Origin of the sequence: Pseudoalteromonas obscura (assembly GCF_030135505.1) — a bacterium.
Classification (GTDB): Bacteria; Pseudomonadota; Gammaproteobacteria; order Enterobacterales; family Alteromonadaceae; genus Pseudoalteromonas; species Pseudoalteromonas obscura.
The window spans coordinates 1-57,671 of sequence record NZ_JASJUT010000001.1 but is presented as its reverse complement, the minus strand read 5'-3'; the positions used below and the strand labels follow the sequence as shown (position 1 = coordinate 57,671).

Here is a 57,671-nt window from a genome sequence, read left to right as displayed (position 1 = left end):
CGAAAAAGTTGAAAAAAGGCTGAGTAACAAAGTAAAGTTAAGCTGCTTCTTCACGTAAGTGCTCCTTTAATAATTATCTATCCATTTGGACCGAACTTCGAATAAAACAATTTCAAAATTTTGCATAACAAGCTAGCAAACTCAGTTCAATATCCGTCAAAACTTCGCCTTCACTGCGACATTCTCTAGGCACAAGTAAAACTTGCTTTACCAATAAAGTTAAACGCAATAACACCTTGTGCACCAACTTGCTACACTGATACCACACCCGTTGCAATTGCAACTCACCCTAGAATCTGAGCAGTTCAACGACATTAGATTAATATGCCATTGAAAATAGGGTAAAACGTTGGCACGCAATATCCAGAGGATTTTAAAAATGTCTTTTATCTCTCGCCTTTCAGCGATCGCAGTTGCACTTGGTGCTTCAATTTCAGCTCAAGCTGCGGACATCCAATTCACATCTAAGCTTGAAAACGCTGAGTCACTCGTCATTTTCAAAGCTGAAGACAAAAAAGCTGCTTTCAAGTTTTTAGACAAGCCAACTAGAGCTCAATTAGACAGAGCGATAGAAAGTGAAGACTTTCAAGGCAAGTTTGGAAAAACCGTTGAAGTGCTAGCGCCAGTATCCTCTGATTATAAGCGCATCATTGTTGTAGGTTTAGGTAAGGAAGACGAACTAAACGCAAGTAAAATGACTAAACTTGGCGGCAATCTGCACGCTAAGTTAGAAGATAAAAAGTCATCAAGTGTTGCTGTTGCTTTTGAAGACTTTGATGGTGAAATTAATAATTCTCAGCTAGCTGCTCAGCTTGCTCACGGTATTAATTTACGTGACCATACTTTTGAAGTTTATAAAAAAGAGCCAAATAATTTTAAAGTTAGCTACAGCATAGATGTAGACAGCAAACGTAAAGCTGCTAAAGAATACATCCCGCTTGAGCATATTCAATCAGGCGTGTTTCTTGCTCGTGACTTAACTTCAGAAATAGCTTCTGAAATGACACCAGTGGATTTTGCAAAGGCTGCAAAACAGCTTGAGCAATATGGTGTTGAAGTGAAAGTATTAGAACCAGCTGAAATTAAAGAGCTTGGAATGGGCGCCCTTGAAGCTGTCGGTCGCGGCAGTGCACAAGGCTCTAGACTAGTCATTGCACACTACAAAGGTAACAACGACACACCAATCGCGCTTGTAGGCAAAGGCATTACCTTTGATTCAGGCGGCTATAACGTGAAAACGGGTAAGTCTATCGCGCTAATGAAAGTGGACATGGCTGGTGCAGCTGCCGTACTTGGCACAGTGAAAGCGATGGCGAAAGCAAAAGCAGATGTAAACGTGGTTGCAGTTATGCCAATGGCTGCCAACATGGTATCTGAAAACTCTTTCGCGCCAGGTGACGTTCTGCGTACAGCTGAAGGTTTGAGTGTTGAAGTACTTAACACAGATGCTGAAGGTCGACTTATTTTGAGTGACGCATTGTGGTATGCACGTCAATACTACAAACCAGAAATTATGATTGACCTTGCAACATTAACTGGCTCTAAAATCCGTGCGGTTGGCAATAACTACTCTGCAATCTTCTCAGAAGACGATGAGCTTGTTAAAGAGTTTACAATCGCTGGTCAAACAGTTAATGAGCAAGTTTGGCGCCTACCTCTGGGTTATAAAGACGCGCTAAAATCTGACATCGCAGATCTAACTAATATTGGCTCTTACGGTCCTGGTGCAACTACAGCTGCAACCTTCTTACAACAGTTTGTTGGTGATACTCGCTGGGTTCATATTGATATCGCTGGTAATGCGATCTCTAAAAAAACCAAAGATGAAGTTCCTGCCGGCGGCACTGGATACGGTGTTCGCATTCTTAGTGAATGGTTATTGAGCGGTAACTAATCCCTCCAATAAAAAGGCCATGCATTGCATGGCCTTTTTCTTATTTCTATTTATGTGGCCTCTCACACCATTACTATGTATATTAAACACGCAAAAGCACCCGTAATGACAACGCTATAAATAATAAAAAAGTCGTGTTTCAAATTATTATAAAGACAACATAATGACAAACAACAAGACCTACATTCTGGGCGAACGTGCACTCGTTTTAGAAATATTTCAAACTCACCTATCGCAACACCAACAAAATAAATTGTTTGCGTTACACGCTTGGATGCGTGAACAAAAAGTCTTCATAGATATCGTACCGGCCAAAACGACTATCACTGGCTACTTAATGCACTCTCAAGATCCAGAGTACTGGCTAGACAGGTTAAGAGAGGCATGGGAGAACATTGAACCTGAGGCATTTCAACCAACTGTTCATCAAATCATAACACGCTATGGAAAAAGTAACGGACCGGACCTAGAATCCGTTGCTTCTCTAACAGGTTTGAGCCCAGCTCAAGTGGTGGAGCTGCACAGTGAGCAAAGTTATCAGGTTAAATTTTTAGGTTTTTTACCTGGTTTTGCCTATTTGGGGGATCTCAACCCTAAATTACATTTACCTCGCCTTGATACACCTAGAACACACGTGCCGTCTGGATCAGTGGCGATAGCACAAGACCTTACGGCAGTTTATCCGAGTGAATCACCAGGTGGATGGCGACTTATCGGCCACACAGACACTGTTTTGTTTAATCATCAATTAGAATCACCAAGTATTTTGCAACCAGGAGATGTTGTAAAGTTCATACCAAGCACGGAGGGAATATGCTAACAATCTTAAAATCTGGTATTCAAACGTGCATACAAGATTTAGGAAGGTATGGTTTCAGGCATTTAGGCGTGTCGCAAGCTGGCGTGATGGACCCCCTCGCGGCTAAAAGCGCCAACATACTCCTTAATAACTCCACGGATTCCGCTGTTATTGAGATAACCGTAGGCTTATGTAAATTTAAGTTTGACCATCCAACCAACTTTTCGCTTACTGGTGCAGATCTTGGTGCAAAGCTTAATGGAAAAAGCATTGCCACTGGGTGGCGGTATCACGCTGAGGCTAACGACATATTAACTTTTGCGTCGAGTAAGAGTGGCACGCGTGCTTACTTTGCTGTTCAAGGTGGATTTAATGATGTTACACCTGTCATGCATTCGTCGGCAACCGACATACAAGCAGGGTTTGGAGGCCTCAGCGGCAGGGCTTTGCAAGACGGTGATGTATTACCTTACACCCCATTTAACGCGCTTGACTCCATTGGTGCTGCACTACCTGATTATGTCGACACAATTCGCGTTATCCCTGGACCACACGTAGACTTGTTGCCCAAAGACAATCAACAAAGCTTGTACAATCAGCAGTGGCAAGTACAACCAAATAGCAATCGTATGGGGTTAAGAGTCGCAAGTGATATTGATATAAGCCACAACGTAAGTATTACTAGCCAAGCGGTAAGCCCTGGTGTGATACAATTACCACCCAATGGCCAACCTATCGTATTACTTAATGACTGCCAAACCACAGGGGGATATCCAATTATTGCACATGTGATTGAAGCTGACTTACGCCATTTAGGCCAATTACATGCAGGAGCTCGCTGTCAGTTTAGAGCCGTAAATAGACTGCAAGCTCAACAAGCATTAGATCAACAACAACAACACCTAGCACAATTGAAAATTGCTGTGCTACATCATGATAAGAAAAATATATGACTGAACTAAACTTACTCCCGTTAACCGGGATATTGGTTGTCGTAGTCGGCTTTGCCCTGCGGTTTAACCCTTTATTGGTAGTCACTGCGGCAGGGCTAATTACCGGCTGGGCAGTTGATTTAAATTTTTCTGAACTATTAGCCACATTTGGTGAAAAGTTTATGAACTCCCGACAACTGGCAAGTTTCTTATTGATTCTGCCTGTTATTGCGATTTTGGAACGCTACGGGCTGCAAAATCGTGCAAAAAATTGGATAGCCAATATTAAAGGGGCCACTACCGCGAGAATTCTCAGCGTGTACTTCGTGGTGCGAGAATCTTCGGCAGCTTTGGGCCTGCTTAGCTTAGCTGGCCAAGCTCAAACGGTTAGGCCTTTGTTAGCTCCGATGGCGCTAGGTGCTGCTACAAATATACATGGCGAACTTCCCAAAGAAGTCAAAGACATGATCAGCGCACATTCAGCCGCGTGCGACAACATTGCAGTATTTTTTGGCGAAGACATATTTATTGCTTTTGGAGCCGTTTTATTAATGGATGCGTTTTTAAAGGAAAATGGTATCCAAGGTATTGAGCCTCTGCATATCGGTCTTTGGGCCATACCCACTGCGATTTTTGCATTAATCGTACACCTATTCCGCCTCGCTCGTCTCGAAGCAAAAATTTGCAACAAAATAGCCGAGATAAAACAACAAAACAAATCTGTCAGTACTGAGGAGTTAGCATGAGCGCAGTAAGCCAAACTACACACTCGGCACAACCAGCAATACTCTCAATAGACAATATCTATTTACTCATCGGCTTTTTAGTACTGTTTTTAGTAGTTAAAACTCTACAAGATAAGCAACACCCAAAACGTCTCACGACAGCCCTATTTTGGATGCTCTTTGGTAATGTATTTTTATTTGGCGACCTATCAATTTCGCTAATAGGTGAAACACTAACTTACCAATGGGTGGGAGTCAGTGTGATAGCCATCGCCCTGTTGGCAGGGATGGGCAAAGTGTCAATGGGCACATACTGCACACCAAGCGAAGAAGAGCTAGACAAAAGCGCTCAAACAATTGGCAATAAGCTATTTATTCCTGCGGTACTTATTCCTGTTATAACAGTGATTTGTACGCTCTTCTTAGGTGGTATTAACCTTGGCGGAACCTATTTATTTGACCAAAATCATTTAACCTTAGCGTCTCTAACACTTGCTTGTGGCGGTGCTTTATTAGTTGCATGGAAATTCACTTCAGGCAGCCCCATTCAAGCGATAGGCGAATCTAGACGCCTTGTTGACTCCATAGGATGGGCAGCAATTTTACCACAAATGCTGGCTATGCTGGGCGGCGTTTTCATCGTGGCAAATACAGGTACAGCAATACAAGATATTGTAACTCTGTTCATATCTCCAGATAATCGTTTTATGCTCGTTGTACTTTATTGCGTCGGTATGGCTTTGTTTACTATGGTCATGGGTAACGCATTTGCTGCTTTCCCTGTCATGACAGCGGGTATCGCGGTACCATTCTTGATTCAAGGGCATGGCGCTAGCCCTGCGCCACTGGTAGCGATTGGTATGTACTCCGGTTACTGCGGCACGTTAATGACGCCAATGGCTGCAAATTTTAATATTATCCCAGCCGCACTACTCGATTTAAAAGACAAATATCAGGTGATCAAGGTGCAAATACCAACTGCGATCGCTCTACTAATCATCAATATCTTTTTAATGTATGGGGTTATTTTTAATGACTAAACCTAATCACCCTACCGTGTTAATTACTGGATTTGAACCTTTTGGTGGCGAAGCAATTAACCCTTCATGGCAAGCGGTTCAGAAGTTAGAAGGCCTTATTATCGAAGGCCATTTAATCGTAACACGAGAGCTTCCTTGCGAGTTTGACACCTCTTTGGAATCGCTTTACAACAATATCGCGCTGCATGAACCAAACCTTGTATTATGTGTTGGCCAAGCAGGTGGCCGCAGCGATATTACGATTGAACGTATTGCTATAAACATCAATGATGCAAGAATTAAAGATAACGCAGGCCACCAGCCTATCGACACACCCGTTGTTAAAGGCGGTCCAGCCGCTGTTTTTGCTAAGTTACCGATAAAACAAATGCTTTGGGACCTACATGAAGCGCAGATCCCAGCCAGTATTTCCAATACTGCTGGCACCTATGTATGTAATCATGTCATGTATGGACTATGTCATTACATAGAAACACACAAAGCCAATTTAAAAGGTGGCTTTATACATATTCCATATTTGCCAGAGCAAGCTGTGCACCATAGCGGTGCACCCAGCATGGCTGAGTCAACGGTCATTGCAGCGTTAAAATCAATGATTGCCTCTGCTTTAAGCCATGATCAGGATTTGGCCATAGCAGCAGGAACAACTCACTAATAACTTGCAATATTTTGGTGCAGAGATGCACCAAAATTTACTCCCTTTCCCCTTACGATATTTAGTATTTTCCGTGTGACTTCATCATAATTTTCTGTTAGTTATAGACTTAGTTTTATACAAAAATAACTATATTTATCACAGTGATTAGCTCGTGACTAACGGTAAACTGGTAACGGGCGTAACAGGAATGAGGGTACTATGTGTTCAATATTTGGTGTTTTAGAAATCCAAGGCTCGGCTGACAAGTTACGAGCACAAGCTATTGAAATGTCGAAAAAATTAAGACACCGTGGACCTGACTGGTCCGGTGTGTACTCTAGCGAAAAAGCGATTTTAGTGCATGAGCGACTCGCTATTGTTGGAGTTGCCAGTGGCGCTCAACCTTTGTATAACCCAGAGAAAACCCATGTACTCGCAGTAAATGGCGAAATATACAACCACAAGGCACTTGCAGAGCAATTGGAAACCCCATTTGAGTTTCAAACAAAGTCTGATTGCGAAGTTATTTTAGCCTTATATAAACAAAAAGGGCCTGAGTTTTTAGATGATTTAAATGGCATATTTGCATTTTGTCTTTATGACGAAGAACAAGATGCTTATTTAATTGGTCGTGACCATATCGGCATTATACCTTTGTACACGGGCCGAGATCAGCACGGTAACTTTTACGTTGCCAGTGAAATGAAGGCGCTTACACCTATATGTAATCACATAGAGGAGTTTCCCCCTGGGCACTATTTGTATTCAAAAGAAGGGACGTATCACAAATACTATCAAAGAGATTGGCAAAGTTTTGATGCAGTGAAAAACAACCCCGCGAGCGCCCTTAAAGTCAAAAATGGTCTAGAGGCTGCGGTTAAAAGGCAGCTGATGTGCGATGTGCCTTATGGCGTGTTGCTTTCCGGTGGATTAGACTCCTCGGTAATCTCGGCAATAACCCAACAATTTGCTGCCAAGCGTATCGAAGACAATGACGCCAGTGATGCTTGGTGGCCTAAACTTCACTCATTTTCAATTGGTCTAGAAGGCTCACCAGATCTCGAGGCTGCGCAAAAAGTAGCGGATCAAATAGGTACCATCCATCACCCTATTCATTTTACAGTGCAACAGGGGTTAGATGCCTTAAAAGAAGTGGTTTACCACTTAGAGACCTATGATGTGACAACCATTCGTGCCTCCACTCCAATGTATTTGATGGCGAGATATATCAAAGCTATGGGCATCAAGATGGTGCTATCCGGTGAAGGCGCAGATGAATTGTTTGGTGGATACCTTTACTTTCATAAAGCCCCAAATAGTAAAGAGTTTCATGATGAACTTAACCGAAAAGTCTCTAAATTACATATGTTTGATTGCCTACGTGCGAACAAATCGATGGCAGCTTGGGGCGTTGAGGCAAGAGTGCCATTTTTAGATAAAGAGTTTGTTGATATCGCCATGCGCACCAACCCTGAGTACAAAATGTGTAAAGATGGCCGAATAGAAAAGCATGTTATTCGCGAAGGGTTTAGCGGATACATTCCCGATGATGTTTTATGGCGTCAAAAAGAGCAATTTTCTGATGGTGTGGGTTACTCATGGATAGATTCTCTTCGCGACTATGCCGAGGCCCAAGTCTCTGATCAAGATATGGCAAATGCACACTATCGCTTTGCAATTAATACCCCAGATAGCAAAGAGGCGTATTTCTATCGCACCATTTTTGAAGAGCACTTTCCTGGAGAGGCTGCCGCAAAATGCGTACCTCATGGAAAGTCTGTCGCCTGCTCTACTCCCGAAGCACTTGCGTGGGACGAGAGTTTTGAAAACAACGCAGATCCGTCGGGACGCGCCGCCAATGTGCACAACGATGCGTATAAACAACAGTGATGTTATAAAACTATAGGGTAATGATTAAAGTGCTCTACAAGTTCTCATCTTGAGGTCACTTTAATAACCCTAATAATTATCGGTTTTTATATGCCATTTTACGTACTACACTTGCAAGCATTCTAAATCTAAAAGAGAAAAACCAATGATTGAACAAGGACAAAGCATTCCAGAGTCGGTATTAACTGAGCTAACAGCCGATGGCATGCAAAACCATACGTCTGAAGCGCTTTTTGCCAACAAGAAAGTCGTTGTTTTTGCAGTACCAGGTGCTTTCACACCAACTTGCTCGCAAGCACATTTACCAGGGTTTGTTGCACTGGCGGACAAAATCAAAGCTAAAGGTGTCGATAGCATCATTTGTGTTTCAGTCAATGACGCTTTTGTGATGAAAGCTTGGGGAGATGCGCAAAACGCAGATGAAATTTTAATGCTCGGAGACGGCGATGCAAGCTTCACTCAAGCATTAGGGCTAGATATGGACACAGCTAGCTTTGGCGGTGTGCGCTCTCAACGCTACGCTATGATTGTTGAAAACGGTGTAGTCACTCAGTTGAACGTAGAAGCACCAAAAACTTTTGAGATCAGTAAAGCTGAAGTGATTTTAGAAGCGCTGTAATCACAAAGGTATTTTCGCTCATAACTATTCTAACGAACAGTTATGAGCTAGTTTAGTTATGCACTTCTTCCAGCTTACCTCGTTAACTACTTTCAGGAAAAAAGCGGACCTTTAATACAATTGTTTCGTTAGGAACTGCATGTAACAACTTCTCTGTATCTTCACTCCAAGGGCACAGGCTTAATGACTGACCTCTAAATCGTTGGTTAGGGCTATTTTCGCTAAGATTAAGTTCAAATAAAGATGTGCTTTTAGCAATTTGATTGCTAGATAAAATCAATGCATAGTCCGAATTTGAATCCAATGTAATTTGTTCTTTAATGGATTCAAATAGGTTTCCATCGGCTAGAAACTCCATACCTTCATCTCTGATCGGCTTAGCTTTTTGAAATCTAGCGTCCTGATGAAATTGCACAAAATTTTCTACGCTTGGCACATAAGTTAAATTCCCCTGTTCAGGTATCGGCCTCCTTATATTTGTGTCTAAAACAGCAAAAGGGCGTAAAGGTTTAAGACCAAACTCCTGTAATGCTGGCGCTACTGCTGGAAAGTATGTTTGAAATACTTGCGCTTCTTTCCCACTGATAACTTTACCAAATGCCAAATCTAAACAACTGTCTGATTGTAGGTTTAATTTAAGATCCATGATTTTTCCGTTTTAGTCTTTAAGTGTTTTTTATTGTGGAATCTTTATTTCCGGAAATCAACACTTCCGTTAAAATATTTCGGAAATCATCGTTTTCGAAATTGTACATTTACTGTAAAATTGCTTTCTGATACCATCGCCAGCATGAAACAAGAAAATACCAAACAACCCGGTAATACACGGGGTAGAAAACGTGATTCGAGCAGAACTGATGCGATTGTAAAGGTGGCTCTGAGCTTGTTATTGGAAGTGGGGTTTGATCGATTTCGTATTCAAGATGTTGCGACTAAAGCAGGCTGTGGAACAGGTGCTATTTACAGGCGGTGGCCTACGAAAGAGTCTTTAATTATTGAAGCAATCAAAAGCATGCCTGCGCAAGAAGCGCCTGTTACGGATGAACCAACGACTGATCTAAAGACGGTCATAGAAAAGCAATGTAGCCAAGCCAGCGAGAAACCTGATTTAGTGCCAGGATTAGTTGCAGCAATGCGTTCTGATAAAGAAATAGAGGCTGTTGTTAAAGCCGGATTTTCGTTAGAACATTATCGCAAAACGATTGCTAGAACCATTGGTGAAGACCATGAACACTTAGACTTGCTTGCTGAGATAACACCTGCAGTTACGTTATTTCGCTCAGTCTTTACGCCTGAATCACTAAACAGTGATGACATGGTTGAAGAAATCCTGTCGGTAATTACCTCTTTCAAGCCCAAAACATAATGGATGAAATCACAGAGATGGGATGTATCTAATCTATGCGTTTTGTCTACAGGCAATCTTCAGATTTGATTTGACCCTTCAGTCAAATCTGAAAAACATGAAGCGGCTATAACGATTAGCACCTTAAAACCCAGTTTGATTAATTCAGCCTCTCGGCCATATCCTTGCTGGCGACAACACTGTTAGCGCCCTCTCTTACAATTACAGTTTCGAATTGCCCTTGTGTATTTTGTATAAATTCTACATAAGTTTGCTCTTCTACATCATCACCTTGAAGCACAAATTGGTTTGGAGCTATTGGCACTAACGCGCGCTGACCGACATATAGCGTGTTATTTTTTAGCGAGAAATACCTTGTTTTTGGCCTTGGTTCATCTGCACTGATAAACCCTCTTTCCAACGCCGTATATTTATCTCCAGAAACAGTGAATGCGCCTGTAAATTGATTTAGCCACTTAGCATTGATAGCGGGTTCATAGCGATAGAATGGCCTGTAAAACGGCCAGTCGAAAGCATCAGCTACGGCTCTTCTTATTTCCTCGTACAAGTCATCGCCGTTACTCCCATTGGTAAATACCACCAACCCCGTTCCTAAATTTAAATGACCTTCCATCCATGCTTTGTACGATTGATTTGAACCTCCGTGACGAAAGCGTCTTAACTCCCCTGCACCTGACATTTTTGGGCCTAACCCAAACTTACCAAATCCAACTTCAGTCATCATTTGTTGCGCTAAACCGTGTTCTAGATAATTATGATTTCCTTGATAGCTTTTCATCAAAGCAATCATCAAATGTGCATAGTCGCTTGGTGTACTCCAAAGGCCAGACGCCGCCATTTCTGGAAATGTATGCCACCCACGCGGCTTTGCTTCTAATTTCCCAGATGCATCATGTGCTTTTGCAATATTGCCGAACTCTTTGGGTAAAGGGTTCTCAAAAGTTGAACGAGTCATTTTAAGCGGCTTGAACAGTAAATCTTCGGTAGCGATTTCGAAAGGTTGCTTTAAAACATCTTCAAATAACAACTGAATAATGGTGGTGCCCCCTCCTGAATAACGCCAACTTGTTCCAGGTTGATAAAACGTGCGTACAGGCTTAGTTCGGGAAAGCCCAGTTCCTTTCAAGGTCTCCAATACAGTCGGCGTCTTTTCGTGAGGCTCAAAGTCAGGAAACCCCCATAGAGAAAGCCCCGCCGTATGAGACAATATCCCCCTCAAGGTAACCTTATCTATATTTGTGTATTGACTTGCAGGAACCCGCCACTGTTTTAGGTAGGTGTTGACGTCCGTATCCAATGCTATCTGCTTTTGGGAAGTTAAACTTAGTACTGCCGCCGCTGTTGCAACTTTACTTAATGAGCCAACAGAAAAGACCGTATTTTCATCAACAGGTTGTGCTGTGCCCGCTTCTTTTAAGCCATAACCTTTAGCAAAGACAACTTTGTAATTTTCTATCACAGCTATCGACACTCCTGGTACATTGAAATGCGCCATACGCTGCGATAAAGACCACTTTGTCGGATTAGACTTATCGAGAACCGAATCTCTTAGTCCATTTTCCATCATCTGTGCTTTAGCATTTATTGATTTATCTTCATTTGCATTACTACTTGTGCTGATTGCCAATAAAAGAACCACTGGGGCAATGGGCAAAGCTCGTGAGTAAGTTGCCATAAAATTCCTTTTTGTTTTAACCAAGATTACGTTTATTAGACGACTAAACTCTCCAATTTGTTAAGGACTCGTTTTACGCCCTTTCATCTTTTGTCGACTCCATGACAACGTGTGTCGTAATAGTGCAAACTTGTGGAATAGATCCAAGTACATCGGCATGAAAAGCTTTGTACGCATTTAAATCTGATGTTTCTACACGCAGCAAATATTCAAACTCACCAGTGACGTTATGACACTCTTTTACTGCACTGGCCAGTTCAATCGCTTGTTCGAATGCTTTTTGAGACTCAGTCGAATGCTCTCTCAGTCCTACACCAACATAAGCGATGAATCCCGTGCCAAGTTTTTCCGAATCCAATACGGCACGATACCCTTTAATAAGCCCTTTTGATTCAAGATCTTGAACACGTCTTAAACATGCCGAGGGAGAAAGCCCTATTTTTTCCGCTAGCTCCACGTTTGATAGACGTCCATCTTTTGACAATTCATGTAATATGATTCGATTAAACTTATCTATTTTCATTTTTCCCCTCCGTCACTAGAATAAACTGACTCATTATTTCATAGCAACGAAACTTCTCACCAAGGTGCAAAAATAGTTAATGTGTTCATGAACTGAAAAGAAGTGTGAAGCCAACACCAGCTTATTTTGGGAGATATATCAATGGATACACTTTACGCTTGCTGAGATGATGTTGACCGCTGACTAAGTCAGCGGTCGGCTTGATCAAAAAGAGCAGTGAACAAAATACTCACCTTGATACATTTTTTGATTCAATTGTTCTTTAATCTGTTGTTCTACCAGTTCTGCACCACCTGCTATAGAGTGAAGCTGACACTGGTGCTTTTGTAAATAAGTCTGCATTTGGTTGCTGTCTATATCCCAAACCACCGGTTCACCGAGTTTTTCAAGGTGACGATAGAGAAGTTTGGGGACCGTATTTTTTGCACTTTCTCTGGGCTCCAGTGTCGAAAAAATAAACTGTGTGCCACTACCTGTTAAAGCGCGAATTGATTCAAATACCGTGTCTACGTCCTGCTGGTTTAAATACATCAAAACACCTTCGCAGATAAACAATGTTCGTTTTTCAGGACAAAAACCTCGAAATTCAGAAAGCGCTGTTTTTAGCTGTTGACGACCAAAGTCCACAGCCAAAAAGTGCATGTTCGAGCTATCAAACGTATCTTCTTCTAACGCTTTAACTTTTTGTGACTGCGTGGCCGGATGGTCAATTTCAATAAAGTTAACGTCAACAAATGTCTGCTGCAAACGCCAACACAAAGAATCAAACCCTGCCCCGAGTACGACTACTTGTGTAACCCCCTCAGACAAGGCTTTCAATGTTAGCTGCTCGATATGACGTTTACGCAATACATAGTGCAAAGATATTCCTGGCAACAACAGGCGCTCCCTAACTTTGGCAAGCTTGCAAAACCACCAGCTGTCTAGTTGCTTCAGTCTATACCGGCCTTGCTCACTCCCCTGTAAAATTTGGCGAGATACCGAAATAACTTGCTCGTCTACCAAAGCACTGTATGTTGAAGTTTTTGCCGCAAACAATAAGCCTTGGGCGACAGTAAACGCGGTTGAACTGGCTTCGTTATCTTTCATCAACGTGCCTCACTATAAAAAATAATGCTTTTGTCTGTTAAACCAATCGAGCCTGTTAGTGCTTGTTGTTCAAGGAATGCTTGACTTTCATCCCTTTCGACACCCGATATCACCGAGAATGCATGCCCGCCCATTCTCACTACTCGCTGATGCGGCTTTTTCAACATCGGTTTGGCTGTCTTTGACAACTGTTCTAAAAAAAATTCAAGCCTCTCTTGTTGCGATGCATGAGCATATATAAGTGCTCTGCGCCCTACATCCCGTAGTTTCTGCTCCATGACTTTAAGAATAGTTTTCATATAGCTGGGGTCTTTATTTACCTTTTGCCAAAAATCTTGTTTCTTTAGTACCAATAGATCAGTATTTACAATAGCAGCGGCATTGACAGTGCGCCCCTGCTCATCAAAAAGGCAAGACTCACCGAACAATTCGCCTGCGGTCAATGTGGCCAAGTCAAAGTGCTGTTGTTGATCTGCTCTGTCCATTGCAATACTTATCGCGCCACTACTGATAAGATACGCTTCTTCAGCATTCTCTTCTGACGCATTGAAGATTGGTGTCCCAGCACTCACCAGCAGATATTCAAAGCTTTCAGAAAATAACTCCGTCAGTTTAGTATGGGCTCTTGGCCCACCGAAAGCCCATTGCGTGATCTGTTGCATAGTACAGTGCATGGGTACCATAGAAACCGAAATATGTTCATGTCGTACCTGTGCACCCAGTGCTTTTAGACCCATCCGTTTATATATCGCAAGCGTTTCAATATTAGCAGTAGTAATGATATCTGTTACACCCCGGGCTTCACCGATATCACAACTTAATTTAAATAAAGCTCTGAATAAGTCTCGACGGTTTCGCCAATTGGCATCTATCGCAAACATGCCAGAATTGGCTAATAGCGGAGGTGGTAAATTCTGTTCGTGATTTTGCAAAATTAGCTGGCTGCGGTATTGATTAAAGTCGTACATTTGGTCAGCTGGCAATTGCAGAGCGCCATCTATCACAACTCGTATGGTACCCACTGGCGTTTCGCCATCATATGCGATGATATTATAGCTGTCAGGCATACCGTCAAACATATCCATAATAATACGTTGCGGGTTGGCCTGCATATACGCGTACTCTTCTACATATACCTGATATCTAAGTTGATAAACATGGTTGAGCTCAACTGGGGTGGAAGCAACTTTTACTCTAATAGACATTGAACGGAACTTTTTAATAATTATTGTAAAATTTGATTGTAACCCTTTTTTATTACAATCAGCAAAACCTAAATAATTAAAAAGTAATACTTTATTTTTAGTCTGCAAAAACGAGTCTATACAAACAGAGATGGCTATACATCATCAAACAATGCTGATTTAAGAAAATTCATTGAGTAGCAGAACTTACGAGTAAAGTGAACACCGCATGTATAGTATGCTCGCCATCACCGAACATATCTTCGCCACAAGTAACTTGCTCTTGCAACTAAGAAGAAAGCACTGGTTGGTGCTTTCTACCTATTTTGTTTTGGTACTTGAAGGCCTTAAGCGTAATTCGCCGACCACTGCTGCAAAATATTTTGATATGGTTTGATGAAATTCTCTTCAGTAAACTTCCCTTGTTCAATTGCTAAACGACTACGTTCTTCGCGGTCATATACAATTTGTGTCAGAGAGTGATCTTTATTCTTCAAGTTTGGCTTGTAACGTGCACCCGCCACTGCATTCGCATTATAAATTTCAGGACGATAAATTCTTTGAAAAGTCCCCATAGTACTAATTGTGCTGATCAACTCTAGGTTTGAGTAATCATTTAGTAGATCACCAAAGAAGTAAAATGCAAATGGTGCAACACTATTTGGTGGCATAAAATAACGTACCTGCAAGCCCATTCTCTTGAAGTATTGCTCAGTTAATGAAGACTCATTCGGTTGATACTCATAACCTAATACTGGGTGTTGATTTTCAGTTCTGTGGTACGTTTTGTTATCCGAGACACTTAGGCAAATAACCGGAAGTTTACTAAAATTACGCCTATATGTGTCTGAATTTACAAAGTACTTAAACAAATTTCCGTGCAACTCGCCAAAATTATCCGGAATACTAAATTGCGGTTGGTCCTTGTTATGGTCTAACAGTAGTACACTGAAATCGTAGTCTCTGACATAAGAAGAGAAGTTATTTCCCACAATACCTTCGGTGCGCTCGCCTGTTTTATGATCAACAATGTACGTTTTTAGCACTTCAATTGACGGAAATGTTTCGCCACTACCGTCAATATCCATATCTACTGAGATAATTTCCAGCTCAACTGAATACCGATCACCTTGCGGGTTATCCCAATGTGCAAGTGCATTAAAACTGTTATCAATCATTTGCAATGCATTACGCAAGTTAGATTGACGACTTTCGCCTCTAGCTAGGTTTGCAAAGTTCGTCGTAATGCGCGTATTGTTTGACGGATGATAATTCTCATCGAGACGAAGGTTCTTGATAGTAAATGTAAAATCTTTATTCATGATCTGGTATCCAAATGTTTTAGGTAACCCTAAATGTAATTCCTGCTCTGCTTAAGTTTATTTTCCTAGTTCAAGACCTGATTAACCTATTTGAGCAATTAGCACCAACTGACCGCCAAGAGACTTGGACCTCTAGACGTCTATATATTTCGATGAGTTAGTTATACTTGGATGGCTAAGTGATTAAAAATGTTATTATTTCAATTTGAACATGAAGAAAATTCATAATATTGAAAAATTGGGACTCGCAGCTAACCTGCTATCTTAGCGGTCAATTCACATAAGGAGTAAGGTAAGCCCATGAGCCAGTTTCTTTATCGCTTGCCCCACGATTCACCTATAACAAGAACCACATAAACCACTTTTTTTATTTGCCGGCTTTGTTTGGCATCTTATGTACATCTTGGCTTACCGCGCCCTTAAGTGCCACGGCTACGAATTATTTATCTGTGTCTACCGTGAAAAAAATCTTCCCCGGATTATGAGTTGTGATAGCTACGAATATGATATTTGGCCGATAAATTCGCCATTACTGACACAGCAGAAAAGCCTTAACTTCTCATTGGGTTTTTTGGCTATGGTGTAAATCTTTGTACCAAGGGTTGGCCGTTACTAATAATACAGTCAAGCAGTACAGAGCTTAAAAAACACCTATAACCCACAAAAAAAATTTAAATAATTTTTATCTCATGAATTGCATTAGTATCTTGTTAGTACATCGCACATTATTCGTATATAAGTCATATAACGATAAAAATATAGCTGCGCCTAAATCGTAACTTAGCCAAATTTGGTTGCTCGTTCGAGCTCAATCTCGCTATTTTGGGGTGTTTTTTTACCTTACAGAACTAAATTACTACCCTTTAGTAACAAATTGCACTAAGTGCAATGTAATAAAAATCAATATAAATCCCCGTCATTTAGCTGAAATATTCAATATCTATAAATAGGACTCCGAAATATATGGCTGTATCGGAACTCAGTATATAAAATCAAAACCGGCCACTTCACATTTAGGAAAGGCCACAAAGGTCTAGGCCGATCTTGTTATTTAAATTTAAAAGGAATATTTAAATGAATACAAAGTTACTATTCAGCGCGGCTATGATATCAGCGTTACTTACCTCTTCTTTTTCATTTGCTGAAGAATTGCAAAGTGCTGGAGATATGGAATATAAAATAGGCAACAAGGTATATAAAATCCCCTCAAACCAATCAGTTAATGTTGATAAAATAATCGAATTAATTGACTCAAATAACGATGTATCTGAATTCGGTGTAAACACATTCGAATTAGAAAGCGCACAAGTATCAAGCTCGTCATTTAACATTCAGTCAGGTAATTTGGTTGTTTTTAGTGGTTACAGCGCAACTGACGTCAACGCGTTTGACGCAACATTCAGATTTACTTGTCCGAGCAATATGTTTTTACAGCGTGTTTCTAGCTACCATGCAAATTGGGCTGAAGACCGCCGCTTTAGCTTTGAATGCGCAAAGTTTAAAACGGCATCTGGTAGCAAAGTATACCGTGGCCGCGTAAGTTGGTCTGGCTATGCAAATGAATTCGATCATGCAGTTAATTATACTTGTCGTCATGGTGAGTTTTTAGTGGGTGTTTATGCTGAACATGAAAACTGGGCTGAAGATCGTAGATTCAAGTTTGCTTGTGCGGCGATGAACGAAGGTTCTACATACGGTACTCAATTAGAGCCAGAACAATGTTTTGAAGATGGCCCTTCGTCACTAGACCGACCTTGGGATTTAGGTTCTTCTCGTGGCGCATTAGTTGGTATGAAGAGCGAGCATGTAAACTGGGCTGAAGACAGAAAAACGACTGTTACTTACTGTTTGAGTGCAAACAGCGGCTGGTAATAATCAGTTAATAAATACTTTCTTAACTGTTCAAGCCACGTTTTTATAATATATAAGATTATTAAAGGCGTGGCTTTTTAATTTATTAAACATTCAAAATTAACAACCCTCAACTTACTTAAATCAATTGACCTTATAATAAAAACTAATAACAAGCAGTGTATTTACATATTTATTATGTATTTTTCAATATTATAAAGTCACAATGATTGTTAGGTTATAACTTGAATCCTGAAAACAGCTCTAGGGGCTATTTCAAAGCAACTTAACGACAGAATTCTTGCAATAGGAACTCAAAAAAATTACAAAATCGACAAGAATTTTAACAATACAATTTACAACTCATTCTTTTTGTATGAAAATGCCTCAGAGTAAATTTTTAACGACTTAGCACAACAACAATAACAAAGGTTCAAAATGAAAAAGGCAACGCTCATCGCATTAGCAACGCTTGTGGCATCTTCGGTATCGTCTTCAGTTGAAGCGCGCACGACTACATACGTTTTGTGTTATAAGTCCGGTAAAGTCGCCTGGAGCGAAGAGCACTATAACCCACACTCTATTCAAACAGCCTATTATCGCTGTGTTGATGAAGGTGGTTTACCTAAAATTGTCTACTTTTAAGCGAAAAGTACCTTTTTACTTTTCATGTGTTTACTAGCTAACTTGTTATCTACCTACACAAAGCCATTGCGGTACAAAAAGCGATAAAGCCCTGCCGATTAAAATGGCCGATAACAGTTCACTGTTCGGTTAATATTGCTTTCTCGGCCATTACAAAGCCGGTAAATAATTCATGTCTTGCACGTTTGATTTCTGAACTAGCTAGTGCCTGTTGGATAGCCGACACGTATTTCTCCTGCGTGTTGAGTGTCAGTGTTAAATATAAACCTTTACTTTCAAACCCCGCTTCATCAAACACATTTAAACGCTCTAGAATCGATATATCGTAACCTAGGTCTGCAAGCTTGCCTGAAACCGCGAAAGTCGTTCCCACAAAACGGTTCACACGACCCTTAATCAATGCCTGCAACGCTTGAGTTGAATTAATCACTTGCAACACGTTATCTTCTCGAAAATAAGAAATGACACTTTTCATCTTGTGAGAATTTCTTTCAATTGCAACGTTAACGACTCCGTTGGTTGGCTCTGCTCTCGACCTAATTTTCCACAAGTATTGTTGCCCTGTATAGACTGATGTTAGCCAGATAAAACGGTTGGCTCTTTGTGGAGTTTTGGACATCGATAAGATCATCACATTTGGCCTGTGTGCATCTATATTCATGATCCGAGCCCAGGGTTTGGCTGTAAACTTACCTTTTAGGTTTGCCGCTTTTAAGAGTTTCTTAGCGAAAAAGTAAACGGGACCATATCCTGTACCACTCTCGTCAACCATTTGAAATGGAGGGTTGTGCTCAAATACAACTTCTAAAGCTGCAATATAATTTGAGTTAAATAGTAGTAAAGTACACACTAAAGCGTGCTTCATACTCAGCCTTAGTTGTTCATGTTTTTGATACGCAGGACGACTCGAGCCAATGGGCTATATCAAGGTTATACTTTTCCAGCCACTTTTTTGCAGCTTCTTGCTCTGAGTGCCCATCTACGATAACCAGTGCTGAAGCATCAGCTATCATGTTTTTTGAGAAGTTAAGCTTTCTTAGTAAATTGTATACACATGGGTAGGTACTTTGCAGACCTGTCCAGCCAGCTTTTCTCAACCAACCTTTTTGTGGATTTCCGCAATCATTGACTAAATTGCTATTTTGCCCCCAGCTTGCATCTACCTCGCAAGCTGGCGAGTATTTGGGAAATTGTACAAAGTTCCCTGGCATGTAAAGATCCGTCCAGTTCGGTGTCCAGTTTATTATCAACACCGGCGTTTTATTCTCCCAAGCTTGCTCAAGTAGCTGCCATAATTCATTTTCATTATTGAGTCGCTCTATTGTGAAATGTAGTCCTAATGCGCGGATAAGGTCCGCATCCTGATAATCCCAGTCAATTGTATAAAAAACGCCTTTGGAAGAACCGGGTTTTCGCGCAAAAAGCGTTGCACATCGATTTAACGCCTGCCAGTCAGGTAAGCCCGGACACAATTCCTCGACATATTTTGGATACCACCACTCTTCTCGAACCACCACATCGTGGACACCCAAGTCTACTATATAGTTGTTTTCTATCATTCTATTGAATTGCCCAGACATCGACTGTTGCCAAATTTCTATTTGAAAGTGTACGAGCCCTTTTTTCATTGCGCCCCACTGATCGCTGGCTGGCATATCATGGTAAATAACGTTGTAGCCATACGTTTGAATCATGCTTCCAACCGCATAAGACAGCACACGCTGGCTTGTCCAGTTGTTCATTGGAATTGAAATTTCATTCTGTTTGTTATTTGCATGAGCACAACACAAAACAGCACACACTAAGAATAACCAGTTTGTAAATTTGACAACAAAGCGCATAAAAATAGATCTTCTCTATCAAACAACAAAAACTTATTAGTTTGACCTGTCCTTCTCCTTAATGACAAACAAACGAATTCACTATCTCAAGTATAGATGTGATCACAACAATTAAAGCGTGCAATACAATTATTTTGGATAAACCCATCTAGACGTGGAGACTACCTTAGCCTTGCTAACTTTAATTGCTTTGCAATCTACCGGTAACAAAAAGGTGAAGTAAAAGTAAAATAAAATTGTCACAGATTGATAATAAGATTTAGGGTGAAATTCACCAAAATGAGAACAAGGAGGCGATATGAAACTTCACTTTAATAAAAAATCACTTAAACGCTTAGACAATGCCGACAACACACTAAAACGAGAACACACTCCACAAGTTGCGGGAGCTGGATACGTCTCATATTATGCATGCTGGACAGAGCAAAAGCAGTATTGCATGACTTGGGATGCTGGTTGCTATACACAAAACCGCTGCATTTAATAAACACCATTAAATAGAAGGTAAGATGCAATCAAAAAGGTTGCCAGATACAAGGCAACCTTATATTGAAATAGCTTACAGTTGCGTGTCGCCCTTGTTATCAATCCAAAGAGGCAAAGTTCCGACTCCTTGCTTTACATATATCAACGACTATCTCCGGTGCAAAAGGCCAAGCAGTCTCGGGAACATAACCGTTGCTAAGTGCATAAGGCACGACTTCTGGCGTAATTGCACCATCAGCCACCAAAAGTGCCAAATATTCGGAAAAACTCAAAGTTGACTGAAACATACAAGGTTCAAACCATTTACTCCTACTAAGTTCAAAAAACTCATCAAATCCCATCGCAGCATTCGCATTTATAGATGACAAGGCAAGCAAACTAGATAATAAAATAATTGCAACTTTCATAATAACTCCTTTTGTTTTATTACGTATTAACAGGTATAAGCTATTTCCTGATAGCTCATTCAATAGTCAGCTTTATCTACTAAGGCAAGTTTAAAGACAATATCACTCGTAACAGGATCTTTATAAATGTGCATTATCAACAATAATAAGAAATTATAATAACTTGTCACAACAGCCGACAAAGCAAACATTTTTTAACACTGACCTCACAAGCGATCAACAAAAACCAAATGAGAAATTATAATAGTTGCGATTTTAACCATAATATACTCTATAAAAATCGCCTTATAACGACGAGATATTTGATAAAAAAGCAACTGATTATATCGAATGAAAACAGACCATAAATAATGCTTTATTCTACCAATAAACCTATATCTAAAATAAAGTCCACAACTTGACAAAGAGCTTCAACCCTCTTACTTTGTTACCATATTAGCTACGCTAAATGTACTACGCCAGATAAAGGACATGGCTTCTTCTTTAGTACTCGCAGTCAATCGCGTGTTCAACCTGCCACAAAGAGAGCGGATAATATGGATATTTCAGGTTCTAAATTGAATGCAAATGTAAAACTACCTGCAAAAGCCTCTGTGCAAAAGCACACATACACACATCAAGCCGTTTCTCAAAACAACAACATTTCAATATCATCACTAGCGTTAAAGCTAAGAGACGCACAGCAAGCCATTGGTAAAACGCAGCTAAGTCAATTAGCTCAAAGTTGGAGACAGCTAAATAACCCGTCACGTCCACATATCCACCCGGAAGTTGTTGGATCTTCAAAAAGGGAGTTTGAAAAGTTGCCTCAGCAACAACTGGAAATCATTGCGCTTGACCCAAGTGATACTTTTTCCGATTCGGAGAAACTAGCGGCTTATCAAATGTGGCATATGCATGATCAGAATGTTCATACAAAATTTAGGAGAGATGCCGTTAAAATGGACAGTGATATAGATGCAAAAGCACAGTTTAAACAGTCGCTAGATACCCATTACGAGGGGTTTTCTCCACTTGGAAAATTAATGGTTTCAAACCAATACAAAGAACAAGCACTATCACAATTTGCATCTAACATAACTCACCTTGAGCGAGACACTACGGTAAGTCCAGCCCAGTCAAACAAGTATTATGCACTCATGGTGGAAGATTTATTTGGTGAACATGAACCAGATGTTCGCAGCAAAGTCGATGGTATGTCTTTATCTAACTTAAATACACACCCGTACGAATTTTTAACACAAGGCGATAGAAATTTATTGTCTGAAATGTATCAATATGGCGAGGAAAATAATGTAGATTTAAAATATATTCGCCAGTTTGCCAGCGATCTGGGGAATTATAGAAAACATGATGATGGAAAGCGCCTGAGCAATTTTAATCAGGGCCATTTCGATGAACATGGCCACCAGCTGACCGTGCAGTTCATACAGAAAGATCAAGCAACAATCACTGACTTACTTGCAGGTGACGCACTCTCTGCTTCACCAATTGATAAAGGGTTTATTTCATTCATCACAGAGCCCGGTACAAGTGCGTTGTCCCACCAAGGCAGTTTTCAGTTTTTACAACATATGGTAGAAGTAACCGCAAAAACTGATACAAGTATACCAGCAAGTGAATTCAGCAAATTTCAGAGTCCTACTCATGTAGATGAACGCTATATCATGACGAAGTCTGACTCTGTAGTTATCAAACCTGAGCCAGATGTAGTTTGTAAAAATGGTCACTGTGAAGTGACAGATAAAGGCCGTGAGAATGGTGTTACTTTAGAGCAAAGCAGTCAAGATTTTGAATTTGGCACTGCCCTAGACGCCACTTCAATAGATGCCCTGTTACAGCAAAGAATAAACGCCGAGACCCAACAAAACGCTTGGTATAAATGGTTGGCAAATCAATAGGAAGTAGGCTTCATTTTAAAAGTATTGCTCTATTGCAACTAAATTGGCTAAACAAACGGGTAAACAGACACACAATTTCTTCCCTTATCCTTTGAGTCATATAAAGCTGAGTCCGCTTGGTCAAATAAATCCGTTAGATTTTGACCTGGGTTAGTCAGCTGAGTGACTCCAAAGCTTGCCGTACAATTGATACAAACACTGCCGTAACAAATGGGTTCTGCTTCTATTTTTTCCCGTATAGAATTCAACTTATCAATAGCTGATGACAGCTCCGTACCTTGTAAAATCAGTGCAAATTCCTCGCCTCCATATCGGCCTATGATATCGCTTTGTCGTGTGTTATTGGCTAATAGCTTCGCGACTATTTGAAGTGCAGCATCTCCATGACTGTGTCCATAGTTGTCATTCACCTTTTTGAAATGGTCGATATCCATTAATGCGACACAAAATGGTAATTTATGCCGTTTAACGCCACAAAGTGCTCTATCTCCCTCGATGAAAAGCTTGGTTCGATTAGAGAGCCCTGTCAGTCCATCTATCGTCGCCATTCTTTTGAGCTTTTTCTCAAATTTATAGCGGTCATTATCAAATGTAATGGCGATCAAGATTAACACCAGCATTGCAAGTAATTCGTACAGGATCTGCAATACACCTTTATGGGTATCTTTTAGCGTTATTAGCTGTTGGATCGGCTGGTGGTATTCGATAAAGAAATAACAGCTACAACAAAGCACTGACAGCAATATTTTTGTGCTTCTTCTACTTCCTTCAAGTAGTAGCCAAGGCAGGGGTAATAGGGTTAAAAAGGTATTTTGAACACCGACTTCATTTCCAACAACCCCATAAGCTTGGACAAAAATAAAGCTGATAACGCTAAGAAATAACATTAATCCAGCGGCGTAATGGTACTTATAATATTGCAATATTAGCGCTAAGCAGCAGGCAGTCACTAACAGCATGTTCATTAATACTGCAGTTAAGGATTGATAGAAAAAAACAAAAATACAGGCATCGAGTAAAACGATAGAGCAAGACAAAAGTGCGAACGTATTGCACACACGTATTTTGTGTGCATTGTAGTCATCGCCATCGCAACCAATGTTGATAACCCTCTTAAACACAGACTTAAGACGTTTATACATAAAGAAATTTACCAAAGCCGGACATGCTTAGTATAGGTGAATATAACCAAGTTGAGCATATTTGATACAGGAAATTTACCTAACTACTCCTAAAATAAGTAAATTCATAGCCTTGCTTAATACACAACAAACTCTGAAATAAAGTGTAATAGTTTGTTGAACAATGCGATCTAAGATCTGGCTTATGCCTAGGTATCGAGAGGACTTCGAAACGTAGGGGCTTTCTACTCGAAATAAGGCATTTAGTAATCTTTTTATATGTTACAAGACAAAATTATAGAGGATAGTCAGATGAACAAAACATTTTCAGTAATTTCGATATTAGCGATTTTGCTCGCCAGTTGCCCATTCAACTCGTTTGCTCAAAACTCATATTCTTTTAAAGTAAATATTCATTGGCAAGATAGTATAACGGTTGAAGATGCCAATTTGGTACCAACCGGTATAACGGAAGGCACATTTAGTTTTAGCTATCTTCTGGCCAATGCTTACAATTACAATGTCCACTCAATGCAAGAGTCCGCTAATTTTGATGAAGTAAGCTTTACCCTTCAATTACCAACAGGGTTTGAGTCTTTGGGATGCAACGTGTTGTTTGTCGACAACTCGCCCTCCCCTCTAGCTATATTCAAAAGAGGAAATAGATTGTCAATGTCCTTTATCCAAGGTTACAGCGCATTTCACGGTAGCTACAAACTAATATGCTTCTGATAGTAAAAGGGGCTTAGCTTATAAAGTCCCCTTTAAAAACTTGTCAAAAATCTATTCTTTACAAAACCGACTATGTTCGCCGTTAGTTATACTCAATCATAATCCCGATAACGCTTACCATGTAAGTAAATCGAACAAATAAGTAGCAATAGTAAAAAGATTGACATGCTACCACCGCCCGAGTCACTGCCAGTAGTGGTGTTGCTATTGGTATTACTAATATTATTGACCGTCACACTAACTTCTCGACTTTGAGCTAAATGGCCATCTGAAACTTCAACCATAAACTCTAACAATACTTGTTGTTCGACATTGGGGGCTGTAAATGTAGCCGTTACAGTATTGCCATTGTTCAATGATACAGTAGTACCTGATGTTTGAGTCCAAACAAACAACAATGTATCGCCATCAGGATCGCTTGAACCTGATGCACTTAGAGTAACCAACTCGCCTTCATTGACTGTTATATTGGACTCAGCGACCTCAGCCAGTGGTGCATTGTTTGGTATCGCTTCGATTCTGAGCACTTTACCAGTAGACCCTTGTGGGGTACCTGTTTCATTCGTCAAAACCAGCACATCGCCACTGTTAAGTTTAACAAATCCAAGTAGCTTTTCGCCTTCAAAGCCTGTTTCGATAGGTATTTCTGCAATCAGATCTGAAGTTGATGTATAAAATAGCCTACCTTTATCTGCATCTGGAGAACGATAGTCACCGAATAAGAATTTTCCTTTTAATACTTCAATATTACCGTCGTATACAGCTCCGCAAATCACCGCGATCCCTTCATCGCTGTCATATTGCCAATTTGGATCAACAAGCTCTGATGGCAAGCTTGCAAGGTTAGGGTCAAACACAAATCCGCTGTCACTTCCATTATTATTGAAGGCAAACGACCCTTCCTTTAAAGGCCAGCCCAAATTTTCTCCGCCAGTCACCAAAGTGATTTCTTCAATCTTATTTTGACCGACATCACATACATATATTTGATTATCATGCGCGACAATACGGTAGGGATTTCTCACCCCAACCACCCATATTTCGTCCAAAACACCATTACTTTCAATGAATGGATTGTTCGCTGGAATACCATATTTGCCATTTACGGCGTTATTACCTAGTGGATCTATCCGCAATAACTTACCAAGCGGTGTTTGAGTATCTTGACCATTTCCATCGTCACTGTGCCCATTCCCTTGGTCATCAGCTCCACCGCCATCTCCTAATGAAATCAATAACATGCTGTCACTATCAAATATTAGAGTACCACCATTATGATTACTTTGAGGTTGTGCAATGCGCATTATCTCAGTCGCGGAATCACTATTTATATTAACACCCTCATCAGGGTCCAATGTGGCCTGCCAACTATTGATCACCGTATGATGATCTACGCTACCAGAGAAAGAAAAATCAACACTGCCCGAAGCGGGCTCTGACGTATAGGTATACAGCAGTCCATTGTTGTTAAAGTTTGGATGAAATGCGACTCCTAAAAAGCCGCGCTCATCAAAATTAGGGTTAATGTCTACTAGCCTATCTGTCACGGTTAATACTTGACTCAACTGATTAGTACTGAGGTTTAAACTATATAAAATTCCAATTTGATCAACTATATATACGAAATTATCTTGTCCATTTATCGTTGCACCGGTCACCGGTGAAGTCAGGGTGCCCGATACCAATGGAATTAGATTGGCCTTCAACGCCCCTTCTTCAATCATAGCGGGAATGGGATCTGTGATGGGGGTTGGCTCGGTGCTTTGCTCTGCCATTGCCGTGTATTCAAAATCTTCCATAGCCGCTAAATCGCTCGCATTGTTGGTAAACTCAACTTTGGCAATGCCACTATCGCGACGCAACGATACTTGGCTCCAATCGCTGCTGTTTACCTCGACTCTTAATAGCTCATTGTCATCCGCATCTAACAGTCTAACAAACGCGTTTCCCGTCGATTGCCCACGAATGTAAAATAGTAATTCGACTGCTGGCGTGCCAAACGATATCGTTGCCGTCGTATTACGGACCATAAATGCCCGACTACCACTTCGGTACAATGAGGAAATTCCTGCGATCCTCACTTCGCCACCGCTAAAGGTAACTGTTTTGGGCTGAGTGCCTAAAGTAAAGGTTCCTGAGGTTTGGTCAGTTGGGAAAGTGGTTGAGACATCCGCTGCATATAGCTTGGGCACAAGCAACACCCAGCAACAGAACATAAATCTGATCAGACTATACATGACATGGTACCTTTACTATGAGATGTGATAAATAGACCAAAATATAGTCAATTTAATTTCGATTTATAGAACAATTTTTGTCTTTTATTTTCTGACTGAAATGATCTTCTTTCACTTGGAGAATAAAGCAAAGCGCCAGCGGTTTAGAGCTTTAGTCATTGCCCTTTGAAGGTACCCAACTTGTATAAAATTGCTACCCTGCTAACTGCATTTACTTTGTGTCAGGTTATCGTCTAAACATGATGTTAAATATTGAAAAAGACATGCCTCTCTTTGATTTCCATGGTGCAGAAGATAGGTTAATGGTTATAGGGTGCCTTTAGCTCTGCTTCAAGTTGCTTGCGGTTTTTGTGAAGTTGTAAACGTACCACATCTTCAATAGCGCCAGAAAATAAACCAAAGTGTCCCTGTTCATCTGCTTTAAATGTGCCTTCAATTAGTACGTATTGCTCATTAAATCGCTCACCGCGCTTACTTGCAATATCAACCCAAATTGAATTTTTCGTAATCATTTGATCAAAATCCAACTTGTTGGCGTAGACTGCATTTCCCTCATGTTCAATATTTAAGAACCCGACGAACTGAACTTTTTTATTGTGGTACTTTAGGGGATTAGATAATAACGCGTAGATAGAAACAGAATCGACGCTAAGGTTTAAACTGGATGCTGGAAGTTCATCAGATTTTAACGGCTGGCTAATAAAAAAAAACAAAGAAATAAGTAAACCCTTTATATAATTTATCGTCATAATACATCCCTATCAAATCAAATTACTTTGAAGCTAACACGCCAAAAAGTCACAGCTTAAATACAACCCTCGATAAGATCAACCTTCCGCTTTTTGCGTTAAGTCATCAAAAGCATGTTTTTGGCCACCTCTTTGATTGTTAAATAGAAAATAAACTTGAAAAAAAAATGTTATTTTAGGAGTATGAGCTTTACATTGAATTCACCATTGGTAATGAGATGAAAGGATTTCTTAGTGATACCCCAGTTTCAAGTTTAGAAAATTGGCCTGAATTGCAAAGCTTCGCCAGTTACCTTGCTGAAAATCTAAATAAACTCGACAACTTTGAGCAAGGCCATCAGAATACAGAGCTCATCAATACAGCGCCTATTTTACTTAGTGGTGACTGGGGCTCAGGCAAAACCAGTTTATTAATGTGCTTGAAAGAAGAGCTAAACGATAAAAACGTTGTGTGGCTTGACGCATGGCGTTACGAAGCTGAAAGCAGCTTAATGACTGCACTGCTGCACTGTATTTGGCAAAGCCAACCAGAGCCAAATAATGCGAAGCAGCAAGCCTTAAATGCATTTAAAGCTGTACTTAAAACCGCAGCATCTTTGGGTGTCAGGGGGATGCTTGGTGCTATTGGTATTAAAGGTAATTTGACTGATATTCAAAAAGATTTCGACACAATTAGTCAGGTTGAAACACAGCCCCCTGCTAAAACTCAAACTGATCTGCTTACCGAACAGTTTGAAGAGTTAATTAATACCCTTTGGGAAGATAATAAGCCGATTATCATCATAGATGATTTAGACAGGTGTTCCCCTGAAAGCGCTGTTGAACTGCTAGATCAAATACGGCTATTGGTAAGTAGTCATACACATACAGGGTGTCGTTTTGTGGTGGCGATGGACAAGGTCACCTTGCAACAAGCTATCAGAAGCAAATTTTCATCGCTTTCAAGCTATGATAGCCAAAGGTACTTAGAGAAACTCTTTCCAATCATGTTGCAAATTCCGCGATTCTCTTTGGCTAATCATAATACATTGTATCAAGAGCTACTGAGCCAAGGCGGATATCACGATGATCAAGACAACACTGATAGCGGACTGCGATTTGATGAAAAGTGGAAAGACGTTTTTTCAACGCCTTGTTTTGCAAACTTAAGGCTTATAAAACGCTGTTTAAACACCTATCAGTGGCTTATGTCTAATGAGCCGGAAAGCCAAACCCCACCCTTTGACACAGCACTGCTTATGGAATGGCTTGCCGCCATCAACCGCTGGCCAACTCTCAGAGACTATTTGCATGCCAAGTCTAACGTTTTTTGGGAGCAAGTGGAAAACGCACTACAACACGACAGTGTCCGCTCGGAAAATCAAGACGCAACAGTAGATGAACTATTAGAGCAGCCCTATATTCGCGAGTTTTTTAACGAAAGCCCAACCAAAGGCGGTGCCAGATACGAATACAGGCTTCAAACTCGAATTCAAGATTATAAAGTTCTCGATGAATTCATCAGCAGTAAAGGGGTTTAAATGCTAGAAAGTAATAGACATGACGTATGGGCTTTGCTCAGCCCTGATAAACTAGAAGATACATTAAGCCAGCTCACTGACAGTCTATGCTACAAACTAGGCGCTGACCATTGGCGTATTTTTGGCATTGATTTTTCTAACAAAAATGGGCCCTACGTCAAACTAAAATGCGCAGCGAAAGAGAAGCTAGATACACAGAAACTCGAGCGCTATCTGTGCGATGAAGAAGAACCTCACTTAACCAACCATTTAGTCGAACACCAAAAGTGGGTCATTGCCGAGCGCGCAAAGAACAGTGACTACTGGCGCTGCACTATAGGTGGCCTAGCAAATGACCCAGTAGAAGTATCGGGATATGGCGACCCGGAATCGTTCCCTAGCACACGCATTGAGTGTGGTGAGCTAAACAATAAAGACAAATGCAGACTATTTTGGCCTCTTCATAACTTAGAGCAAAAGTTAATCGGCTTTATTTGTTTTTATATTGGCGAAGACAATGTGAAAGACAGGTTTTTGCTCTGTGACATAGCCAAATATCAAAGTGATTTTGCGCACATCAATATTGCCTACGAACACTCTCGGGCACTTAAACGTAAAGATGTTGCAGAAAATGCATATAAGGATCTCATTGGCTTACCCAGTGTAAAAAAAACATTCTTTGAAACGCTCTCACTACTACTCGGGCATGTTGGTGAGTTCATCCAAGCATATTCACTAAACTTAATGGAGTACGACGCTGATAAGAAGCGTTTATATACCATAAGCCATTGGAGTTGTGACGGTTCAACACAGCAGCATACCTCCGATATTTATATTGATTCAATCGAGCAAGAAGAGATACAAAACCTCATGCTAGAAGACTTGGGTATCTCTCAAAATGAGCAATCTGAACTGCTACTACGCGCCTGTTTTAAAATGTGGGAGCCTGAACACAATGATGTCAGCAAATACATCAAAAACAGTTCACTTTGGTTGGCTGTGTTTGATAAAGCCTATCAACCTCACTTTAATGCATTACACAGATGGCGCGGTTCCGCTGCAAGAGAAAAATCTGAGACCTTTATACAGGCATCGGGTAAACGATTTTATGAGTACTTCAAAGATTACCAAAGTTATTGCGTACAAAAGTTCAGCAGCGAGTTACATGATTTTGCACAGAACCAAGAGCAAGACCTCGAATCTTTGCACTCAAGGACCCTAGATCAACTCTGCAAGTATACCGGTGCAGAAGCGGCATTGCTCTACGAGCCAGTCAAATCAGGTAAAGTAACACAAGCGCGCTGTCAAAGTGGAAATGACATACATAATTTGATCGATTTTGGTGTTGCGCAAGGTTCTACATCGGCTTATTTAATCAATAAATGTGAAGCCTGTCTTATCCCAAAAACAGACGAAGATGCTGGTCGCTGTCTCGATAAAAGCAAATTAGATAGTCTTAGTCATGAGCTCGGTTGGAAGCAAATTCGTTCTTGGTTATATCACCCCTTATTTTTTGAACCAAAGATCAAATCTACTCAAAGTGATGTTGCTTTGATTGGTATGATAAAACTCCTTACTCAAAACAGAGTTATTGGGTTATTTCAACAGCAGCTGGCCGACAAGCTGCTTGCAGCCACGGCTATACAATGGTGTGAATTTCAGCAGCACCATTTGTTTGCAAAGTTGCCAGAGGTTATGGATGAGTTAATGCAGCTCTCTGGGCAGGACCTCAACAACTGTCTTATCGCGCGAACAAAACACTTAGTCGATACCTATATCCGACGTGACTGTCACGTTGAGCTTATGGTAAATAATGAAATGGGCCAACTTATATTGTCTGGAGCGTCCAAACAGACCCAGCAAATGACATCTGTCGATTACATAAAAACCGTTAAATACCTGGAAAGAATATTCCCCAGCAACAAAAACTATTTTCTCATTAAGCCTAAAAAGAATGCTTTTCAAAGAGCAAATGGCAAATTAATCGCACTGGGTATGCACAGTATGGTCACTCGTATCGCTATCCATGGTAGCCAGCTTGTTCGCGGCTTTTTAGTAGTCACATCACACAATCGTGCTTTTACACAATGGGAAGCGGAGCAAGTATACCGAATAGTCAGAGAGCTATCGCAGGTGATTTACCACGAAGCAATGCGAATTCAATGGCGATCTGATATGGGTGTTTTTCGTCATGCTATTTTGGCCCCATCACAGGGGCTGGTGTCCAGAGCGAAAGGGTTTGCTCATTTGATCCTCAAGCATGCCCCCGATGACAAAGCCATTAAAAAACAGCTTAGGTTATTAAAAAGGGATGAGTTTCTAGTTAAAAGTTGGCAAAAATTTCAAAGAGTATTGATGGATCAACAGATAGAACTCGATAGAAAAGAGACAGATCTCAGGGAATGTTTTGAGCGCTGGATAGACAGATACCGAGACTGGGCAGCAGAAAAAGGCGCTGCGATTGAATTTGAATATACCGCACCGGATCAATTTACTTTTGATGAATTAAGTTTGGACATTGCTATCGGCAACTTACTGGATAACGCAGTTAAGTACACCCTTGAAAATCATAATATTTTTGTTCGGGTCTCGACGATTAAATATAAGTTAGTCATAGAGATCAGTAACGTAAGTCATGCCTTAAGTGACTACCAATTAAAGCAGGTTATGCGTTTTGGCGAGCGAGATAATATGCACAGAAACATCAGCGGACAAGGAATTGGTTTGCCATTGGCAACATCGCTTATTAACGCACACCCTGACGGTCAACTCACCCTAAAAAGCACACCATTGAGAAGCGATAACAATAAGGCGGTAATAACTGCCCAAGCCACTTTTTTACATTATTGGCGCGGATAAAAATTTAAGGAGAAAACAATGCGACTACTGTGGATTGATGATGAAAAGGAAAACTTTTTCTTTGAAACCATGTTGCTAGAAGAAGAAGGTTTTACTCTTGATTGGGCAACGACCATACCGGAAGCTGCTAACTTGCTTAATCAACATTATTACGATGGTATTTTACTTGATCAGCAAATCAAAGATAAAAGCCAGCCTATAGATTCTGATTTAGTGGTTTGGATGGGGACTTTATTTATTTGCTGGCTAAAGAATCAGCGAGTACATTTGGATCAGCAATTGCTGGAACTACTCGAAAAGCTCAAAGCTTGCCCTAAGCCAAAAGAATCCAATACAACCGCCCCCATACTTATTATCTCTGGTTTTTACGACGGTGACGTTCAAAAAACAATTAACCAGCTTTGTGACGGGAGAATAAAGCGCACAACTAAGCCCCTTGAAGAAGCGGAACTATTAAATTTCACTCGTAGCCTAGAAATCGGTAAGCACCATGACTGAGCAGATAATTAAAACAGACGATATAAAAGCAAAGTTGACTAAGGCGTTAAACAATAATTTTTTGCAAAATTACACAAGCTCTGATATTGAGTCGCAGCTTGCTAGAGTGCTATGTTTTGTGATACCTGAGCAGGTCATAAGTGCAACCGTCGCTTTCTCTATGCCTGGACTCAGCAATAAGAGTATTCCATATATAACCAAAAAAGTAGAACAGCTTTACCCCAATAAACACCAGCTGGAAACAAGCATAGATAAAATTTTTGAATATTTCGCAAAGTCAAACCAACTAGCCAACAATGCGTCTAAGAGTGACGCTTCCACGCATATGTTAGGGAGCGCTCAGTCGATCTATTTTAAATGGTATGTCACTGAATCTATCGTTGACAGCAAATTATCTGTACTTAATTGCATACTCACTTCTGATCCTAGTAATCAGTCACCGCGATTGACAGCCTGTTGGCAACTTCAAATTTATGACGAAAACAACGCCGTAGAGATAGCCAACCAGTTAAAAGATAAGTTAAATACAGATATTGAGATAACCTATCTTATTTGGCGAGCTTATAAAGCTCGAAAGTGGCCCGAAATGGCACCCGCAATACGGACTTATACACTTTCGAAATACAACTCGTCTGTGCCTTGGCCTATAACAAAATTTAAAAGTCTCAACAAAAAGCTTAAAGTTTGGGCGGATATGGACTTCCCAGTAGAATATTGGGCGGACATTAGCATTCCTATTTTATTAACCGTTTGGCGGCAACTTTTACTGGAACGCTTTTTTACCAAAGGTGCTGATATTTGTTTAAAAGAGCACCGCGATACTCTCAAACAAACAGTCGACCTTATCAGCTCTGTCAGCACTGAGGAACACGACGGAAAAAAGCTCAAACGATATAAAAACCTGGTAGGTTTATTTGCTGCCTTTTTTACTAACCATGAAGACGAGAATGAAAACAAGCACCTTGACTCCAAACTGCAAAATGTAGACAAACATATAAAGCCTCTAGCCATGTGGCTGCAAGTACGACTCGGAAAAAGGGATGTATCTAGCACTCAAGCGCTTTTAGCAACGACTTACGACGGTTTAAACATCTACTTGAAACATCTGGGATTGCTTCAAGCTCGCGAAAAAACGCCGTTAAAACGGGGTTATCTAATGCTCTGGCTAGTATTTCAGGTGTTAGAGAAAATAAAGGATAAAAAAGATTATCAGTTTATAGAGCCCGAGAAATGTGCCTTGGCATTTGTTATTACTGAGTCAGCTAGAACCATTTTTTCTGACGGTTATCGATTTAGAAGCTTCCCAGTTGACCTTGCAATGAGTATGTTACGGCTTATAAAAATGCACTGTCGTGAAAACTTAGAATTGTATTTACCCATTTCTCTATTTAGAACGCTCGAAAATAGCTTACACGCCAGTCAATCGTCAGAAACACTCAACTTTGCGCTGCAACACTGCCAACACATTATTGACGTATACATCTTTGGTCAATATATGCTGTCTAACAAAGGGAAAATTGCAGATAACCTTCAAAAAACATTCGCAATCTCGGCCCTGTTTCATGATTTAGGGATGCTTGAAAACGGTGACAGTAGCACTGAAATGAACTGGCAAAAAGTCCATGATGAATTTGCTCAAATTGGGTTAATTGAATCAAGGGAACTTGAGTCTCTCTCTCACTTTGAAACGCTACCATTACAAAAACAAGGTATTTCAAGCGCCTATATATTGATTGAACATGTGCATGACCACAATCAAATCCAGTCCGATGAACGCAAAAAGCTCGTGATTAGAGATCTGATCAAACCGGCTGCCAGAGCGATTCTATTTCACAACATGAGTTACCTGCCAGACCGTTATACCAGAGATTCTGAAAAAACAGCCATGATGCTGCTACTTTGTGATTTGGTATTACCATGGCACCCATCTTCAACATTAATTGAGAACCCCAAAGCGATTCAAGCCGAAGGTCTTCTTTGCCATTTTCATAGTACCGCCAACACTTTAAATGGCGATTTGGCAACTGAGTATCAATATGAAAATACGCATTGGATAAAGTTGACTGCAACGGAAAATTTACCAACACTACTGCAAGTTCTTCGCCTGATCCAATCAGGGGGAAAACTACATTTAGAAAACATAACTGATAAATATAAAAATAGTCCCCAGCTTTTATTTAAAGTGCCAAATAGAAAGCAATTACTGCATTCTATGCAAATGCTCAGTGACAGCTTTTACCATCAAATGAACGTCAATATCAGAGATTGGATAGGTCAACAAAAGTCCTTTTGGTCGGACTTACATACCAACCACTGCAGTGAAACAACAACCCCCTATAGCAACGATAAAATCGTTGAAGGAGAGCTTAGCCCTTCGGAATCTCTATATAGAATGATCCAAGACGGGCAAGTTCATGAAAGTGAGTTGTCGCAACTAATTTGGATTGAAACCGGCACCGCGCCGCTTGGTTATTTTGATGTGATGGCATATGCAGCGCTACCTGAAGTAAAAGCGTTTTTAAAACGTTATCGGCCTTTTTAAAATCTTCAAACCATAAATTAAAAAGCCCCGATGTGTAATTTCGGGGCTTTTTAATTCAAAACTGCATTGTGCTAATCGATTTCAATGTTAATCAATCAATTGAATTCTCACTGAATCACTGCGTGGGTGGCAATCCCACTTCGCATTACGCTCACCACCAGACAGCTTTGCATCCCACTCAAGACCGCACTCGCGACCGTAGGCGATAGCTGAAATCTTGGTCTCATTTTCATTGGGCTGGAGTGTCACTGTGAGATAGTCTCCACTTGTTCCTTCGTCAAACTTTGCATTTCGTTCATTCGATACACTATCTGCATCCCACTCTAGTGCACCTTTACCACCTTGAGCAACCAAATAGCCTGACACTTTTTTTACAGACCCTGATGTTGTGACTTTATTCACTTGAAATGTCAACGGATCAGCTCGCCCAGCGCAATCCCACTTCGCGTTGCGCTCGCGGCTTCTTAATGTTGCATCCCACTCTAGGCCACAAGTTTGTCCGTTTGCAACCGCCGTGATTATGACTTGATAATCCTGACCTTCTGTCACTGAAGAGTTCGAATTTAAATAACGCGTCGGCGCATTGTTCAAAATTTTGTTGATTTCTGTACCGCTGCCGCCATTGTACAGCGCACGCACTTCATCCAGTGTCAGGGCACGTCCCCAAACTGCAAAATCATCCAAATCCGCCTTCAAATTATATTTGTAAGTACCAGTTCCATCTTGTCCTATATTCCAATCGAGGGAAGAGCTAATGTCGCCTACATCTTCAATGCTGCCTGATATAATATTTAGTTGCCCAGTCGGGCTCCCTGCGTACAAGGTTGCGCTGCCATCACGGTCAAACGTGGCTACCAATAACCACCAACCATTGAAGGTATAGTCAATGGGATCAATATCTTTTCGATCAGCCGACGTTGAAGCGATATTTATCCCTACATCATCACCATTCCCTTCGTTGGCAAGTAACAATGTGCCTCGATTACTGCCACTATCCCAATTCTTATTACCGACGATCACTGGATCACCTTGCTGATCTCCACTAACTCGATACCAAGTCATCAAGGTAAAATCGCGTGCAGATGCAAAGTCCATTTCAGCTGGGCTGCCTAAAGACAAGTACTCTTGCGAGCCATTAATGGCCACGAATTGGCCAAACTTGCCGCCCGAATTAATTTCAGGGCTGCCACCGCCCACTTTTGCATGAACATGATTCCCTGATTTATCCTCATAGTTGCCATCAAACGGTAAATATGTAATTAAGTCGGTCTCAATGTTCTCAGGTGCTTGTGCTTGCACGCTGTGACCCCTAACCTCGCCATCCATATTGCTTGGCACTGACAGACCATGATGCGCAAGCACAGTTGGAGCGGCATCATAGTTTTTCGGTATTCCGCTCAGGTAGCCTTGCTTTGCGGTTTTTGATGCCACTAAAAATGGGATTGTGTAATTGTCTGCTGCATGAATACCGTGGGAAGATCCTCGGCCACCGTGATCTGAAGTCATGACAATCTGCCAATCCTCTTCTGCAAAATTCGGGCGAGCTTTTATAGCATCCAACAAAATCCCTATTTGACGATCAACATCTGCAATCTCGTCCACGTAGCCTGTATCCGATGCAGTAAAACAACATGCGTGCCCAGCCCCGTCTACATCGTCTAAAAATAGGAAAATGGAATCTGGTCTAGTGCCTTTAGGCCAGTTGTTAGACTCATAGGTACCATTGATTATTTTCAAAGCATTATTGACGTTTCCAGCGTCATTGGAGTCAATTTTTAGATCTGCTTCGTTTGCTATTTGCATATCTGTAGACCAGGTAACTAAATAAGCAGTATTGAGGCTGGCACTGTGGCGTTCTAACAGGCTTTGATAATGTGGATATTGTGCATATCTGCCCGTATGGACGTCAGAATTACCGGTAACACCACTTTTTTTAGCTGTCACGCCGGTCATGATACCAACGTGGTTGGGGCCACTATTTGGCGCAGCGTCTTTCATGGTTTGCGCATAAAATGCGAAAGCACCTTGATAGCCCTCAGCCCACGTACCGGCAATTAACTTGTCTAGGTTTGGTGTACTTGCGTTTTCTATACCATCACCCCGGAGTCCATCAATGGCTATTAATAATGAGTGAGAACTCGCCAACACCTGTCCACTGAGCATTGCCCCAAATAGCCCTACACATAAATTTGCTACGGTTTTCTTGGCGCCTATCACGCCCCTACCGCATTTGTCTTTTATCGTCATTGTAAATTTCCTTTCTAATAAAGACCCAATCTGGTCTAGTCCAGAATTTACGTGAAATGTATTGCAAAATCGTTATTTGGAAATGACAGTGGGATGAATTAGTAAAACTCGCAGGGTAGTTAGTACTATATACTTTCGATGCTTTCAGAAGAAATTTGAAGAGCACACATGCTTGGATGACGGTGCTATAAAAATGCGGCCTGATGTTTTCCATTTAAAGCCTTCGACTCTTGTATTTAAGTTGCCATAAAATGGTTAAATAAAGGTCTTGATTAAAATATCCCGATAATTTTAATTATTTTACGTGACTATAACGGTAATGCACCTATAATCAGGACAAATTTATAAGTAAGGACTAAAATGAAAAAGCTACTTTTACCTCTATTATTAGCATCAGGCTTTAGCTATGCAGGTATGAGCACTCCGGGTACAACGACTGCTGCTGTGCCGGTAAACCTACATATTGTCAACAGTAACGGAGATACGTATGTTCAGTTACCAGCAACAGGTTGTTCTACCTCTGTTTACTACTTGAGTCCATCACATAAGAAATATGATGCAATTTTCTCAGTGCTACTTACTGCACAAACCACAGGAAAAAAGGTCAGAGTAAAATTCTGACAAATGTGTAAATAGTGCAAGCAATCCATTTGGTAATATAGTTGGTGTTTACCTTAATGATTAATCACTAGGGTAAAATCTAAACGCATCAAATTATGATTTCTAAATTCCAATAAAAATTAGAGTTTAGAAATCTCCCTTAGTCACAAAAACAAAGCCTATGTGGCGGTTAGAAAGTGAAAAACGAGTGATAGTTGAACCTTTTTGATGGGGTTAGCGACTTAAATACAAAGATTTAATGTCAATTCACTACTTAAAAACACAGTGTATGGTCCACCTACTTGAGTGACAATAAGACAATTCATCGAGAAATCAAGTAATACCCCCTTCCTTTCCAAATTAAAAATAATCCCTACGTGAGCTCGCATATAAAAAAAGTACTTTTAAGTATAGCCGCGCTCAACTTGAGGAAAATTGAGCGCATCACAAAGAAAACGGTTTAGTTTTTATCTAACGATAATATTTATTTCCTAAACCGACCTTAACATGGAGGTTAAATTACACCTTACCACCTTAGATTTAAAATAAAAGCAACTGAAAACCCTTTTTAATACACATGGGGTTCTCATATAATTGAACCTGTAAACAAGGATAATTTTAAGGAGTTAATATGTTTACCAATAATAAGCCAAACCTTTTTTTGAGCACTCTGGTGCTCGTTACTTGCTCTGTATCTGCGCAAAGTAGTGAGTTGTTCTTAAAACAAGACAGTATCAGGGATAATGTGCTGACGCAGGACAAGTTAACAACATTTACACCCGATTTCCGAGGCACGTATTTTATTGCCACCGACAGTCAAGGCAGTATTATTTCTGGAAACCAGATTCACCATACTCAGCCTCAAATTAATACCGCTGACAGTACCAAATACATTACTTTTGATGTGGTTAATGAAAGCGGCGTTAAAGCCACTTATTATGGTACTCCTTCACTAGACTTCAATGGTTGGTATGGGCATTGGGTAGATACTACTGAACAAAGCGGCGACTTTGAATTAACCATAGGTGATGGTACGGTTCCTAACCGCGCTTGCCAATTGGCAGATGAAAAGGTCAATATCAGTTCTTTTGAAGTCGCAACAACCAGCCATGGGAATATTAGTAACCTCAGTGACGGCGTTGTGGTTTATAGCTACAGTCATGTTTGGTTCTCCAAAGAAAAACAAGAGTCTATTTACGTTACATTGCCACAGGCAGAAGCAGTATCTAAAATCGCACTGGCACAAGGTTATAATTCTGCCACAACTTGGGTCACCACAAGCTGGAAGCTATACGGCAGTAACGATAAGCAAGTTTGGGCACCTATTGGATCAGGAGATAAGCCAGATTTCCCAGCGATGTCGGAATATTGTCTAGAGTCAAAGGCACATTACCAGTTTTATCGTCTCGATGTCTCAAATGACCAAGGTAATTATCTTAGCTTAGGCGAGCTAGAGCTTTATAAGTAAACACTTCATTCAAGCAATTCTAAGAACAGCAGTAAAAGAGATAAAAGAGTTGCCTTTATGCTGAGTCAAGAGCGATTGACTCAGCTTTTAGCCCGATAGTTGACTTTGTATAACCACTACATAGGTTTACTAGATTAAAAGAACACTGACTATCAATGAGAATACTGTGGAACAATCAAACATATGCATAAGCCAAATGCTTATTAAGGTCATATCAATGTTAACACCCCCTATTTGTCTTCGTTGATAACGTCCCAAAACTCAGTACTTTTTAAAAGAGCAAGTGCGTCCTCTCCTCCTATATCCAAAGCTAACTGTGTAAGCCTTCTTACCTCTTCAAGGTTGCCCGTTTCTACAAACTCAAAGCGAGCCAGCTGCACAATGCCTTCCACATTTTTTAATTCTATTGCGTGCCTTAACTCCCCTACAACAACGTCATACTCTTCTTTAGAGAGCTTTAACTCATCTTTTTGTGGCATATACTGATTGACCAAATTTATTCCGTGGTAAACATGTGCAATCTTGAGACCTAGCAAAGCTGAACTATAAAGCCATTTATTGGCCAAATTGACATTTTTCTCCATATAACTGCCCTGAGTCAAAATCATACCTACATTAAACTGAGCCTGTTTGCTATTTGCTTTCGCCGCATCGACAAGGTGATGAACTGCTTCTTCCATATGCGGTAACAACGTTTTTGGATAAACATTGAATACAACATATGCCATATTTTTGGAGGGGATATGCCCTAACTCAGCTCCTTTAAGGAACAGGTTGTAAGCTTTTTTTGGCGAGAAATCTTTACTTCCTTTTTGCTTATAATACTGATCTGCGATTTTATAATATTCTTCTGCAAGATCTTTTTCCTGTGCATTCACAGATGTTGTCACAATTAAAATCAATAAAATTATAAACTTCATTACTTATTCCTAAATCAAACTAGGCTAATTCATTCTTTGGTTTATCTATGTAATACACAAATGAATTGCGTTTTCCATACCTTTGGATTAAGAAAGCATTAACTCCGCCACTTTACCAAACAGATTTTAAGTTTTTTTTGATAAGAAGTCTTTGCTTACTGCCCTTCAATAAAAGTTTATTGCCTAAGAATAAAAAGAGTTTACATATACCTCACATTGATTCACTTTCTCAGAATGTTACGATAACATTCCACTGATTAATGGATAACCAATTGCGAACAGGAATTTTAAAATAATGCTTAGAATGATTTTTATGATAACGGCTAGCTCAGCATTGGCTTTTACGAGCTACGCGTCAGATATCCCATTTAAAAACGGTGGCTTTGATTCGCCTTTTGACAAGGTAAGATCACCAAACGTGCAACATAGCCCTTGGAAAGTACAAGATTATGAAACAGGATACAATCCAAACACAATTTACAACTATGGTGGTCTTGTAACACGAGAGTATGATGCAAATACCAATAACTGGTACGCAAAGATCTATAGTCATCACGCAGAAGAATCAAAGTGTAAGAATTATGGTATTAATTGCCATAGAGCGGAACTGTTCTATTCCCCAGATAGATATGACACTCACCCAGATTACCTTAATATCGACGGACAGCGAACACAAATTACATTTCGCTTTAAAGTAGACAGAATTTGGAACAAAGGATGCAGAGTAAAAGCACCGAACTCGCCATCAATTTGTTATTCAACTCTTATGCAATATGGTCCGCCATCAAATGCAGCTTACCCTGTTGCACCTATGATGAGCTTTGTTATTGCCAGATACCCGCAAGCAAATGAACGACCTGCAATATCACTACAGCATAAAGTGCATTGTGCTAAGCCAAGCAATAAAATCCATTACTCAGGCATATGCGACAACAAAGGAAACAGCATCGCTTCTTGGTCTGCTGATACCATCATCCCTATTGAAGTCGGACGTTGGTATGTTGCGTATTCACATGTACTTTGGAGTGAGCAAAACGGAGAGTTTTCAGCAGCAATAAAGCCAGAAGGTGGCACTTGGACACACTTCTCTAAAGATGGCCAATTATTTCATCATTTGCCCACTCGCGCAGCGAACGGCAAACACAACTTCAAAGCGGGTATTTATGGCCACGGCATAGATACTTCTGATGAAGAGTTAGTAATGTCATTCGATGACTTTAAATTCATAAACTAACGCATGCGCATGTTGTTATTCAACATGCCAAATAGCGCATAGGACGTCCAATTCAAGCTTTTATGATATTAGTAGAGGCAACAGAACAGACGATTAAAATTGAATAACCTTTAAGAAGTTAGGCTTTGTTCACATCCTAGCTTCTTAATATCTTCCAACCCATACCCACCAAAACGTCAAACAACACATATCAAGTAATTCAGTTTGTTGATTCGAAAGTTTGGTCATGACAAAGGCATTGAACCCGGCTAGATGTTGTACTGCGTAGCAAGCTCAAATCCATAGTTGCTAAAAAAAGGGTCTAGACGCAAAGCGATTTAGGGAACTGATTACCCGTTATTCCCGGTTATATGTCCGAGCAACCTGTGATCACAAGTGATTAGTCATCGAAATACGGCTATAGGAATAAATAATAATGAGGCAGTAAAAACTGCCCCGATATAGCTACTTAGCTTGACATAACACAAGTATTTACATGTATCTTCGTTAAATACGTTGGTACTGCTTGCTGGCTCCTAAACAAGACTTCGTACCATATCTTAATTTTTAGATACGGCAAAGCTCACAAGCAGGTCTAGTTGTAATTACGACTAACCACAGTGCAAGTATAAAGCCAAGGAGCTGCTTCACCAACGTTTTTACAACTATGCACCCAGGAATTTGGGTTAGCTGTTCGCGCTCGATTTGCTGCATCAGCAGCATCTTTAGCATATCCTATCCAGGTAGAAGTCCCAGCAAAAACACTGGCTGAAAATAATACAGCAAGGCTAGTTAACGTAACTTTAGATAAAACTGTTCTTTTCATGGTTATTCCTTTATTTAATTTAATTGAACTCGAATCAAGCACTCTTAACGAACAAAAACCACCCACACATTGGGTGAAAATTAATCATAGCAACAAAAATAAATATGTCCAATGTTTTTACTTATTAATGAAATTAACGAAGATACCATTCTAAAACCCAACTAAAAATCAAATAAATCAAATAAAAACAATAACTAAAGATATAAACGCATTAACGTTAGACCCTTTACTCTCTAAACAGTAAATTAAAACACTTTCTTGTCTAAGATTTATTCAGGCAATGAGATAGCCCCTCCAAAATATGCGTCAATGCGCCAAACTGAAGGTGTAAATAACGAAAGTTATGAGTATTCACCTTGAAAGATGCTCCAATCACTAAGTATCAGTCAATCTGGTACCCGTTTCACTCCTCTAAGAGCAAAAATGAAATAGCCTCAATACTGAGGTAATTAAAGAAGGGTTGATCCAGTTCTCTCTTATAATTGTCGTTAACTACTCTTTTGAACAGGTCTAACAATCTTTTCAATTTGAATATAGCTAAGGTGTCACGAATACTGAAATAAGATTAAAGTGAAGGCGACTTTTTAAAGGTAACAGTACAGAAAGGGTGAACGTGATCGGGATGTAGATACGAGAAAGAGAAACAAGTCTATTTTCTTGAATTTTAAGGCGTCAAAACCCCTGAACTATTGCTTATTACTGAATGAGAACGACATTCTTTAGTAACTTTTTAACTAAAAACTTTCTTGAGGAGAATTGACCTGCAATGTTCAAAAGAAGGGGGATTCGTACTCTTGAAAAAATACGATACAGTTGTAACAGTTATCTAAATTAAAAAGAACTTACCATATTATTTATTCACTATCTTCGCTGCGCTTATGTAAAAAATAGGTGTACAGAATTTTTTGGCTAAAATATAAACTTTTTCGCAATGGTTGATTTATAAACAATTTCGTAACACATGGTGGAGCAAGTTTAAATTGCTCCACACAATTAACTTACAGTAATACTGTAGGCTATTTTAGCAAGGGCAAGTCAATGCCATTGTAGTCGGGTGACCATCAGACACTGAACCACCGCCGCCAGAACATCTCATAGTGTAATCACCACAAAAGTATCTGTGTGTTTGACAACGATCAGTATCTGGCTCTAATACACCACCACCGATTTTTGGCGTCATAGCAGGGCTAATTGTATTGCTGTCCTTTGATAATTGTTTTAGTTTTTTCTTTTGTATATTAAGTTTCATAATAATTCCTTAATTGAAATGCAACACCATTATTACTCGATTCATTTTAACTTGCAACCATTGTTGTCATTTTATTAATAAGTTTATATTTTTTTTCGTTTTTAATTTGCCAACTTAGAGTATTGCACTCTTTTTGGCCTTATCTTTGCCTTCAAAGTTTAAACCTAAGATAAAATCTACTTTGGTCACATAATTCCTGACATCGATTTCAGCGTTTCTTCTATAAAACTCAGCACTGTCACATAACTGCCACTATGCAATCTTCTGCAATTTTAATTACTCATTAATTAAAATGAATATCCTGCTATTCTTCTTTAATTGGTTGATAACAAGAGCTAGATACTAACTCCAATTAAACATGTCTCACGTTAGTAGTAATGGTCAGTAGCACCTAAGCAACCACTTTTTGTATATTGTATCCAATGTTTGACAATGCATCTTCAAACAGTTTATGGTTATTGGGTACTTACGGTACGTCGAATTAAATTAAGGATAAAAATAATGAAATTAAAATTAAGTAGTAAAAAGCTCAAATCGCTGTCTGAAAAACAGGTTTTACAAGGTAACAATACGCCGGCTGTTGCTGGAGGTGGAACCTGGACATGCCATAGCCACATAGGCCCTCCGGGAGCACCACAACAAACCTGTAACCCAAGCGGATTCGGCCGATTTTGCTGATCTGGTAAATTTGCCACCCCACTCGGTATCACAGCCCATTTAGGCCTACAGATCGCAACTGTTTAGTGAACAGCTAATCGAGTTGCAAAGGGTTTTGATTCTGGTTTAGTTGGACACCTCATAATAATGCTTAACGGAAATCCGTTATTGAGACTCGAGGTGTCCATTAAGAAGAAGCTACTTAGATTGAAATTGCTGTCTTCTATTTTTTTAGCAGTTAAATTCCAAAGCAAGCCAGAATGTTAAGTAAAGGCGCGTAAAAGATTAAAATTGTGTATCCTCACAAATTGGAGTTATCTAAAGCGGAAACAAATTTATAAACTTAACTATGTCCACATCCCCGTTAATGAGACACCTGTATCAAAACGGGTAACTCTCAATTTTTCTAATCGAAATGTCAGACCTTGTCTGAACTAATTCAAATGGTGTTGTTAACACCAAGCGATTTTGTCGTACTTTAATTACCACGCGATTCTGTCGTAGTCGCTAATTACCAAGGGAAATTGGCGGTTATCTTTAACCGTGTTCTTTGAATGTTTTGTATAAGCATTTGAGGAGCGCTAAGGGTGATTGTTTTGAATTCCAAAGCTCAATTAACAGTTGATATCATTGCTAAAGTGGCAGAGCGTAAAATTACGATAGCCAATGCCGCTAAGCTCCTCAATAAATCCAGGCGTACTATTGAACGTTATTTGCAGCGTTACCGAAGCCAAGGTCTACAATTCTTTGTTCACGGGAATACAGGCAGTGAGCCAATTAATAAAACTCCAGATAGGCTTAAGCAGCAAGTTCAGTCGCTGATCCGCGAGAAGTATTATGATCTGAACCTGTTGCACCTCGCCGAGATGCTTGAGGCTCACGAGCACATAGTTGTTAAGCGCGAGACACTGCGTAAGTGGGCACATGATATCCATCATGTAAAACGAGCCAAGCGTAGGCGTAGCCGTGTCTACAAGCGCAGAGAGCGGATGGAAGCACTAGGGCTAATGCTGCAAATGGACGGCAGTACACATCGCTGGTTCGGTGATAAAAAGTCGTGCTTAATCGCTATGATTGATGATGCAAACAGTGATATCCATGCAGAATTCTTCCCGTCAGAAACGACTGAAGGGTGTATGAAAGTTATGCGCTCAGTTGTTGAGAAATACGGCGTGTTTAAAACGCTGTATGTTGATAGAGCTGGCATCTTCGGTGTCCCTAAACGTTGCAATTTCTCCCAGATGCAACGGGCCTGTGAGGAGTTAGGAATTAAAATCATCTTTGCCAGCTCTCCTCAAGGAAAAGGTCGTATTGAACGCGCCTTCGATACTCTGCAAGACAGGTTGATACCAGAGTTACGACTCAACAATATTACTGATATGACGGGCGCTAATAGCTACCTCCAACACGTCTTCATCCCGCAGTTTTGGCGTAAAAACCTGATGGTAAAATCCAGAACATCAAACACCGAATATACGCCTGTATCACGCGACATCAATCTTGATGATATCTGCATCACCAAGGTCTACCGGAAGATCCGCAACGACCATACGTTTAGCTTCAGGAGAAAACTCTACTTCATCGACTCACCGCTTAAGCACTCAATCGCTAACCAGAAAATTGAAATTCGTACGGGTAAAAATAAGCGGTTCGATGCGTACTTCGCTGGGCGAAAACTGCAGGTAAACGAAGTCAGGGAACCTGATAAGCCATCCTCTGAAGACCAAGAGACCCAGAAGAAGCTTGATGTATTGGCTCTATCTAGCTGACAAGCTAGGAAATGTGGCAGAAGCTTCCCGCCTAAGTAGTGTCTCCCGCGATACTATTTACCGCCATCGTAAGCTGATAAAGCAAGGTGGAATTGTCCACTTCCCCGTTAATGAGACACCTGTAAATTAGAGCTTTCTAATTTAGCTCGGTAAGCAGCGGGCGGCAGATTACCAAGACTTTCATGTGTGCGTTCTTCGTTGTAATCCAATCGCCAGAACCACACCATTTCTTTCACTTGATTGAGTGACTCAAACAAGTAAGCATCCAAAAATTCTCGCCTAAATGAACCGTTGAAGCGCTCAACAAACCCGTTTTGTTGTGGTTTGCCAGGCTAAAGAATTTGTGCCTGTCCTATTTGCTATTTTGCTATTTGGTTTTACTATCGAGCGATATTTACAAGTGTATATAGCACTCCACTTGGACTAGAAAGTCGATAGATGCGACCACACAGGTAAAATAGGCGTGACCAAAAAATCGGCGAAACGTGACCAGAAATAGAAAAAACCAGCAGATGCGCTGGGGCTTTATATTGGATCTCTTTTATTTCTTCAAATTAGAATGGGGATCACCTATATTTTTAATTATTCTCCTAAAAATTAGCGGAATAAATAGCAAAACAAGAACATGAATCATAAAATAAAAAGTTAAATCCAACCCAAAAGACAGAATATATGAATCTACAAAAACAACATACAGTATCAATACTGATATAAATGTCAAAAATGGAATGCTGGAAGCTCCCTTTTTACTTTTAAACCTTTTTATTGAGTAATAACAAGATATCAAATCAAGTGAAAGCGCTATAGTCAAAATTAAATATGCAAGTTCAAATTTCATACTACTTTATTACCCTTTTTCCAAAGAAACCTTTGAATTTCTCAACACCTTTAGGCCAAGCCAAAGAGCTTTGAGGTACAACTTCTGACTGAACACGACTACATGCGGATAGTGCTATAGCCCACCAACAAAAATGTAGTTTCTCCAGTTTCTCCAGCTTTTCCTCCCCCCTTAAGGAGTCGATGACTCTTATCGTGATACCACATATCTAATTTATCATTAATTGGTTAAATGATAGTTCTTCTACTTTTAAACCATTCACCAATAGCTCAATAAGTATATTTTTAGATTTTCTTTCATACTGGATAAGCACTCTTTTTTTACTACCCCACCTTTCATGCACTGAAATATTAATTAAACTTCCCTCAGAATTACCATGTTCAAAATCATGTTCTCTTTTAAAGAGTAATTCAAAAATAAAAACATCACTCTGATAACCATATGATTTATTTACAATACCTATTTGTTGCAAAAGATTGGTTATATATTTAATCTCGCTTTCCTTCACAGAACTGTCAAACTCAATAAACTTTTCTTTAATAGGTAGATTGTGCTTTCTACTACATACTTTTATTGGAAACAGCTTTCTTTGAAAGCTAAGCTTACTTTTTATTTTTTCAAATTCACCTCCAATACACCCTCCGTCCAACGTGTGTAAAGGAGGGGTTTCATGACTATAATATTCTTCTTTTGCAATACATTTTGCATAGGAAAAAAATGAACATAGAACTAATATAGTCGAATACAGTTTATTCATTTTAGTACATCTCAATCAACTTCTTAACATTTAGAGTAACAGGGCTTAGTGATCTCCCCACTCTACTTCCGACAGACATTAGTTGATCCCTACCAATATGATCAAAACCTAACAAGTGCGCAACTTCATGCCCAACTGTATTTTTACCACCATACCCTTTGTGGTACCACATTTCGCTTCCACCTTTGATAGCCATTCCTTGTATTATAGAAAGTCCAACATTGACCAGTTTATATCCACACTTATCGCAAGGCGACACCTTAATATCTCCACCAGATTCTAAGTTTTTCAAGTTAACGCTCAATACCAATACTCCTTCATCTATACTGCCCTAAATACCACCCCATTGCTGGTCTATAGATTCACATAACTTAGTAAATCAGCTGGATTAATCTCAGGCCTAGCACTAATTGTCACATCAATGGACATTATGACATTCTCTATATTTTGTTATTGCCGAGGACAACAGTGCATTCTTGCAAACTCTCCGCTTTCAGAGCGTGGTGAGGTCAACTCATATATGTCACTTTCACTTTACTCCAATCAGCCATCAACGCCGCTCAAAAGGTAACCATCATAGCAATATCAGCAAATTCCCCCCCTGTAACCGCTGACACTGCTGCGTCAACAGTTGCCGAACCAATAATACGGCTTTTTATAGCTTTACAAGTAATTAAGATTAAGATGACACCTTTTTACACTATAATTCGACTCGGGTTAGTTTAAAAACAGATGCAAATAAATCAACAACCCCATATTTATTTTTTATACAGGAAATTTTCTCGATTTTGCGCTTATGGCGAGTTTTAGGCATGAACAATCGCCTAGCTTGTAAATTATTGCGATGAAATTAAGAAAAGATAAGTGCTTCAACTCAATAAGACTTGCCCGTTGTTTTATCCTCTCTGCATAAAAATGCTTGTCTTATAAATCGTCAAATGCAGTGATAGTACTTTGCATCATCCAAGAGAGTCTGTCTCTTCCTTGCAATTACCATCATCCGTACTTTAACAGTCATTAAAGCATCGCCAGCTTCTTACACTACCCCCAAATTAGATAGGGTGTCATTCATATTTTATGCACTATTTCTTTTATTTGTTTATCTGTTATCATCGAAAAGTCATTGAACTTAGGTAAATACCTTCGGATTAGGCTAAACACTCGTGCGACTGCCCCCTTTTCCAGCTATGCTAGGGAGCAAATATGTGCGTGTCTCATTTTACTTTCCTTAATTATTTTTCTCTAAATTGCCTTTTGCCGCCGCTATCCAATCTTCATCAGTAACATCCCATGCAGCTGAAGATGTTGGACCGTTTGCCCAATAAGAAACGTTCGTTACGAGTTGGCCAAAACGCATGTCAGGGTATTTCCTTGATAAACCCTCAAGTAATTTACATATAGTTTCAATATTTTCCATATTACCTCTTATGTTTAGTAACTATAAGCAATCTAAATTATTAGGTTCTTCGAAAGGCATCCAGATTCATTTATATCACAATGAGACCTAATTATGTGATGATACCCATTCCCGCCATAATTCAAATCAAGCTTGATGCCAAAATAAAAACTAAAGATTAAACAACCCTTTACTTAATTTTTGAGATAGCGAATTGTTCAAACTTGCACTTGGGGGAAAAATTTCAGGAAAAACTAACTGCATAACTTTTAATTGGCTACATTTTAAGTGAAAAGCAACTATTTTACTTGGTATCAACCAAACTAACTAGTCTACTCTTTGCTATTACTATAAAAAGCCATCCATAATTTAATAGCTATTAAAGAGTAGACGATTTTTACACCATTAAAAATCCAAATCAATGTCCAATTTATATTTTTCAAAGTATGACATTAACTCTGCCTTACTTAGCCCCACATTAAGTCTATTACCACTCTTAAAATAAATAAAATACCCATAACTCTGATCTTCTATACCAAAAGGCAATTCAGCTTTTGGCACTGCCACTTCTCGATAACCGATAATATAGCCTTCTTTTTCAATTGCATTTACAACATTCGGCATAACTAATATCGAATTATTAGGCCTAACAATAGAACGCGCATCGCCATACATTCTCACGGTTTTATAACCATCACTTAAGACTATCTTTTCTTTTTGACTGCAAGATGCCAAACAAATAACAAAAACAAATAGAATATTTTTCAACCCCTACAACTCCTTTGAACTTTTCATTTATATTCCACAACACAAAGGATAAAAAACAACCAAAGCACCCACCAAAGTTAAAATATCCCACCTATATATACTAGCTTTCTTGCAAATACCAAAGTTCTTAACTTAATCTTTAACAATAGGTACATACTAACGCGATCCATTCAGCGTCATTCTATAATGCCAGCACTTAGCCCGACATCATCAGGCATTGCATTTTTTTCTTACCAAAGTCAAAAAATTAGAATGGCCGTCACCTATATTTAACCGAATTATTGCTTTGATAATATTGCAATGCCACCTATTTATAAGGCGATTTAGCTCAAAATCACGTACTGTAAACATAGAAGTTTTGTATAAGGTATTTTTATATGTTGTTCGGTGTTCATATGACTAACCTGTTGCTTTATCTTCTCCACATAAAAGTGCGTGCCTTACACGCCGAGAAATGCAATGGTAATACTTGGTATCCACCAAGCTAACTTATCTCTACCTTGCAATGGCCAGTAAGAAAGCCACCTAAACTATAAATATAGACGGCTTCGGCGGCCCCAAATTGAAATGGGTGCCATCTGTATTTAACTAAATTGACTAGAAGGGGGCAATGCAAGCACCCTTCTTTTACTTTAACTGAAGTCCAGAGGTTAATAGTATCCCGCTACTGCTCTGGCTGAATCAGCAATAGCTGACGCGTTGTTAGTTGGATAAGATAACCCCCTTCCCAACGAAACCCCACCATCGCTAAAATATGGAACTCTCCGACAAGACTTGTGGAATCTTGTCAGTGGTAATTCTCCCCAATCTCCTGTTTTATCATACTCGTGATCATTTACTCTTTGTTCTAAATCACATTGGTTTTTTCCATTATGAAATGTATATGACATTATTGAGGCTGCATACGGCTTAGTTTCTCCGTACTCAGAAAGGTTATAGGCAACCCCATAACCCTGATTATAAGGCGCTTTTTCGTCCTTTCTTTTTGGGTTTCCATTGCTATCTATCAAAGCAGCAATATTGTGACCTGCACCTAAAATATGTCCAAGCTCGTGTGTAGTTGTCATGTAATAGCTTTCTTTATATGCTCTATCTACGTTTACAGAGAAAAAGCCATAAGTTTTATAAGCACTGTGGTCTGTAATTTTTCTAACATATGCAGCCTTACCAGCGGCATCATCACTTGAGTTTGGTTGCTTGAAGATAGCTACAAGATCAGCTTTATGCTCTTCTCGTATTGCACCAAGTCTGATTATCCAATCATCACTACTTTTAATTTTTTTGTGGAGGCTTTTGTGAGTTTCGGAAGAAAAGTCTTCTTCTAAAATAACGGTTTCTACAAAGTTAATCTTTATGGTGCCGCCTCCTGACAATTTAATACCTTTAAAAGGCGCTGCTACAGCTCCATTTACTCGATCATCAATGAAGCTTTTAACGGATTTTACTTTGCTCCCTTTTGACATTTTTCTATGGGCCCAATCGGCTGCCGAAGATTCAAAAACAGCTATGATATCGACTTCAGCATCTCCTGATTGAATAAAATGATGCAAGTTAAAGTTATCACGCGTATGAATTGAGTCTGCATTCAGGTCTATAGTACCAGGTTCTGAAGCAAAGAGATTTAACGAGAAAAAGGTTAAGCCTAGCGTTGTATATTTCACGTTCTTTCCTTAAAACTGTGTTTGTAAAATGTTTATTTTTTGTTTTTATTATGTTTTTGTCAAGTGGGCAATACTACCATAAAGGTCAAATGGGTGTGACCAGAAAATCGGTAAAACGCAACCAAACACAAAAAAGCGTCGGCTACTGCTGAGGCTTAACGTATTAACCATGACACCCATTTATATTTTAAATAGGCGTGACCAAAAATCGGCGAAACGCGACCAGAATAGAAAAGCCCCAGCACGTGCTGGAGCTTTGGATTGGGTGTCTTTTATATATTTATGTCACATAAATGAAGTATCCATACATGTCATTTATATTCCTGAGTTTATTTTCTAAATCTTGCTATGCTCTTAACTATATTGTCATACACAGTGCTGTGTTCCTCAGAGTTAAGCGTTTCATATCTAGATTTTATTGGCTCGTTAAAATCCATAGCTTCAGAAAGCGAAAAACTCCTAGTATGACGTCCAGATATATCATGAACTTCAAGAATAATTTTTGCTTGAGGGACCCCCCCGATCGAAATCAGCTTCTCTAAATTATCATCATACCCACATAGTGCAGCAACTCCTGCTGGAGTTACATTTCTACCGTAATAATCTACAACGTAATTTACATACCCGCCTGACTTTTTATTTAAACGATTAAAGCTTTCTATTTCGACTGATTCTGCCATTAACCTGTACAGAATAGGGTAAATAAATTTTTCAACTTCTTCACCGCAAGAAACATTGCTAAGGTCTGCGCGCAATGCTATTTCTTCAATAAATCTCACTTTTTCGTGTTCTGACTCAAAGCCTAAAACTTTATCACAAAACCCTTTTTCCACCTTTTTATTTGGTAACTTGTAACCACCAACACATTCATAAATGGCTGGTATAGTACCTGCATTTGATGATGACATAAAAATCAAAGGTAAAATATAAATAGCTTTCATTAATTGCCTGTCGTCAGGCATCTAGTTATATTCAAAGGCATAGTCTCCCTCCATTTATATAGGAACATAGAAAAAATCAAGATAGTACCCTCTTATACTCTATCAGAGCAAAACCTTACAGAGAACCACTTCCTTTAAGTCATAGTTTTAAAAATACAACATTTTCCAAACTGTCAGTTGTGCCCTATATTGTCACTTGCTAATGACTGTTCTATTCCTTTTTGGCTAAACCTACCTGACCAAAAAATCAGCAAAACGCAACCTTATATGAAAAGTCACAGTAAGTTCAAGAGTTTAAAGTACCATTGCCAAGGGCCAATTTTTAAAATAAGTAAATCAGCGTAATATAAATTAAGTACAAGATTAGATTGGCTATAAATACTCGTAAACTGAAAGAGTCCCCATTCCATTTTTTTGAAATTTCCATTCCCCAAAATAAGTTAAAAATAATACTTACAAGAGTTATTGGCCCTCCTACATATATAACTGAAGCCATGCAACCAAAGTTGGCACCTGAAGGCCCCATATCATGCAATGACCAACAGTGTTCTGTAGAATAGAATAAAATTGCGAGAACAAAAAAATTGAACATCAGTTTATACTTTATTCTTAATAAGTTAACTAACATAGATATCCTTTTATCAAAGATATGGGCAGTAATTTAAAGGCTTAGATAGCTTCCCACTCTCTGTGTCTTTCCTACCTGCTTCCCACCATTTTAGGTAACTTAACTTGGCATAAATGGAGTGTCTATATATGTCATTTATATTTTGTTACCAAACTAACTTGCCTCGCCCTTACAATTGCCAAGAAAAAACCATCCATATTTTAACATTCATTAAAGCATAGACGGCTTCTTCAACTATTCCCAAATTGGGATGGATGTCATCTATTCTGCTCTCTTTTTAAACGACTTTAATTCTGAAGAACAAGATGTAGCGCCACAATATAATAAGGAAACAACAATGGTATCATCCTCAAACTCATAAATATTGTCTACAACCCCTCCTTCGAACTCATAGCTTTCATTATTAATAATGAGCAATGATGAAATCATGCCAAAGCTGAAGTTTAATGATATTTTGTAGTTACCATTATGAAAACTTCTCCATAGAACATAATCACCACCCAACTTCACACTTTCCTTGAAATTCAATACTTTTTCTAAAACTTCATTCATAGCTGCAACATGTTTGCTTCTTATGGCTTTAGTATCCAAATGAGATAGATCAACTTTACTTTCAGTAAACTTCCCACTCCGATAATAAACCTTCTTTATTTTAAACTTCTTGTCAGGTAAGAAGTAAGAGTTAAGAAATACCCCTCCCTCGGAGCTGCTCAACCCATGTTTAACTCTATAATTATCTATTGAAGATAGCTTTAAAGAGTTGGCACAAGCAGCTATTGAAAAAAATGATAAAAATATAACTAGTATTACTTTCATTAATCATACCTCGATAAAAAACGCGTTTCCCATGAGGAGTTTTAATAACCTCTGTTTGAGTTGTAAGATGGCATCCTCTTTGGAAAATAGCCATCAGGATAGATGCCATACGCTTTAACAACTCTTAATCTCAAATCGTCTGAACGATTCCAAGAGTGATGATATCCGCGGCAAAAACCTTTACTGAAACCTCTAGGTTATATTCCCAATAATGAAGCAGTCTATCGTAACTTTCTTCATAAAGACCAGCTGTATACCGCGTAACTTGTCCAAGACCAGCAGCGCTAGAGTTTGGATCTGGCGTAATTAGCGGTGTTACATCACTTTCGGATTGTCTAAAACCTGATTCTGGCGATACCATAGCAACAAGTGTTCGCTCTGGAGCGTCTGTAACTCCCCCATAAACTGAAACAGTTCATAAGTAGAATTTCTATCAATATAAGAAGGAAATTTTACGATGCGAAAAAGTAAGTTCACCGAAACACAGATAGTCGGCATGATCAAAGAAGCTGAATCGGGTATGCCTGTACCAGAAATATGCCGCAAACATGGTGTTGGTCAAAGTACATTTTATAAGTGGCGTTCTAAATATGGTGGGATGGAAGCCTCTGATGTGAAGCGTTTAAAAGAGCATGAAGATGAAAATCGCAAGCTAACCTGTTCTTTCTTGCATTAAGCCCAGATATATGTCAGAACAACGCTTTATTGCATGTGTTCAATCATCAAAATGCGTCTAGTAGGGAATAAAACAACGATAACGAGGCAGTAAAAACAGCCCCGATAGATTTGCACAACTTGACATAAATGGAGCCTCCATATAAGCATCTATATTTCTCTAATTTTAACTATTTCATAACTTACTTTCGACCAACTCAAAGTATTTATTAAACATGAATAACGAAGCTACCACCCCTACAGCCAACTCCTCTTTTGTTTCAAAATTCTTATACACATTCGGAAATGGGAATCGAGCAATAGGAAACCAATCTTCAGGAAGTGTCACGTAAAAATTACGAGGGTTAAATTTTGAAGAGCCAAACATATCAGTTAGCCCAATAAGGTAAAAGAATTCTAAACTGCCTTTAGAGCAACCTCTTAAAGCTTCTGAATCTAACCCTAAACCAACCTGGTATTTAGCACCTATAGATTTAGTCCATATTTTAATTTTTCTATTACTGATATTTCTATTAAGAGAAAAGCCATGATAAGAAACTTCTTTACTTATAAGCTCAATAACATCGCCCTTTTTTAAATACACTCCTTCTAAGAGAGACTCTATAATAGGAGGTTTAGTCTCATAGTCGTTAATTTTACTTTGAGCAATTTTGCTGTTGACTGTTGATAAGAACTCCTTAAAGCCATCTGATTTATTACAACGAGCAAATTCAATATTTCTATGGTAATTGCAAACGTAGCTAGCCCATATTTTCCCCGTTCTTTCATAAGCTTCTGAAGCTTCTATTTTTAAGTTACTCAGGCTTTCTGAACAATACCCCCCCTTTGATATTTTTTCTTTACTTATTTCCTCTTCAATTCCTTTTAACTCTTGCTCATCTTGGTCATGAAAGTAAGTAGAGCTATTAGTCAGTTTAATTAGTATATTTGCACTACTCAAACCAACATCCGTTAACATCATACTTCTTGTATGATACAACTCTCCCAAGGTTGCAAGCGAGCCACCTATAATTTTATATTCATCTCGCATACTTATCATTTGCAATGCTCCAACTCTTCTAAAGTATAAAAAGGGGTTCCATATATATTTTTAAAATATTATGCAACAGCTTATTGTAAAACGCATCAAAGTTGAGAAGCCCATTCCGCACAAATAATTTTAATTAATTTAATTACCCACACGAACACTAAATATGAAATATATAAAAACTCCATTTATGTTAATTATATTTTCATATATTTCAATACTTGGTATCCACCAAGCTAACTTGCCTCTTCCTTGCAATTGCCATAAAAAATCCATCCATGCTTTAACAGTCATTAAAGCATAGACGGCTTCTTAAACTATTACCAAATTGGAATGGGTACCACCTATATTTCTTCATATATTTCTTTTATATTTTCTACAACACACTCGCTAATACAACAAACAAAGCAAGCGAAACTAAAGCGAAAATTTTATTTTTATTTTTCAAATAAAAAATATTTTTCCGCTCAACCTCGCTTACAGAAGTAAACTTATATAACAATAGCTCTGTAAAGAACGAAAAAATATAAATCGTTATAGAACCCCACAGCATTATAGATAAACTAAAGATTTCTGTAGCTATAAGAACCAGTCCAATCGGAATAAAAAATATTAATATTCCAATAACCCACTTACTAATCAGAAATCGACGATAGTTAAGTGAGTTACAATTATTACATCTACAAGGAAATGAAATAGTTGCAAAGGCGGAATGCCACCCAAGATCACTTCCACAATTATTACAATTTTTATTCATCTAACGACCTAAATAGCTATCTAACATTTTATCTACCGAAAATTCACTTCCTATGTATGAGATACTTGGAGAGAAGAGCCTACCACACTAACCATGACACCCATTTATATTTATACCATAACCATATTTCAGTGAGTGTTAAAACAGAAACACACGGTTCAGCAACCCCACATTTACTTTTTTACGCAGGAAATTTTCTCGAATTTACGCTTGTGGCAGGATTTCAGAGATGGCTATCCACGTAACTTTAAAAAGCTACATTAAAGTTGGTGTGTTAATGCATATTAAAGGCTAAGCTAGTAATTCACTACACTGAGCCAAGTTGGCTCGTCGTTTTAATTTTAAGTGTTCACAGTACTTTTGCTTAACATCTGGCCTGCTCACCGAGCCTTTAAACACTTTGGCAGAAGAAATTGGACAGGCACTTTCTTTCTAAATATCTAACCATTCTGAAATGGACTATCTAGTTTAATAAACTCAAGTTTTATGTATTTGTCAGCAGCCCAATTTTCCAGAGCTCTCGATGTAAATTCAGGGCCATTATCCACTCGAATTTGTTTTGGTTTTCCGTGCCATGCAATGACCCTTTTCAACACTCGAATAACTCGTTCAGCAGTCAGGCTTGTATCGACCTCTATTGCTAATGCTTGGCGGTTGTAATCACCCAGCACATTCAGTGTTCTAAAGCGATGTCAGAAATTAAGCGCATCGCTCATAACATCCACCGACCACGAGTCATTATGTTTGCTCGGTGCGCGTGTTGGAAGACGGCGTTTCCCTTTTCGTCTAAAGTTAAGTTTAAGCATGTTATATACTCGCTCAACGCGCTTTTCATTCCATACTTTAACTTGTGTGATGCCTAAGTCGTTTAAACTGCTTCGGCATGCCCCACCTAGGATGCAGCTCGACAGGTGCTAACAAAGAATCATCAAAATAACATTTAAAATTCATTTTTTTAATTTGACTACATTGTGAAAACAAAAACTTTTTTGCGTTAGGTACCTAGCTCATCATTAGTTATCTTATCTCGTGTTTCCATAAAAAATTCTATTGCCCATGTATAGGATTGAGCTTGAGGATCAAAATTATGAACTACCCAATTTTGATGTGTCCCCTCTTGATACCGTCGCCAATTTCGATAGCAAAAGCAGCTTGAACTGAAAGAAACAAAAAAATAGCAAAAAAAAATAGGACAGGCACTTTTCTTTCATTTCTTTTTTAAAGTTAGAATTGAATTGTAGAAATGTATCTCCAGCCTAAGGGTTTCTGAGCAACGGGATTAAAATCCGCCTTATGGTAGAAATAAATATAATTTAGGAATATATTCATTTTATTAAACAAGAAGAGTCTAGATTGATAAGCAAGGATAAAATTACTTTTTACTAACCAACTCCT

Annotated in this window: 48 protein-coding genes and 4 pseudogenes; 24 read left to right on the top strand and 28 right to left on the bottom strand. The window is 39.4% G+C overall.

Annotated features, from left to right (window positions below; all coding sequences use genetic code 11):
- The first annotated feature begins 379 nt into the window (after nt 1-379).
- The 8 genes from QNM18_RS00265 (at nt 380) to QNM18_RS00230 (ending at nt 8,536) form a co-directional block, all read left to right on the top strand.
- Nucleotides 380-1,894 carry a leucyl aminopeptidase gene (locus tag QNM18_RS00265; protein WP_211009973.1) on the top strand — a complete coding sequence of 505 codons (1,515 nt, stop codon included), beginning with the start codon at nt 380-382 and terminating at the stop codon, nt 1,892-1,894.
- 163 nt (nt 1,895-2,057) lie between these two features.
- Complete coding sequence (pxpB, locus tag QNM18_RS00260; protein ID WP_284135957.1) at nt 2,058-2,714, top strand: 5-oxoprolinase subunit PxpB; 657 nt, start codon at nt 2,058-2,060, stop codon at nt 2,712-2,714.
- Nucleotides 2,708-3,646: a 5-oxoprolinase subunit C family protein gene (locus QNM18_RS00255; RefSeq protein WP_284135956.1), complete on the top strand. Its 939-nt coding sequence runs from the start codon at nt 2,708-2,710 to the stop codon at nt 3,644-3,646. The genes pxpB and QNM18_RS00255 overlap by 7 nt, the downstream gene beginning before the upstream one ends.
- The gene (locus tag QNM18_RS00250) at nt 3,643-4,371 is read left to right on the top strand and encodes a DUF969 domain-containing protein (protein ID WP_284135955.1); all 729 of its coding nucleotides are present in this window, start codon (nt 3,643-3,645) and stop codon (nt 4,369-4,371) included. The genes QNM18_RS00255 and QNM18_RS00250 overlap by 4 nt, the downstream gene beginning before the upstream one ends.
- Nucleotides 4,368-5,390 carry a DUF979 domain-containing protein gene (locus QNM18_RS00245; RefSeq protein WP_284135954.1) on the top strand — a complete coding sequence of 341 codons (1,023 nt, stop codon included), beginning with the start codon at nt 4,368-4,370 and terminating at the stop codon, nt 5,388-5,390. Before QNM18_RS00250 ends, QNM18_RS00245 begins: the two co-directional genes overlap by 4 nt.
- A complete protein-coding gene (gene pcp, locus QNM18_RS00240) occupies nt 5,383-6,045 on the top strand; it encodes a pyroglutamyl-peptidase I (RefSeq protein ID WP_211009978.1) in 663 nt (220 codons plus the stop codon). Before QNM18_RS00245 ends, pcp begins: the two co-directional genes overlap by 8 nt.
- Before the next feature lie 201 nt (nt 6,046-6,246).
- Nucleotides 6,247-7,917, top strand: a complete 1,671-nt coding sequence (gene asnB / locus QNM18_RS00235; protein WP_284135953.1) for an asparagine synthase B — start codon at nt 6,247-6,249, stop codon at nt 7,915-7,917.
- 145 nt (nt 7,918-8,062) lie between these two features.
- Complete coding sequence (locus QNM18_RS00230) at nt 8,063-8,536, top strand: peroxiredoxin (protein WP_023397526.1); 474 nt, start codon at nt 8,063-8,065, stop codon at nt 8,534-8,536.
- A gap of 82 nt (nt 8,537-8,618) precedes the next feature.
- Here QNM18_RS00230 and QNM18_RS00225 read toward each other — a convergent pair whose 3' ends face one another.
- Nucleotides 8,619-9,182, bottom strand: coding sequence for a hypothetical protein (locus QNM18_RS00225; RefSeq protein WP_284135952.1), 564 nt, complete (start codon nt 9,180-9,182; stop codon nt 8,619-8,621).
- Nucleotides 9,183-9,326: 144 nt separating this feature from the next.
- Between QNM18_RS00225 and QNM18_RS00220 the strand changes: the two genes are divergently transcribed.
- Nucleotides 9,327-9,902: a TetR/AcrR family transcriptional regulator gene (locus QNM18_RS00220; protein WP_284135951.1), complete on the top strand. Its 576-nt coding sequence runs from the start codon at nt 9,327-9,329 to the stop codon at nt 9,900-9,902.
- 139 nt (nt 9,903-10,041) lie between these two features.
- On the opposite strand, the gene QNM18_RS00215 is transcribed toward QNM18_RS00220, so the two are convergent.
- The 5 genes from QNM18_RS00215 to QNM18_RS00195 all read right to left on the bottom strand — a co-directional run bounded on the left by QNM18_RS00215 (nt 10,042) and on the right by QNM18_RS00195 (nt 15,695).
- Complete coding sequence (locus tag QNM18_RS00215; protein ID WP_284135950.1) at nt 10,042-11,577, bottom strand: serine hydrolase domain-containing protein; 1,536 nt, start codon at nt 11,575-11,577, stop codon at nt 10,042-10,044.
- Between the two features lie 73 nt (nt 11,578-11,650).
- Nucleotides 11,651-12,100 carry an Lrp/AsnC family transcriptional regulator gene (locus tag QNM18_RS00210; protein WP_211009983.1) on the bottom strand — a complete coding sequence of 150 codons (450 nt, stop codon included), beginning with the start codon at nt 12,098-12,100 and terminating at the stop codon, nt 11,651-11,653.
- Nucleotides 12,101-12,304: 204 nt separating this feature from the next.
- A complete protein-coding gene (locus QNM18_RS00205) occupies nt 12,305-13,189 on the bottom strand; it encodes a class I SAM-dependent methyltransferase (protein WP_284135949.1) in 885 nt (294 codons plus the stop codon).
- Complete coding sequence (locus QNM18_RS00200; protein ID WP_284135948.1) at nt 13,189-14,394, bottom strand: N-acyl amino acid synthase FeeM domain-containing protein; 1,206 nt, start codon at nt 14,392-14,394, stop codon at nt 13,189-13,191. Before QNM18_RS00200 ends, QNM18_RS00205 begins: the two co-directional genes overlap by 1 nt.
- 326 nt (nt 14,395-14,720) lie before the next feature.
- Complete coding sequence (locus QNM18_RS00195; protein WP_211009986.1) at nt 14,721-15,695, bottom strand: DUF1852 domain-containing protein; 975 nt, start codon at nt 15,693-15,695, stop codon at nt 14,721-14,723.
- 1,074 nt (nt 15,696-16,769) lie between these two features.
- On the opposite strand from QNM18_RS00195, the gene QNM18_RS00185 reads away from it, so the two are divergent.
- Together QNM18_RS00185 and QNM18_RS00180 are read left to right on the top strand one after the other, a co-directional pair.
- Nucleotides 16,770-17,567 (top strand): dermatopontin-like protein, encoded by a 798-nt coding sequence (locus QNM18_RS00185; RefSeq protein ID WP_284135947.1) that lies wholly within the window; start codon nt 16,770-16,772, stop codon nt 17,565-17,567.
- A gap of 417 nt (nt 17,568-17,984) precedes the next feature.
- Entirely contained in the window at nt 17,985-18,191 is a 207-nt protein-coding gene (locus QNM18_RS00180) for a hypothetical protein (RefSeq protein WP_211009988.1), read from the top strand.
- Nucleotides 18,192-18,309: 118 nt separating this feature from the next.
- Here QNM18_RS00180 and QNM18_RS00175 read toward each other — a convergent pair whose 3' ends face one another.
- Together QNM18_RS00175 and QNM18_RS00170 are read right to left on the bottom strand one after the other, a co-directional pair.
- Nucleotides 18,310-19,056 carry a substrate-binding periplasmic protein gene (locus QNM18_RS00175; RefSeq protein ID WP_284135946.1) on the bottom strand — a complete coding sequence of 249 codons (747 nt, stop codon included), beginning with the start codon at nt 19,054-19,056 and terminating at the stop codon, nt 18,310-18,312.
- Between the two features lie 16 nt (nt 19,057-19,072).
- Nucleotides 19,073-20,032 carry an ABC transporter substrate-binding protein gene (locus QNM18_RS00170; RefSeq protein WP_284135945.1) on the bottom strand — a complete coding sequence of 320 codons (960 nt, stop codon included), beginning with the start codon at nt 20,030-20,032 and terminating at the stop codon, nt 19,073-19,075.
- A 298-nt stretch (nt 20,033-20,330) separates the two neighbouring features.
- On the opposite strand from QNM18_RS00170, the gene QNM18_RS00165 reads away from it, so the two are divergent.
- Nucleotides 20,331-20,516 (top strand): hypothetical protein, encoded by a 186-nt coding sequence (locus tag QNM18_RS00165; RefSeq protein WP_211009991.1) that lies wholly within the window; start codon nt 20,331-20,333, stop codon nt 20,514-20,516.
- A 100-nt stretch (nt 20,517-20,616) separates the two neighbouring features.
- Here QNM18_RS00165 and QNM18_RS00160 read toward each other — a convergent pair whose 3' ends face one another.
- Complete coding sequence (locus tag QNM18_RS00160; protein ID WP_023397514.1) at nt 20,617-20,925, bottom strand: hypothetical protein; 309 nt, start codon at nt 20,923-20,925, stop codon at nt 20,617-20,619.
- Nucleotides 20,926-21,461: 536 nt separating this feature from the next.
- Here QNM18_RS00160 and QNM18_RS00155 point away from each other — a divergent pair.
- Nucleotides 21,462-22,826 (top strand): hypothetical protein, encoded by a 1,365-nt coding sequence (locus QNM18_RS00155; protein ID WP_284135944.1) that lies wholly within the window; start codon nt 21,462-21,464, stop codon nt 22,824-22,826.
- Nucleotides 22,827-22,873: 47 nt separating this feature from the next.
- Here the strand turns inward: QNM18_RS00155 and QNM18_RS00150 are convergent, their stop codons facing one another.
- Entirely contained in the window at nt 22,874-23,968 is a 1,095-nt protein-coding gene (locus QNM18_RS00150; protein ID WP_284135943.1) for a GGDEF domain-containing protein, read from the bottom strand.
- A gap of 291 nt (nt 23,969-24,259) precedes the next feature.
- Between QNM18_RS00150 and QNM18_RS00145 the strand changes: the two genes are divergently transcribed.
- The gene (locus tag QNM18_RS00145) at nt 24,260-24,679 is read left to right on the top strand and encodes a hypothetical protein (protein WP_284135942.1); all 420 of its coding nucleotides are present in this window, start codon (nt 24,260-24,262) and stop codon (nt 24,677-24,679) included.
- A gap of 92 nt (nt 24,680-24,771) precedes the next feature.
- Here the strand turns inward: QNM18_RS00145 and QNM18_RS00140 are convergent, their stop codons facing one another.
- Nucleotides 24,772-26,916, bottom strand: coding sequence for a PQQ-dependent sugar dehydrogenase (locus QNM18_RS00140; RefSeq protein WP_284135941.1), 2,145 nt, complete (start codon nt 26,914-26,916; stop codon nt 24,772-24,774).
- A 299-nt stretch (nt 26,917-27,215) separates the two neighbouring features.
- Entirely contained in the window at nt 27,216-27,665 is a 450-nt protein-coding gene (locus tag QNM18_RS00135; RefSeq protein ID WP_284135940.1) for a hypothetical protein, read from the bottom strand.
- A 218-nt stretch (nt 27,666-27,883) separates the two neighbouring features.
- On the opposite strand from QNM18_RS00135, the gene QNM18_RS00130 reads away from it, so the two are divergent.
- Genes QNM18_RS00130 through QNM18_RS00115 form a run of 4 tightly spaced genes read left to right on the top strand, consistent with a single transcriptional unit; the run spans nt 27,884 to nt 35,063 of the window.
- The gene (locus QNM18_RS00130) at nt 27,884-29,185 is read left to right on the top strand and encodes a KAP family P-loop NTPase fold protein (RefSeq protein WP_284135939.1); all 1,302 of its coding nucleotides are present in this window, start codon (nt 27,884-27,886) and stop codon (nt 29,183-29,185) included.
- A complete protein-coding gene (locus QNM18_RS00125; protein WP_284135938.1) occupies nt 29,186-32,023 on the top strand; it encodes a sensor histidine kinase in 2,838 nt (945 codons plus the stop codon).
- Between the two features lie 18 nt (nt 32,024-32,041).
- On the top strand, nt 32,042-32,521 hold the full coding sequence (locus QNM18_RS00120; protein WP_211009998.1) for a hypothetical protein: 480 nt from the start codon (nt 32,042-32,044) through the stop codon (nt 32,519-32,521).
- Nucleotides 32,514-35,063 (top strand): hypothetical protein, encoded by a 2,550-nt coding sequence (locus tag QNM18_RS00115; RefSeq protein ID WP_284135937.1) that lies wholly within the window; start codon nt 32,514-32,516, stop codon nt 35,061-35,063. Before QNM18_RS00120 ends, QNM18_RS00115 begins: the two co-directional genes overlap by 8 nt.
- Before the next feature lie 87 nt (nt 35,064-35,150).
- On the opposite strand, the gene QNM18_RS00110 is transcribed toward QNM18_RS00115, so the two are convergent.
- Nucleotides 35,151-37,310 carry an alkaline phosphatase family protein gene (locus QNM18_RS00110; protein ID WP_284135936.1) on the bottom strand — a complete coding sequence of 720 codons (2,160 nt, stop codon included), beginning with the start codon at nt 37,308-37,310 and terminating at the stop codon, nt 35,151-35,153.
- 360 nt (nt 37,311-37,670) lie between these two features.
- On the opposite strand from QNM18_RS00110, the gene QNM18_RS00105 reads away from it, so the two are divergent.
- Both QNM18_RS00105 and QNM18_RS00100 read left to right on the top strand, forming a co-directional pair.
- Nucleotides 37,671-37,931 carry a hypothetical protein gene (locus tag QNM18_RS00105; protein WP_284135935.1) on the top strand — a complete coding sequence of 87 codons (261 nt, stop codon included), beginning with the start codon at nt 37,671-37,673 and terminating at the stop codon, nt 37,929-37,931.
- 610 nt (nt 37,932-38,541) lie between these two features.
- Nucleotides 38,542-39,378 carry a hypothetical protein gene (locus QNM18_RS00100; protein ID WP_284135934.1) on the top strand — a complete coding sequence of 279 codons (837 nt, stop codon included), beginning with the start codon at nt 38,542-38,544 and terminating at the stop codon, nt 39,376-39,378.
- Between the two features lie 230 nt (nt 39,379-39,608).
- On the opposite strand, the gene QNM18_RS00095 is transcribed toward QNM18_RS00100, so the two are convergent.
- Nucleotides 39,609-40,298: an SEL1-like repeat protein gene (locus QNM18_RS00095; protein WP_284135933.1), complete on the bottom strand. Its 690-nt coding sequence runs from the start codon at nt 40,296-40,298 to the stop codon at nt 39,609-39,611.
- A gap of 295 nt (nt 40,299-40,593) precedes the next feature.
- Here QNM18_RS00095 and QNM18_RS00090 point away from each other — a divergent pair, with 295 nt between their 5' ends.
- Nucleotides 40,594-41,532, top strand: a complete 939-nt coding sequence (locus QNM18_RS00090) for a hypothetical protein (protein ID WP_284135932.1) — start codon at nt 40,594-40,596, stop codon at nt 41,530-41,532.
- Nucleotides 41,533-42,106: 574 nt separating this feature from the next.
- Here the strand turns inward: QNM18_RS00090 and QNM18_RS00085 are convergent.
- Nucleotides 42,107-42,337 (bottom strand): hypothetical protein, encoded by a 231-nt coding sequence (locus QNM18_RS00085; RefSeq protein WP_211010005.1) that lies wholly within the window; start codon nt 42,335-42,337, stop codon nt 42,107-42,109.
- A gap of 1,021 nt (nt 42,338-43,358) precedes the next feature.
- Complete coding sequence (locus tag QNM18_RS00080) at nt 43,359-43,586, bottom strand: hypothetical protein (RefSeq protein ID WP_211010006.1); 228 nt, start codon at nt 43,584-43,586, stop codon at nt 43,359-43,361.
- A 501-nt stretch (nt 43,587-44,087) separates the two neighbouring features.
- On the opposite strand from QNM18_RS00080, the gene QNM18_RS00075 reads away from it, so the two are divergent.
- Together QNM18_RS00075 and QNM18_RS00070 are read left to right on the top strand one after the other, a co-directional pair.
- On the top strand, nt 44,088-44,264 hold the full coding sequence (locus tag QNM18_RS00075; protein ID WP_211010007.1) for a hypothetical protein: 177 nt from the start codon (nt 44,088-44,090) through the stop codon (nt 44,262-44,264).
- Between the two features lie 566 nt (nt 44,265-44,830).
- Nucleotides 44,831-46,109: pseudogene (locus tag QNM18_RS00070) on the top strand (ISNCY family transposase); the annotation flags it as partial.
- A gap of 10 nt (nt 46,110-46,119) precedes the next feature.
- Here QNM18_RS00070 and QNM18_RS00065 read toward each other — a convergent pair.
- The 10 genes and pseudogenes from QNM18_RS00065 to QNM18_RS00020 all read right to left on the bottom strand — a co-directional run.
- Nucleotides 46,120-46,344: pseudogene (locus QNM18_RS00065) on the bottom strand (integrase core domain-containing protein); the annotation flags it as partial.
- Nucleotides 46,345-47,058: 714 nt separating this feature from the next.
- Nucleotides 47,059-47,607 (bottom strand): hypothetical protein, encoded by a 549-nt coding sequence (locus QNM18_RS00060; RefSeq protein WP_284135931.1) that lies wholly within the window; start codon nt 47,605-47,607, stop codon nt 47,059-47,061.
- Between the two features lies 1 nt (nt 47,608).
- Nucleotides 47,609-47,911, bottom strand: coding sequence for a hypothetical protein (locus QNM18_RS00055; RefSeq protein WP_284135930.1), 303 nt, complete (start codon nt 47,909-47,911; stop codon nt 47,609-47,611).
- A gap of 924 nt (nt 47,912-48,835) precedes the next feature.
- Nucleotides 48,836-49,024, bottom strand: coding sequence for a hypothetical protein (locus tag QNM18_RS00050; protein ID WP_284135929.1), 189 nt, complete (start codon nt 49,022-49,024; stop codon nt 48,836-48,838).
- A 384-nt stretch (nt 49,025-49,408) separates the two neighbouring features.
- Nucleotides 49,409-49,771 carry a hypothetical protein gene (locus tag QNM18_RS00045; protein WP_284135928.1) on the bottom strand — a complete coding sequence of 121 codons (363 nt, stop codon included), beginning with the start codon at nt 49,769-49,771 and terminating at the stop codon, nt 49,409-49,411.
- A 402-nt stretch (nt 49,772-50,173) separates the two neighbouring features.
- A pseudogene (locus tag QNM18_RS00040) lies at nt 50,174-50,254 on the bottom strand (Type I secretion system protein TolC); the annotation flags it as partial.
- A gap of 167 nt (nt 50,255-50,421) precedes the next feature.
- Nucleotides 50,422-51,432, bottom strand: a complete 1,011-nt coding sequence (locus QNM18_RS00035) for a M12 family metallo-peptidase (RefSeq protein ID WP_284135927.1) — start codon at nt 51,430-51,432, stop codon at nt 50,422-50,424.
- 329 nt (nt 51,433-51,761) lie between these two features.
- A complete protein-coding gene (locus tag QNM18_RS00030) occupies nt 51,762-52,373 on the bottom strand; it encodes a hypothetical protein (RefSeq protein WP_284135926.1) in 612 nt (203 codons plus the stop codon).
- Between the two features lie 889 nt (nt 52,374-53,262).
- A complete protein-coding gene (locus QNM18_RS00025) occupies nt 53,263-53,817 on the bottom strand; it encodes a hypothetical protein (RefSeq protein ID WP_284135925.1) in 555 nt (184 codons plus the stop codon).
- Nucleotides 53,818-53,947: 130 nt separating this feature from the next.
- Nucleotides 53,948-54,178, bottom strand: coding sequence for a hypothetical protein (locus QNM18_RS00020; RefSeq protein WP_284135924.1), 231 nt, complete (start codon nt 54,176-54,178; stop codon nt 53,948-53,950).
- Between the two features lie 96 nt (nt 54,179-54,274).
- Here QNM18_RS00020 and QNM18_RS00015 point away from each other — a divergent pair.
- A pseudogene (locus tag QNM18_RS00015) lies at nt 54,275-54,472 on the top strand (transposase); the annotation flags it as partial.
- A gap of 195 nt (nt 54,473-54,667) precedes the next feature.
- On the opposite strand, the gene QNM18_RS00010 reads toward QNM18_RS00015, so the two are convergent.
- Together QNM18_RS00010 and QNM18_RS27285 are read right to left on the bottom strand one after the other, a co-directional pair.
- The gene (locus QNM18_RS00010; protein ID WP_284135923.1) at nt 54,668-55,531 is read right to left on the bottom strand and encodes a hypothetical protein; all 864 of its coding nucleotides are present in this window, start codon (nt 55,529-55,531) and stop codon (nt 54,668-54,670) included.
- Nucleotides 55,532-56,716: 1,185 nt separating this feature from the next.
- The gene (locus tag QNM18_RS27285; protein ID WP_417714766.1) at nt 56,717-56,953 is read right to left on the bottom strand and encodes a DDE-type integrase/transposase/recombinase; all 237 of its coding nucleotides are present in this window, start codon (nt 56,951-56,953) and stop codon (nt 56,717-56,719) included.
- Nucleotides 56,954-57,671: the final 718 nt, after the last annotated feature.

What these genes read in the sequence shown, in the direction of transcription:
- QNM18_RS00265 (WP_211009973.1), top strand. Translation starts at nt 380, where the DNA reads ATGTCTTTTATCTCTCGCCTTTCAGCGATCGCAGTTGCACTTGGTGCT.
- QNM18_RS00160 (WP_023397514.1), bottom strand. Translation starts at nt 20,925, where the DNA reads ATGAAAGTTGCAATTATTTTATTATCTAGTTTGCTTGCCTTGTCATCT.
- QNM18_RS00170 (WP_284135945.1), bottom strand. Translation starts at nt 20,032, where the DNA reads ATGCGCTTTGTTGTCAAATTTACAAACTGGTTATTCTTAGTGTGTGCT.
- QNM18_RS00145 (WP_284135942.1), top strand. Translation starts at nt 24,260, where the DNA reads ATGAACAAAACATTTTCAGTAATTTCGATATTAGCGATTTTGCTCGCC.
- QNM18_RS00200 (WP_284135948.1), bottom strand. Translation starts at nt 14,394, where the DNA reads ATGTCTATTAGAGTAAAAGTTGCTTCCACCCCAGTTGAGCTCAACCAT.
- QNM18_RS00085 (WP_211010005.1), bottom strand. Translation starts at nt 42,337, where the DNA reads ATGAAAAGAACAGTTTTATCTAAAGTTACGTTAACTAGCCTTGCTGTA.
- QNM18_RS00175 (WP_284135946.1), bottom strand. Translation starts at nt 19,056, where the DNA reads ATGAAGCACGCTTTAGTGTGTACTTTACTACTATTTAACTCAAATTAT.
- QNM18_RS00105 (WP_284135935.1), top strand. Translation starts at nt 37,671, where the DNA reads ATGAAAAAGCTACTTTTACCTCTATTATTAGCATCAGGCTTTAGCTAT.
- QNM18_RS00215 (WP_284135950.1), bottom strand. Translation starts at nt 11,577, where the DNA reads ATGGCAACTTACTCACGAGCTTTGCCCATTGCCCCAGTGGTTCTTTTA.
- pxpB (WP_284135957.1), top strand. Translation starts at nt 2,058, where the DNA reads ATGACAAACAACAAGACCTACATTCTGGGCGAACGTGCACTCGTTTTA.
- QNM18_RS00205 (WP_284135949.1), bottom strand. Translation starts at nt 13,189, where the DNA reads ATGAAAGATAACGAAGCCAGTTCAACCGCGTTTACTGTCGCCCAAGGC.
- QNM18_RS00075 (WP_211010007.1), top strand. Translation starts at nt 44,088, where the DNA reads ATGAAATTAAAATTAAGTAGTAAAAAGCTCAAATCGCTGTCTGAAAAA.
- QNM18_RS00010 (WP_284135923.1), bottom strand. Translation starts at nt 55,531, where the DNA reads ATGATAAGTATGCGAGATGAATATAAAATTATAGGTGGCTCGCTTGCA.
- QNM18_RS00125 (WP_284135938.1), top strand. Translation starts at nt 29,186, where the DNA reads ATGCTAGAAAGTAATAGACATGACGTATGGGCTTTGCTCAGCCCTGAT.
- QNM18_RS00060 (WP_284135931.1), bottom strand. Translation starts at nt 47,607, where the DNA reads ATGAATAAACTGTATTCGACTATATTAGTTCTATGTTCATTTTTTTCC.
- QNM18_RS00020 (WP_284135924.1), bottom strand. Translation starts at nt 54,178, where the DNA reads ATGGTATCGCCAGAATCAGGTTTTAGACAATCCGAAAGTGATGTAACA.
- QNM18_RS00250 (WP_284135955.1), top strand. Translation starts at nt 3,643, where the DNA reads ATGACTGAACTAAACTTACTCCCGTTAACCGGGATATTGGTTGTCGTA.
- QNM18_RS00165 (WP_211009991.1), top strand. Translation starts at nt 20,331, where the DNA reads ATGAAACTTCACTTTAATAAAAAATCACTTAAACGCTTAGACAATGCC.
- QNM18_RS00115 (WP_284135937.1), top strand. Translation starts at nt 32,514, where the DNA reads ATGACTGAGCAGATAATTAAAACAGACGATATAAAAGCAAAGTTGACT.
- QNM18_RS00030 (WP_284135926.1), bottom strand. Translation starts at nt 52,373, where the DNA reads ATGAAAGCTATTTATATTTTACCTTTGATTTTTATGTCATCATCAAAT.
- QNM18_RS00130 (WP_284135939.1), top strand. Translation starts at nt 27,884, where the DNA reads ATGAAAGGATTTCTTAGTGATACCCCAGTTTCAAGTTTAGAAAATTGG.
- QNM18_RS00025 (WP_284135925.1), bottom strand. Translation starts at nt 53,817, where the DNA reads ATGAAAGTAATACTAGTTATATTTTTATCATTTTTTTCAATAGCTGCT.
- QNM18_RS00140 (WP_284135941.1), bottom strand. Translation starts at nt 26,916, where the DNA reads ATGTATAGTCTGATCAGATTTATGTTCTGTTGCTGGGTGTTGCTTGTG.
- asnB (WP_284135953.1), top strand. Translation starts at nt 6,247, where the DNA reads ATGTGTTCAATATTTGGTGTTTTAGAAATCCAAGGCTCGGCTGACAAG.
- QNM18_RS00230 (WP_023397526.1), top strand. Translation starts at nt 8,063, where the DNA reads ATGATTGAACAAGGACAAAGCATTCCAGAGTCGGTATTAACTGAGCTA.
- QNM18_RS00095 (WP_284135933.1), bottom strand. Translation starts at nt 40,298, where the DNA reads ATGAAGTTTATAATTTTATTGATTTTAATTGTGACAACATCTGTGAAT.
- QNM18_RS00255 (WP_284135956.1), top strand. Translation starts at nt 2,708, where the DNA reads ATGCTAACAATCTTAAAATCTGGTATTCAAACGTGCATACAAGATTTA.
- QNM18_RS00100 (WP_284135934.1), top strand. Translation starts at nt 38,542, where the DNA reads ATGTTTACCAATAATAAGCCAAACCTTTTTTTGAGCACTCTGGTGCTC.
- QNM18_RS00195 (WP_211009986.1), bottom strand. Translation starts at nt 15,695, where the DNA reads ATGAATAAAGATTTTACATTTACTATCAAGAACCTTCGTCTCGATGAG.
- QNM18_RS00220 (WP_284135951.1), top strand. Translation starts at nt 9,327, where the DNA reads ATGAAACAAGAAAATACCAAACAACCCGGTAATACACGGGGTAGAAAA.
- QNM18_RS00120 (WP_211009998.1), top strand. Translation starts at nt 32,042, where the DNA reads ATGCGACTACTGTGGATTGATGATGAAAAGGAAAACTTTTTCTTTGAA.
- QNM18_RS00150 (WP_284135943.1), bottom strand. Translation starts at nt 23,968, where the DNA reads ATGTATAAACGTCTTAAGTCTGTGTTTAAGAGGGTTATCAACATTGGT.
- pcp (WP_211009978.1), top strand. Translation starts at nt 5,383, where the DNA reads ATGACTAAACCTAATCACCCTACCGTGTTAATTACTGGATTTGAACCT.
- QNM18_RS00180 (WP_211009988.1), top strand. Translation starts at nt 17,985, where the DNA reads ATGAAAAAGGCAACGCTCATCGCATTAGCAACGCTTGTGGCATCTTCG.
- QNM18_RS00050 (WP_284135929.1), bottom strand. Translation starts at nt 49,024, where the DNA reads ATGGAAAATATTGAAACTATATGTAAATTACTTGAGGGTTTATCAAGG.
- QNM18_RS00155 (WP_284135944.1), top strand. Translation starts at nt 21,462, where the DNA reads ATGGATATTTCAGGTTCTAAATTGAATGCAAATGTAAAACTACCTGCA.
- QNM18_RS00210 (WP_211009983.1), bottom strand. Translation starts at nt 12,100, where the DNA reads ATGAAAATAGATAAGTTTAATCGAATCATATTACATGAATTGTCAAAA.
- QNM18_RS00090 (WP_284135932.1), top strand. Translation starts at nt 40,594, where the DNA reads ATGCTTAGAATGATTTTTATGATAACGGCTAGCTCAGCATTGGCTTTT.
- QNM18_RS00245 (WP_284135954.1), top strand. Translation starts at nt 4,368, where the DNA reads ATGAGCGCAGTAAGCCAAACTACACACTCGGCACAACCAGCAATACTC.
- QNM18_RS00080 (WP_211010006.1), bottom strand. Translation starts at nt 43,586, where the DNA reads ATGAAACTTAATATACAAAAGAAAAAACTAAAACAATTATCAAAGGAC.
- QNM18_RS00135 (WP_284135940.1), bottom strand. Translation starts at nt 27,665, where the DNA reads ATGACGATAAATTATATAAAGGGTTTACTTATTTCTTTGTTTTTTTTT.
- QNM18_RS00225 (WP_284135952.1), bottom strand. Translation starts at nt 9,182, where the DNA reads ATGGATCTTAAATTAAACCTACAATCAGACAGTTGTTTAGATTTGGCA.
- QNM18_RS00110 (WP_284135936.1), bottom strand. Translation starts at nt 37,310, where the DNA reads ATGACGATAAAAGACAAATGCGGTAGGGGCGTGATAGGCGCCAAGAAA.
- QNM18_RS00185 (WP_284135947.1), top strand. Translation starts at nt 16,770, where the DNA reads ATGAATACAAAGTTACTATTCAGCGCGGCTATGATATCAGCGTTACTT.